30 protein-coding genes (1 of these 30 only partly in view) are annotated in these 42,769 nt (G+C 40.3%); 19 read left to right on the top strand and 11 right to left on the bottom strand.

Going from position 1 to position 42,769, the window contains the following annotated elements:
• Positions 1–113: 113 nt before the first annotated feature.
• The 7 genes from AACM45_RS16855 to AACM45_RS16825 all read right to left on the bottom strand — a co-directional run bounded on the left by AACM45_RS16855 (position 114) and on the right by AACM45_RS16825 (position 5,407).
• Positions 114–1,676, bottom strand: coding sequence for an amidohydrolase family protein (locus AACM45_RS16855; protein ID WP_339144192.1), 1,563 nt, complete (start codon positions 1,674–1,676; stop codon positions 114–116).
• Between the two features lie 53 nt (positions 1,677–1,729).
• On the bottom strand, positions 1,730–2,098 hold the full coding sequence (locus tag AACM45_RS16850; RefSeq protein WP_339144190.1) for a nuclear transport factor 2 family protein: 369 nt from the start codon (positions 2,096–2,098) through the stop codon (positions 1,730–1,732).
• An 11-nt stretch (positions 2,099–2,109) separates the two neighbouring features.
• Positions 2,110–2,853: an SDR family NAD(P)-dependent oxidoreductase gene (locus tag AACM45_RS16845; RefSeq protein WP_339144189.1), complete on the bottom strand. Its 744-nt coding sequence runs from the start codon at positions 2,851–2,853 to the stop codon at positions 2,110–2,112.
• Between the two features lie 3 nt (positions 2,854–2,856).
• Complete coding sequence (locus tag AACM45_RS16840; RefSeq protein WP_339144187.1) at positions 2,857–3,054, bottom strand: tautomerase family protein; 198 nt, start codon at positions 3,052–3,054, stop codon at positions 2,857–2,859.
• 418 nt (positions 3,055–3,472) lie between these two features.
• Positions 3,473–3,925, bottom strand: a complete 453-nt coding sequence (locus tag AACM45_RS16835; RefSeq protein ID WP_339144186.1) for a carboxymuconolactone decarboxylase family protein — start codon at positions 3,923–3,925, stop codon at positions 3,473–3,475.
• Between the two features lie 64 nt (positions 3,926–3,989).
• Positions 3,990–4,571: a Crp/Fnr family transcriptional regulator gene (locus AACM45_RS16830; protein WP_339144185.1), complete on the bottom strand. Its 582-nt coding sequence runs from the start codon at positions 4,569–4,571 to the stop codon at positions 3,990–3,992.
• Between the two features lie 272 nt (positions 4,572–4,843).
• Positions 4,844–5,407, bottom strand: coding sequence for a Crp/Fnr family transcriptional regulator (locus AACM45_RS16825; RefSeq protein WP_339144184.1), 564 nt, complete (start codon positions 5,405–5,407; stop codon positions 4,844–4,846).
• Between the two features lie 427 nt (positions 5,408–5,834).
• On the opposite strand from AACM45_RS16825, the gene AACM45_RS16820 reads away from it, so the two are divergent.
• The 5 genes from AACM45_RS16820 (at position 5,835) to arfB (ending at position 11,677) form a co-directional block, all read left to right on the top strand.
• The gene (locus tag AACM45_RS16820; protein WP_339144183.1) at positions 5,835–6,824 is read left to right on the top strand and encodes an aspartate-semialdehyde dehydrogenase; all 990 of its coding nucleotides are present in this window, start codon (positions 5,835–5,837) and stop codon (positions 6,822–6,824) included.
• 302 nt (positions 6,825–7,126) lie between these two features.
• Positions 7,127–9,280 carry a prolyl oligopeptidase family serine peptidase gene (locus AACM45_RS16815; RefSeq protein WP_339144181.1) on the top strand — a complete coding sequence of 718 codons (2,154 nt, stop codon included), beginning with the start codon at positions 7,127–7,129 and terminating at the stop codon, positions 9,278–9,280.
• A 70-nt stretch (positions 9,281–9,350) separates the two neighbouring features.
• Entirely contained in the window at positions 9,351–10,331 is a 981-nt protein-coding gene (locus tag AACM45_RS16810; RefSeq protein WP_339144180.1) for an ABC transporter ATP-binding protein, read from the top strand.
• 87 nt (positions 10,332–10,418) lie between these two features.
• Positions 10,419–11,234: a hypothetical protein gene (locus AACM45_RS16805; protein ID WP_339144179.1), complete on the top strand. Its 816-nt coding sequence runs from the start codon at positions 10,419–10,421 to the stop codon at positions 11,232–11,234.
• Between the two features lie 38 nt (positions 11,235–11,272).
• On the top strand, positions 11,273–11,677 hold the full coding sequence (gene arfB / locus AACM45_RS16800; protein ID WP_339144178.1) for an alternative ribosome rescue aminoacyl-tRNA hydrolase ArfB: 405 nt from the start codon (positions 11,273–11,275) through the stop codon (positions 11,675–11,677).
• A gap of 2 nt (positions 11,678–11,679) precedes the next feature.
• On the opposite strand, the gene AACM45_RS16795 is transcribed toward arfB, so the two are convergent.
• The 4 genes from AACM45_RS16795 to AACM45_RS16780 form a co-directional block, all read right to left on the bottom strand.
• The gene (locus AACM45_RS16795) at positions 11,680–12,057 is read right to left on the bottom strand and encodes a SnoaL-like domain-containing protein (RefSeq protein WP_339144177.1); all 378 of its coding nucleotides are present in this window, start codon (positions 12,055–12,057) and stop codon (positions 11,680–11,682) included.
• An 89-nt stretch (positions 12,058–12,146) separates the two neighbouring features.
• Positions 12,147–12,596 carry a 3-oxoacyl-ACP synthase gene (locus AACM45_RS16790; RefSeq protein WP_339144176.1) on the bottom strand — a complete coding sequence of 150 codons (450 nt, stop codon included), beginning with the start codon at positions 12,594–12,596 and terminating at the stop codon, positions 12,147–12,149.
• Positions 12,597–12,599: 3 nt separating this feature from the next.
• Complete coding sequence (locus AACM45_RS16785) at positions 12,600–13,943, bottom strand: sensor histidine kinase (RefSeq protein WP_339144174.1); 1,344 nt, start codon at positions 13,941–13,943, stop codon at positions 12,600–12,602.
• Positions 13,943–15,307, bottom strand: coding sequence for a sigma-54-dependent transcriptional regulator (locus AACM45_RS16780; protein ID WP_339144173.1), 1,365 nt, complete (start codon positions 15,305–15,307; stop codon positions 13,943–13,945). Before AACM45_RS16780 ends, AACM45_RS16785 begins: the two co-directional genes overlap by 1 nt.
• A gap of 459 nt (positions 15,308–15,766) precedes the next feature.
• Here AACM45_RS16780 and AACM45_RS16775 point away from each other — a divergent pair, with 459 nt between their 5' ends.
• The 14 genes from AACM45_RS16775 to AACM45_RS16710 all read left to right on the top strand — a co-directional run.
• Positions 15,767–17,107 (top strand): TolC family protein, encoded by a 1,341-nt coding sequence (locus AACM45_RS16775; RefSeq protein WP_339144172.1) that lies wholly within the window; start codon positions 15,767–15,769, stop codon positions 17,105–17,107.
• Positions 17,108–17,114: 7 nt separating this feature from the next.
• The gene (locus AACM45_RS16770) at positions 17,115–18,365 is read left to right on the top strand and encodes an efflux RND transporter periplasmic adaptor subunit (RefSeq protein WP_339144170.1); all 1,251 of its coding nucleotides are present in this window, start codon (positions 17,115–17,117) and stop codon (positions 18,363–18,365) included.
• Between the two features lie 212 nt (positions 18,366–18,577).
• Entirely contained in the window at positions 18,578–19,273 is a 696-nt protein-coding gene (locus AACM45_RS16765) for an ABC transporter ATP-binding protein (RefSeq protein ID WP_339144169.1), read from the top strand.
• Between the two features lie 40 nt (positions 19,274–19,313).
• A complete protein-coding gene (locus AACM45_RS16760; protein WP_339144167.1) occupies positions 19,314–20,075 on the top strand; it encodes a head GIN domain-containing protein in 762 nt (253 codons plus the stop codon).
• Between the two features lie 3 nt (positions 20,076–20,078).
• Entirely contained in the window at positions 20,079–22,478 is a 2,400-nt protein-coding gene (locus AACM45_RS16755) for an ABC transporter permease (RefSeq protein WP_339144166.1), read from the top strand.
• A gap of 171 nt (positions 22,479–22,649) precedes the next feature.
• Positions 22,650–25,070 (top strand): ABC transporter permease, encoded by a 2,421-nt coding sequence (locus AACM45_RS16750; protein WP_339144165.1) that lies wholly within the window; start codon positions 22,650–22,652, stop codon positions 25,068–25,070.
• 33 nt (positions 25,071–25,103) lie between these two features.
• Complete coding sequence (locus tag AACM45_RS16745) at positions 25,104–27,467, top strand: ABC transporter permease (RefSeq protein ID WP_339144164.1); 2,364 nt, start codon at positions 25,104–25,106, stop codon at positions 27,465–27,467.
• Positions 27,468–27,617: 150 nt separating this feature from the next.
• Positions 27,618–30,002 (top strand): ABC transporter permease, encoded by a 2,385-nt coding sequence (locus tag AACM45_RS16740; protein WP_339144163.1) that lies wholly within the window; start codon positions 27,618–27,620, stop codon positions 30,000–30,002.
• 105 nt (positions 30,003–30,107) lie between these two features.
• Positions 30,108–32,477, top strand: coding sequence for an ABC transporter permease (locus AACM45_RS16735; RefSeq protein ID WP_339144162.1), 2,370 nt, complete (start codon positions 30,108–30,110; stop codon positions 32,475–32,477).
• Positions 32,478–32,584: 107 nt separating this feature from the next.
• Positions 32,585–35,017 (top strand): ABC transporter permease, encoded by a 2,433-nt coding sequence (locus tag AACM45_RS16730; protein WP_339144161.1) that lies wholly within the window; start codon positions 32,585–32,587, stop codon positions 35,015–35,017.
• Positions 35,018–35,065: 48 nt separating this feature from the next.
• Positions 35,066–37,420 (top strand): ABC transporter permease, encoded by a 2,355-nt coding sequence (locus tag AACM45_RS16725; RefSeq protein ID WP_339144159.1) that lies wholly within the window; start codon positions 35,066–35,068, stop codon positions 37,418–37,420.
• Positions 37,421–37,437: 17 nt separating this feature from the next.
• Complete coding sequence (locus AACM45_RS16720; RefSeq protein WP_339144158.1) at positions 37,438–39,804, top strand: ABC transporter permease; 2,367 nt, start codon at positions 37,438–37,440, stop codon at positions 39,802–39,804.
• A 17-nt stretch (positions 39,805–39,821) separates the two neighbouring features.
• The gene (locus AACM45_RS16715; protein WP_339144157.1) at positions 39,822–42,227 is read left to right on the top strand and encodes an ABC transporter permease; all 2,406 of its coding nucleotides are present in this window, start codon (positions 39,822–39,824) and stop codon (positions 42,225–42,227) included.
• Between the two features lie 12 nt (positions 42,228–42,239).
• Positions 42,240–42,769, top strand: partial view of an ABC transporter permease gene (locus tag AACM45_RS16710; RefSeq protein WP_339144156.1) — the 5' end (the start) only. It continues 1,885 nt past the right edge of the window; only the first 530 of its 2,415 coding nucleotides appear in the window; the start codon lies at positions 42,240–42,242; its stop codon lies beyond the right edge, outside the window.

Below are 42,769 nucleotides of genomic sequence, written 5' to 3'. Positions count from 1 at the left end.
GGGCACATTCAGTTGAAGCTGACTTTTTTTGCTAGCTAACGGTATGATTTGCTGGTGTTTTGATACCATTCCGTTAGAAGGATCTTAAGTTAAAAATGGTATTGTCACATTTATTAATCTGCAAACTGCACCCTGATTAATGGGCTGTTGATCAGACTATACAACGCTTTGGTATTCATATGAAAACTTGAGGCAGCCGATTCTGTAAATGTTTTGAGCTCTGTAAGTTTTTGGGCGTCGTAATACAGACCATTCATAAGAACACCATGGATTTCGCTAGTATTGGAAATATCCTTTAAGGGGTTACGATTTAACAATACCAAATCAGCTACTTTTCCCTTTTCTATACTACCGTAATGATGTTCTTTTTCTACATATTGAGCAGGCACTATAGTTGCACTTTGTAATGCCTCAAGATTTGTGAGCCCACATTTTGTCAAATCCACTAATTCTTCATGAAGACTAAAACCAGCAAACGTATAAGAATCGGTAACATCCGTACCTGCCATAATAGGTACTCCAATAGCATTGGCCAGTTCTACTTGTTCCATTGCGATTTTATAAAAATCGGCACTGACTCCTTTTGTTGCTTCTGCATTGTTTCTTTTGGCATTGTTCTTTGTATCTAAATCCCACCATAATTTCTTTCTTATGGCCGTTATATATTTTAAGTTAGGATTGGCTGTGTAGTCTACATCATGAGCAAATGCTTCAAACTTCAAAGTTTGCACCGTGGGAACCCAGTAAGCCTTCTTTGACTGCATTAATTGCATGAGTTCTTTAGCTACCTTGGGATCATAGTCCTCAATCAGCTTCCTTTTATATTTAGAAAAATTGGTTTTCCAATTTTCAGGATGCTTTAAGCTGTCAGCTTCAGGAAAGGATTCGAATAAAAAGATACGGCCATGTTCAAAACTACGTTGTCCTAGATTGAGAGCTTCTTCTAAACTCAAAAACATAGGCTTATGACCTGCGATATGCAATCCATAATATTCAGCCCTTTTGGCCAATTTTCTGTAAGAGGCAACAGGTATTTGCTGATAGATTTTAATGAAATCAACCTGTTCGTTTTTATAAAATTGTAGTAAGGAATCTACTTGTTCTGGATTTTCGAGTTTAAAAAAATCAGGAAATCCATCTGGCACACTCGATGCCCCATCTATTTGATAGCTACTTTGTAATACATATCGTGGCATTATCCTTTTATTAGCATTCAATTCAGCATTCCACTTGAGGCGTTCCCTACTGCCAACCCAATAACTATCTTTTTGATTTAATTGACCTGACATATCCCTAATGCCTGTAACACCATTGGCAATGTAAAGCGGATGGTGCAACCAAGGGGAATGCTGATTTGAATGTGTATGCATATCCCATAACCCTGGAATTACATATTTGCCCCTTCCATCAATTAGTAATGTATTTGCATCTTCCACTAAAATTTCTAAACTATCTATGGCAGTAATCCTATTATTTTTAATTAAGACATTTCTCTTCTCTAACACGTCTCCAGTTTTTACATCAATAACATTAATTGACTTTATAAGCACTGTATGATGTTTTTGTGGAATCGAGAGATTTGACATTGGCCAAATGATACCCAAGGTAATCGCCAATATTAGAAACACTAAAACCAAGAGAATTGCTTTAAGAGATTTAAATAGTTTCTTTTTCATTGTAGATAAGCTCAGTTATGATGACGATTTACATTAGTAATTGTGACTTGCTTCTAAGCTACATGTGAGAAAATCTTGTTTACGATTTTCCATTCACTATCGATTTTGGTAAGTGACAAATAATCATAATAATTATAGCCCAGCATGGGTAGGTGCACCTTGGCCATGGCAATATTGCCAATGACATCTATACCAATAGTGTCCATTTTAAAAGCTTCGTTTAATTCGTTCGGACTTTGTCTGTTTTTGACGCCGTCTATATATTCCGTTGTGCTTTTTTGGTAAGGCACTCCATTGATATCCCCATAGATAATTGCATTGCTGGTAAAACAAGTTTCAAGCTTGTCTGGATCTCCATAGAAGATACCTTCAAAGTAATTTGCAATTACCTGTTCTATTTCTTTGATATTGTTTTTGTACATATTATTTGATTTTAGATTGAGTGCCCTACAGTATGACCACCAGCCACATTAATAGTTTCACCTGTAATGAAATCAGATGATGCCAAATAGTAGGCGGCTTCGGCAATTTCATGAGCTTCACCAACACGATTTAATAAATGTAGCCCTGCTAAGCTATCAGCATCTTCAATGCCCATTTTTCCTTGTAATGGACTTCTAATGATTCCTGGTGCTATGGTGTTTACTTTAATATTGTTCTTGCCAAACTCTGCTGCTAATTGTCTAGTTAATGAATGAATAGCCCCCTTACTGGTTATTGGTGCGGTTGCCGGAAAACCTCCAATAGCATGATCTACTAATACGGTTCCTATGTTTATTATGGAACCTTTCTCTTGCTTTAGCATTTCACTAATTGCGGCTTGAGACGTAAAATAGGTGCCTTTGAGGTTAATATTCCAATAGCGTTCTAAATCTTCTTCTTGAACATCTAAAAATGGTTTTGGCGCAAAGACACCAGCATTGTTGACAAGCACATCCACTGAATTGAATGTTTCTTTAGCTAGACGCACTAGCGCTTTTCCTGTATTTTGATCGCTAATGTCTCCGGCAAAATAAATGGCATTTGAAGGCGAACCCAAATCCTCATAGGCTTTCCTTAAATTGTCTTCATTAGAAGAATTCATTACAACATTACTTGCTCTGTCAATAAAGTACGCTGCAACAGCTTTTCCTATACCGGTTGAGGCTCCTGTAATAATTACGGTCTTGTTTTTCATGATTTAAATTTTTTTTGAATTCGAATATTGTTTTGCATCATAGCCCCAATTATCAATAGGGATTTCGTCTATAACCACATGTGTGGTTTTTGGGTTCTTGTTTAATACGTCTACCAGCAATTGCGTTACCCCCGCAATGAGCTGATGTTTTTGTTCTTTGGTTACCTGTTCGTCGGTGACTTTAATGTTTACATAAGGCATCTTTTCTACTTTTAAATTAACACTACAAAGGTCTAGGGAACATCGAATAATATTAAGGATGTTTGTCACTACTTTTATGTGATGTATGTCACATTAAATAGGTGTAAATAGACCTCGTTGAATACTTTTTATTCTTAGAATTAAAATTCTTAAGGCGGTTTTTTTCGAGGGTTGATCTCATTGTAGTTTTAAAACTTAGGCTACAAAGTGGAAATGAACCCGAGGGAAGAGGAAGCACTTAAAGCACTACTATAGCGTGATGTACACCACGTTTTTCGTTTAACGCTTTGATGTGTATGAATGGTAGCGGATTTATCAGGACTGCTTTTTGCGATACTATTATACCATACTTAAATTAAAAAACGACTCGGGAAGAACCCAAATCGCTATTGCTTTTATATTGTATGGCAAGCAGTGTTTATCCGCCCACTTTGTAATTTCCAGCTTCAATTTGAAAAGTTTTCATTAGCCGTGTCCACGTATTTATCTGGGCAATTGCCAAGGTCAAAATGACGATTTCTTTTTTTTCAAAATGGCCTTTGATGACTTCGTAGTCGTTGTCGGCTATTGGTTTTCCGTTTAGTTTTGTAAGTATCTCGGTAAAGTGTAGAACGGCTCTTTCTTTGTCTGTAAAATAATTAGTCTCTTCCCAAACTATAAGTGACGACAAACGAAGGTCAGTTTCTTCAAGGTTTTTTAGTTCTTTGTGGTGCATATCGACACAATAGGCACATCCATTGATTTGGGCAACCCTTAGACGCATCAATTCCAATAATTTCATATTAATTCCCGAATTGTTGATGTAATTTTCTAAATCAAACAATTTCCCCATTATTTCTTGAGGGATTTCTGTAAATAATATTCGTTCCATTTTTATTTTATTTTGAATTCGGAACAAAGATATTTTTGGGAAAAACCAATGCGGTTAAGGTATCTTAAGAAATACCTTTGGACCTTATTGTGCTCAAATGTTGGGGGGTTACTTCCAAATAGGAGGCAATCATATATTGCGGCACACGTTGACTGAAATTGGGCAAGGTTGAAATGAATTGATCATATCGACTCTTACTGTCCATATTGAGGTAAAATTCGCTATGTTTTTGAATTGCAATGAGCCAATTTTCAGTTATTTTTCTAAATATTCGTTCAAGAATAGGGACTTTTAAGAATGCATTTTCAAGTTCAGCCTTTCCAATCTGCAGAACGGTTGTATTCTCTAATGCTTGTATGTAACTTTTTGAAGGTGTTTCGCCCTTGTAGCTATCCCAATTGGTCAGCCACCAGTTTTCTACTGCAAATTGAGTTATTTTCTCGTTGCCTTTATGGTCAATATGAAAGACCCTTGTTAAGCCACTTAATATAAAATACTGATGCTTGCAAGTTTTCCCAGCTTCCAGTAGAAATTCAGACTTCGAGAACTTTCTTTTTTGTGTTAGATTAAAAAAATAGTCAATCTCTGAAAATGATAATTTTTCATATCGTCTCAAATATTCAGCTAACTGTTCTTTTTCTTTCAACTTTTTTATTATTTATAGGCTCCGTTAAGTGTTACTTATGGCTATTTACAGCTATACAAACATAGTCTTATCCCGCTAATATGCTTGAAGTTCGTTATTTATAGCGGTCCCTATTCACGGTTTTGACTTGGAAATGTAGTTTTAAAATTCATAATATAAAGTTAAGATGAATGGAAGAGGATGAAAAGGACTTAAATCACTGCTTTGGGGTGATGTATGTCACATTTGACATACTGTTAATTTGAAGGATTAGGTCATGTGTAAACTTAAGATCAAGAATTAAGCCTACTTAATGTTTCCCTAGAAACCCCTAAATAAGAAGCAATTAGCTTTTTAGAAACCCTTTGGAACAGTTGAGGGTATTGCTCCAGAAGTAGATCGTATCGTTCTTTGGCGGAATTCTTAAGAAGCGAGAGGATTCTTTTCTGTAGAGCAATGCGTCCGAACTTGCTTTTTTTGGCCCAGAACCGTTCCATTTTGTGCATTTGGGCAGTAAGTTTATCCCTATTTTCGAATGAGATGTAGAGAAACTCACAATCTTCTAAACAGTCAATATATATATTCGAAGGCGTTTGTTTGACAAAAGATTCATAATCAGTAATCCACCAATGTTCCATTGCAAAACGCAATATATGCTCTTTTCCGTTTTCGTCGATGAAATAACTCTTAACACATCCTTTCGTTATCCAGAACTCTTTTTTGACTATTTCACCCTCCTGAACAAGATATTGGTGTTTTCGCTTTTTAACCATTTCAAAATGACGCAATACAAACGCAAACTCTTCATCGGTCAGAGGGATAATCTCTTCAATATGTAACCTTAGTGGATGTTTCATTCTGCTTGCAGGTAAGTTGTAGTAACAACGGCTCCTATTAAAAACCATGATCCAGTCCTCTAAAACTAATCAATATTTTCTTTTTAATTTCAACAAGGTTTTTTCTTATTTATGTTACCTACTTTGTATCGCTATAGTTTGTAATATGACCCTTCTATCATAATCAAATACTTATTGTTGTATTTATAACTTTTTGTTGTATTTTGATTTTTAATGCTTTTTTACTTGTTTATATAAGAGGTAAATTTACCTTTGCTCCTCAAATTGGAAAAAGCGTGCTTCCGGAGCCATATAATAGACCAGTTGTCACATTGAGCGCAGTCGAAATGTTTTGACCGTCAACGAGTTGAACCTTTCGATATTTTTTCATAAAAATGGGCCAAAAGAGGTCAAGAAATCGTTGAATTTGCAGAAAAAGAACTAGAACATGAAAGTAGCGGTTGTTGGTGCCACGGGAATGGTTGGCGAAGTAATGTTAAAAGTATTGGCCGAACGTAATTTTCCTATTACAGAATTACTCTTGGTAGCCTCTGAGCGTTCCGTAGGCAAAAAACTGGCCTATAAAGGAGAAGAACATACCATCATCGGTCTGGCCGATGCCGTCGCTGCAAAACCGAACATCGCGATCTTTTCCGCTGGTGGCGACACCTCATTGGAGTGGGCCCCCAAATTTGCTGAAGTAGGTACCACTGTCATTGACAACTCTTCTGCTTGGCGCATGGACCCGACCAAAAAATTGGTGGTGCCAGAAATCAATGCTTCCCAACTCATTGCCGAAGATAAGATCATAGCCAACCCAAATTGCTCGACCATTCAGTTGGTGATGGCACTGAACCCCTTGCACCAAAAATACCAAATGAAACGCGTAGTCATTTCTACCTACCAATCGGTTTCAGGTACCGGGGTCAAAGCGGTCAAACAATTGGAAAATGAGATGGCCGGTATAAAAGGCGAAATGGCGTACCCGTACCCCATCAACCGAAATGCATTGCCCCACTGTGACGTATTTTTAGAGAACGGCTACACCAAAGAGGAGATGAAACTCGCTCGAGAGCCCCAAAAAATATTGGATGACCGTAAATTCTCAGTCTCCGCAACCGCAGTTCGTATTCCGACCGCAGGAGGTCATTCCGAATCGGTAAACGTTGAATTTCAAAAAGACTTTGACCTATCTGAAGTTCGAAAGTTATTGAGCGAGACCCCAGGGGTGACCGTTCAAGATAATCCCGATACCAATACCTATCCCATGCCGATTTACGCGCATGATAAAGACGATGTATTCGTCGGTCGAATTCGCCGCGATGAAACGCAGCCGAATACCCTGAATATGTGGATAGTTTCAGATAACCTTAGAAAAGGGGCTGCGACGAATGCGGTACAGATCGCCGAGTATTTGGTAGACCATAAATTGGTATAAGCCTCCCCATACCCCTCCCAAGGAGGGGCTTGATATTTAGATTATGGGATATTTGTTCACATGGCACTAAAGCTCCTTCCCCCAGTTAGAGAAAGGTGTCCCGACACCAAAGGTCGGGACGGAAGGGTTCGTAATTCACCCCATGCCAATCCCATAAATAGCGGATTATCCCTCACGGTCCAGAATCGAAAAGTCTTAACAACTCGTTTCCCACTATAGTTAAAAAACGTTAAGCATTTCTTTTTAAGTAGGCATTGTTTCGTTTTATGGTATTTTTAAAGCGACTAATGATATCCGGATAAATGAAAAAAATAACCCTTGTGCTTGTAGTACTTATTGTCACTGCATGTACAACTAAAAAAAAGCGAGACCCTATAGTTGTGAATTATCCAACCACTAAAAAAGTTGATACCGTTGAAACGTATTTTGGAACTGAGGTCAGCGACCCCTATCGTTGGCTTGAAGATGACCGTAGCCCAGAAACAGAAGCCTGGGTAAAAACCCAGAACAAGACCACTTTTGGGTATTTAGACAGTATTCCTTTTCGAGATGATCTTAAGAATAGATTAGAAAAACTCTGGAACTACGAAAAATTGGGTTCCCCTTTCAAAGAGGGCGATTACACCTATTTCTATAAAAATGATGGATTACAAAATCAATATGTGGTCTATCGTAAAAAAGATGACGGCCAAGATGAGGTCTTTCTAGACCCAAATACGTTTTCAGAAGATGGAACCACATCGTTAGCGGGTCTTAGTTTTACCAAAGACGGTTCACTAGCTACCTATCTTATTTCTGAGGGGGGCAGTGATTGGCGTAAGGCCATTGTACTGAATGCCACTACCAAAGAGCAAGTTGAGGATACCTTGGTCGATATTAAATTCAGTGGCATCTCTTGGAAAGGGAACGAGGGTTTCTTTTATTCCAGTTATGATAAGCCCAAAGGCAGTGAACTCTCAGCTAAAACGGACCAACATAAATTGTACTATCATAAACTAGGTACCCCGCAGTCGGAAGACCAAGTTGTTTTTGGGGGTATTCCTGAAGAAAAACATCGTTATGTAGGCGGCTATGTTTCTGAGGATCAGCACTATTTGTTTATCTCAGCCTCTATATCGACTTCTGGTAATAAACTCTACCTCAAAGACCTCTCAAAACCAAACAGTGATTTGGTAACCATATTGGACCATACCGATTCAGATACGTATGTGATAGAAAACGAGGGTTCTAAATTGTATTTGGTTACCAACCTTAATGCACCCAACAAGAAAATCGTAGTTACGGATGCTTCCAATCCCAATCCTGAGAATTGGCAAGACTTTATCCCCGAGACAAAAAATGTGCTGACTGCCGGTACCGGTGGCGGCTATTTCTTCACCGAATATATGGTGGATGCCATTTCAAAAGTGCTACAGTATGACTATAATGGTGAACTGGTTCGCGAAGTGGAATTACCCGGCGTTGGAAGTGCCGGTGGCTTTGGGGGCAAAAAGAAAGATAATGAGTTCTATTTCTCATTTACCAACTACAACACACCGGGCTCGTCTTACAAATACAATGTCGAAACCGGGCAATATGAGCAATACTGGAAACCTGAAATTGATTTTGATCCCTCGGCATATGAATCTACACAAGTATTCTATGAATCAAAGGATGGTACGAAAGTACCCATGATCATCACCCACAAGAAAGGTATCGAACTAAACGGTAAAAATCCGACCATACTATATGGTTACGGCGGTTTTAATATCAGTTTGACCCCCTCTTTCAGTATCGTAAATGCCGTATGGATGGAACAAGGCGGTGTTTATGCGGTTCCTAACCTTCGTGGGGGTGGGGAGTATGGAAAAAAATGGCACGACGCAGGAACCAAATTGAAGAAGCAAAATGTTTTTGATGATTTTATCGCAGCTGCCGAATATTTGATTGCGAATAAGTATACTTCAAAAGAATACTTGGCCATCAGGGGCGGCTCTAACGGCGGCCTTTTGGTTGGGGCGACTATGACACAACGACCAGATCTCATGCAAGTGGCTCTGCCAGCTGTCGGCGTATTGGATATGTTGCGTTACCATACCTTTACCGCTGGCGCAGGATGGGCTTATGACTATGGAACTGCTGAAGAAAGCGAGGCCATGTTTGAATATCTAAAGGGCTATTCCCCCGTGCATAACGTCAAGCCCGGGGTTACATATCCGGCAACTTTGGTGACCACTGGTGATCATGATGATCGGGTAGTACCCGCCCATAGTTTTAAATTTGCTGCCGAATTACAAGAAAAACAAGTAGGGAACAATCCTACTTTAATACGGATCGAGACAAATGCTGGCCATGGGGCAGGCACACCGGTCAGTAAGACCATCGAACAATATGCGGATATCTTTGGATTTACCCTTTTCAATATGGGCTATGATGAATTGCCCAACCAAGCGGTAATAAAATCGTTCAAAGATTGATACCCTTATCGAAATAATACATTGATAGCATCCGTTTCTAAAGAAACGGATGCTTCTTTTTTACCATACAATGCTTAACGTCAAAGCCATTTCTTTTGCTTATCAGAACCAACTTGTATTGGATGATATTTCCTTTCAATTAGAAAAGGGAAAACACCTTGCCATCATGGGGGAAAGTGGTTCAGGTAAAAGTACCTTGTTAAAGGTGATCTACGGATTATTGCATCTGGCGAAAGGAGAGGTCTTTTGGGGCAAACTAAAAGTATTGGGGCCAAACTTTAATTTGGTTCCCGGTGAAAAGTACATGAAATATGTGGCCCAAGATTTTGACTTAATGCCCTTTACCACAGTAATGGAGAACATTGCAGAACACCTATCCGCCTTTGAACAAGAGCACCATGAAGCAAGGGTTTCTGAATTACTTCGGATTATTGAACTGGAATCGTATGCCAAGACCAAAGTGAAAAGCCTCAGTGGTGGTCAGCAACAACGTGTAGCGTTGGCAAGGGCCTTGGCACAAGAACCTGAAGTACTTTTATTGGATGAACCCTTCAGCAGTATTGATCAGTTCAAAAAAAATGAGCTTCGTTATAAACTGTTCCCTTATTTGAAGGAGAAGGGTATTACGGTAATTTCTGCTACCCACGACCCGAATGATGTACTCGCTTTTGCTGATGAGACCTTAGTCTTGAAAAAGGGTAAGAAGCTGAGCCATGATCATACCAAACATATTTATGACAGGCCAAAAGAGCGGTATATTGCATCACTTTTTGGTATCGTCAACGAAATTCCGGTAGACCTATTAAAAGAATACAGCAAGGTAGATACCACTATTTTAGTTTATCCGCATGAATTTGAAATAGCCGTCGCATCAGGTTTTGAAGTATATGTAGTCAACAACCACTTTCAAGGGGGGTATTATTTGATTGAAGGACTCTCTAAAACGGGTTTGAGTGTGTTTTTTACCAATCTTCATCCGTTAAAGCCCCATACACAGGTATTTTTAAATGTATCACTACAATTGGTCAATAAAAGGCTCAATACCGTGTAGTCGCCCATTCGTCGAAAACCTACGATGTAAAGCAATAGTCGATTTCAAGTCTGCGTTATTTTTCTAGAACCCCAAAACTATTGTGACGTGAAAAAGCTATATCCGTTTTTTTTAATTCCCTTTTTATTTTTAAGTTTTTCAATTGCATGCTCTGAAGATACCGGTATGGACGCAGAGGTTGTCGAAAGCTCCGATCAAGGGGATACCGATGATGACCAAAGTTCGACCGACGAGGGTACCGGTGATGACAATACCTCATTAATTACACTTACGGCCACCCCAGATATCATTCTGAATAACGGTGAAGGTGAACAAGATTGGAATGATAACGTTTTTTTGACCGCCAAGAGAATAAATGGCTCCCCTGCGAATATTGTATATGAAAGCCGTTTTCGCGATGATGGTTTTGGTGTGGCCGGAGGCCGTTGGGAGCAAATTGATTATTATTACGAATATCAGGGTGAAATTGTAGAAGCAAGCGAACAATTGATAGTCAATTTTAGGCAGCCCGTTAAAAATATCATGCTTCAAGTCGGACAAATGGATCCCAATGAAGGTAGACAAGCAAAAGAAGGTACCACTTGCGATGATAATGATACCGTAAGGGTAGATGAATCTGGAAAATGGACGGCCTATAATGCCAGTGGGCAAGAAATCGCTACCGGAATTTTATTGGATGAATTTTCTATCGAAGGCAAACTACCTGATTCAATGGGTTCTTACCGATTTCGGCTGGCGATTGAAAATGTTTCGACGCTAGTCATTGAGGCAACGCAATGGGGCGGACAAGAACGGGGTTGCCCTACCTCGCGCGCAGGATACGCCACCCAAGCATTGAACGATAGCGGTAATACCGAAAATAACTCTGAGTTTAATCTAATGGCACTATCGTACGAAAACTGACAATACAACACTTCGTTATCTTTGTGTAAAAATCCATTTTGCAGCAAGAAGTCCTCTTAAAAGAACTACAATTCAAGGCCATACGTAGTAGTGGCGCAGGGGGGCAGCATGTAAACAAGGTTTCATCAAAAGTGGAGCTTAGTTTTGATTTAAATGCCTCAACGGGTTTATCCGCTAAAGAAAAAGAGCGGCTTTCACAAAAACTGGAAAAGAGATTGAACAAAGAACATCTGTTGATTTTACAATGTGATGAGGCCAGAAGCCAATACAGAAACAAGCAATTGGTGATCGACAGGTTTTTTGAATTGTTGAAAAAGGCCTTGCATGTTCCTAAAAAAAGGAAACCTACAAAGCCCTCAAGATCTTCAGTTGAAAAAAGGTTGAAGTCAAAAAAAGCGGCTTCAACTAAAAAAGCAAACCGGCAAAGACCAAGTTTGGATTAGAACTACATGCCCTGCCCCATATCGGGTAACTGGTAATGGTACGTCGCCCTTGTAATTTGATCGTTCTCCACTTGGTAAACACACAGTTCATCCATTTGTTGGCGCCCCCTATCCTTAAAGGTTGCGTCCATTGACATCGGTACAACAAAATGATTGCCAGCAACCATGGGGTCTCCAACAGAGCCTCCATGCATTTCTTCAATATTTTCAGCCCATTGTTGATATTCCTTGATAATATTCGCTTTTCCGGTTGTAATATGGTTGGGTATCCCTGGCATTTCTTCACTTACGGCATTGTCCGCATACATTCCATATGCTTCATCGTACTTACCCTCTTTACATAAGGTCACAAATTTATTAGCTACTTCTTGTGTTGTCATGATTGTTTTATTTAGTGATTATTGTTCTTAAATATAGAAAAGAATAAACCTAACTATTTTAAGGAAAAGTTAAATGAAAGATACGGTATCTAGTTGATTGCTATTATTTTAGATGTCATCTTGTTAAAGTTAATGACCTCGTTCAAGGCTTTGCCCAACAACAACTTGGCCATAGGGGTATTGGGCGAGATACAGAAGATCAGGGCGTCTTTGGTTTCAAACCTACCTGCTGATATGGCAATGTAATAATACGCATGATCCGTTTGAACCAAGCTTCCTAAGACTACTCTTTCACTGTTTGTTTCCGTTGGGACTTTTTTAAGAAGTTGCAGCATTTTTTCCGCTTCCAGTAATTGTTGACCTAGTTTTTCGCGTTCCAATTGTAACATGGCCCTACCTGTTTCATGTTTGTCGCCCGCGGTACTTTTTGATTCAGAAGACAATGCTGATTTGACTTCATCGATTTGCTTTTGAATACGCCGTATTCTCAGATCTACATAGTCTTTACAGAATTGATGGGCTTTTCTTTTCGCTTGCACAACTTAAAAAGTAAGGGTAAAAGTGGTTTCTACATTGGGTTTTGAATAGAGTTTCAAACTTCCGCCATGCAACTGTATAATTTGCCGTGAAAGGCTTAAACCAACGCCGGTTCCTTTTTCCTTAGTGGTAAAAAACGGCACAAAAATCTCATCCATCATATCTTCAGGTATTCCGGGTCCGTTATCCTTTATGGCAATGTACTTTCGATTTTTGGCATTGATTCCCGCAATCACTTCAATCAGTCCTGAAGGTTGGTTTTCTAAAGAATGTATGGCATTTTTCACCAAGTTGATCAATACTTGGGTAAGTTGTTTTTCGTCAATAAAAAATTCGAGGTTTTCAGACAATTGTATCCATTTTATTTCAATACCATCTTCCAGGTCAAGCTGCATGAGCACCTGTACTTTTTCGAATAACTTTTTGGCATCTACAATTTTCTTATCCGGTTTGGGAACATTGAGAAAGCTGCGGTATGATTGTACGAAACCCATTAAGTCGTTTCCTTGGTTTTTAATGACCTCAAGGCCTCGAGCCGCACTCTTTATCTTGTCTTTATCCAACTGTTCAACAATTTCATCGTTACCCTTATAATAGTACTTCAATATGGACTCTGAAATTGAGGTAATGGGCGTAATGGTATTCATGATCTCATGGGTAAGTACCCGTATCAGCCTTATCCAAGATTCGGTTTCCTTCTCATCCAACTCTTCATTGATATCTTGAACTACGACTAACAATAAAGGTTTCTCATCAAGTACTACCTGAGTGGATTTTAGGGCTAGATGTATTTGTTCACGTTCATTCGTCAACTGAAATAGTTTTCGTTCAAATGGACGAAAAGACTCAAAAACCTGATGGAGCTTTGGATCTATCTGCCGCAATTGTTTAATGTGGTTGAGCGGACTGTAATTGAATAACTTCTCTAAAGTCGGATTTGAAAAAAGGATATGCCCTTTTTCATTAAAGGTCATAATACCAATATTGGCCTGTTTTAAAATTTCTTGATAATATTTCTCACGTACCTGCAACTGTAAATGTACTTCTTGTATCAGGCCGTTGACCCTATTCAAACTTTGGTTGAGCTCTTTAAATGACTTTATGGTAACCCTTTCAGGAAAACGAAGGGTAAAATCCTCATTTTTTATAGCATCGAAAAAATAAGCGATCTTTCGATTGGTACTATTGATAAAACGTATCAAATCATATACCTGACCGACCAATGCCACTATGGAGAAGAACAATAACAAATACCAGGTTTTTACAGCCGTAAATGCCAGCCCTAGTGCCGTTGCGGTCAATAAGAGCACCCTTACGATCAGCTGGATGTAGAAGTTTCTGCTAGCCATTACTTTTTAAGTTTCTTCATTTTATTATACAGCGTCTGTCTAGAAACTCCCAATTGTTCGGCAGCTGCGCTATAGTTACCATTATGAAGATCCAAGGCCTTCGAAATCATAAAGTGTTCCATTTCATCTAAAGTAGTTGGCCCAGAATCAAATGATTGCGAAGGTTTTGAATGTAGTAAAAAATTCGATGGTTTTAACACATTGCCCTCTGAAAGTATCACGGCACGTTCCATAGTATGTTGTAACTCCCTAATGTTACCTGGCCATTGGTATTCCATCAGTTTTTCTTGGGCCAAATTATTGATTCGCAAACCCTGTTTGTCATATTTGCCTGCAAACCGCTTTAAAAAGAAATCCGCCAAAATCAAGATATCGCCTTCACGTTCGCGCAGTGGTGGTACTTCGATATGTATGGTATTGATACGATATAATAGATCTTCCCTAAATAGTCCGTCGGCAACCATTTGGTTTAAATTACAATTGGTCGCACAAATTAGTCGTATATCAACGCTTATTGGTTTGTTAGAGCCCACGCGAACAACGGCTTTGTTCTGAATGGCCGATAATAATTTCGCCTGGGTTTGAAGGGAGAGGTTACCCATTTCATCTAAAAACAAGCTCCCTTGGTTTGCCGCCTCAAATTTACCGGCGCGATCATCTTTGGCATCTGTAAAGGCCCCTTTGAGATGCCCAAAGAGTTCACTTTCAAATAGGCTATCTGAAATGGAACCCATATCAACATTGATGAAAACCTCATCTTTTCTGCTTGAGAGTCTATGCAATTCCCTTGCTATTAGTTCTTTACCTGTTCCATTTTCACCAGTAATCAATACATTGACATCGGTTTTCGCCACTTTTTGTACGAGGTTCAAAACTGAAGTCAAAGCCTTTGAATTGCCTACGATATGGTTCTTGTCATCATTGATAAGCTGTTTCAAACTGCTTTCCTTCTTTTTTAGCTGATGGATCTCTTGTTTTGACTTACGAAGTTCATAGGCCGACTTTACAGTGGTCAAAAGGCGCTCATTGTTCCAAGGTTTCAATACAAAATCAGAGGCACCTTGTTTCAGCGCCCGAACCGCTAAATCAACGGCCCCATAGGCAGTCATCATGATTACCGAGGTATGGGGCGATTTTTTCTTGATCTCATTAAGCCAGAACAGGCCTTCATTACCGGTATTTACACCAGCAGAAAAATTCATATCCAACAAAACGATATCTATTTCCTTAATGTCGGGAAACGAAGAAATTTGATTCGGATTGAATAGGGTCTGCACACTTTTATACTCAAATTGCAGTAGTATCTCTAATGCACTTAAGACACTTTTGTTGTCGTCGATGACTAAAATTTTTGCGTTGGTCATTTTGTAAAGCCTGTTAAAGTTTTTTTGAACGTCCGTAATGGGTCATGAACATTACGATCCATGTCAGATCGATAGCGGTCGAGACTTTATTTTAAGTACCTAATGTCAAACAGTTTCTCTACTGCGCTCGAGATGATGATACCATATGATTCATTACGGACGTTCAAAAGTTTTTTATTCAAAACAAAACACATACCGTTTTTGTAACCTTTCCGCTTTTTTCAGGTCTTTACTTAGACACCCCTTCAAATTAAAGACCTACGGCGTGGGGCAATGATTTTTAAAGCTACGAATCGATTACTTAAAAATAGTGTCGATGTAAAATTATTTTACACTTTTTGTATAAAAATTTTACACTCTAAAAATTATTACATTGAGCTGTTCATTTTAAACTTTTGATTATCAATATTTTAACTTTATGGCACAGCAATAGCTTACTAGTTGGCATAGTAAAAGAATATGAACTTTAAGAATTTCCTTTATTTCGTAGTACTGATAAGTGGGCTCCATCTGATGGCACAGAAGTCATGGACCTTGAATGATTGTGTGGCCTATGCTATTGAGAACAACCTACAACTGAATGATTTTGAATTTACGGAACAATCGAACAAAGAGACCTATCGACAATCCATTAGAAATTTACTGCCCAACGTAAATGGCTTCGCAGATTATAATGTGAGTTTTGGTAGACAGGTGAATCCGAACGATAACAGCATCTCGAACACCGAGTTCTTCTCAAACAACTATTCTTTGAGCGGTTCCTTTGACGTGTTCCAAGGCTTTCAGAAAATTAATAGCATAAAGGCCTCCAAATTTTTATACAAGGCTACAAAAGAAGAGAGCCTTCAACAAAAATACCTTTTGGCATTCAGGGTAATGCGTGCCTTTTACGACATTCAATTTATCGATGGGCTGATTACCATTTCAAAAGAGCAGGTAGAGATTTCACAAACCAATTATGCGTTGGTCAAAAAACAAATTGAAGTCGGTTTAATGGCCGGAGCCGATTTATACGAGGCCGAATCTTTATTGCTTGCCGATAAATTGGTGTTGACCCAAAATGAAAACCGCTTGATAGCCGCAAAGCTTGCATTACTGCAGGCTATGAATTTACAAGGCGAAAGTGATATTCGTATTCAACCTGATATTGAACAAAGTGAAGAGTTTGCCAATACCATTATTAAAGGAGATTCCATCTTTGATACTGCAATGGGTTTTGTACCGTTGATCAAAGCCCAAGAACTTCGTGTAAAAGCTGCCAGAAAACAAGTGGCCGTTGCAAGGGGAAACCTCTACCCCTCTTTGGCCGTTCAAGGTGGTTACGGCACAGGTTATTTTGAAACGATAACCGATACCCTTGGGGTGACCATTCCATTTAGAACACAGTTTAGGGACAATACGAATCAATTCATAGGGGTATCGCTTAACGTACCGATCAGCAATGCGTGGTCAGGTCGCTCAAGGGTCAAACAACAGAAAATCGCCTTGGCCAGGGCAAAGAACAACGCCAAAATACAAGAGCAAGAATTGTATCAACTGATCCAACAATTGGTGCAAGAGTACAATGCCTTGAACACTGAAGTACTTCAAACCGAGAAGAGGAGTCAATCGCAAGAACTTGCGTTCACCATAGCCCAAAAACGATACGAAAAAGGCCTTATAAATGCCATCGAACTGGGGCGGGCAAAAAATCTATACGCCACTGCACAGAATGAAAATTTACAGGTCAGGCTTCGTTTAAAAGTCAATAAGAGCACTTTGGATTTTTATAACAACCTACCTGTTTTCAACATTAATTAACTATAACATGGATATACAACTCGAAAAGAAAAAAGGATTACGCCCAAAACATTATGGCTATATCGCCTTGGGCGTACTCTTACTATTTGTAGCATGGAAATTACTTTTCACTACCTCCGTTTCCACTTTTAGAACGGAAAAAGATCGTCTTTCCATTGCCCAGGTCTCTGAAGGAAAGTTTGATGACTACATCACTATTAACGGCAACGTCGCCCCTATCGCAACAATATATATGGATGCCTATGAAGGGGGCAGGGTTTCAGAAAAACTGATCGAAGAAGGTACGATGGTCAAAAAAGGGGATATCATACTTAAACTTGAGAACATGAATTTGTACGAGCAAATTCTTGCTAGCGAAAGTAATCTGGCGCTCAAGCAAAATGACTTAAGATCCACCAAATTAACCTTTGATTCAAGGCAAGTAGAGGGAAGACGCTCTTTGGCCACGGCAAGTACCGATCTGCAGCGCCTGAAAAGGAACTTTGAGCAGAATGAAGCGCTATTTAAAGAAGAACTGATCTCCAAGGAAGTATACCTAACCTCTAAAGAGAATTTTGAATTGGCCCAAAAGCAGCATGATATCGTAAAATTACAGACCGAACAAGATGATGAACTTCGTAAAACATCACTTTCAGGTCTTGATACGGATTTAAACCGCATGCAGCAGACCTTATCGATGGTGTATGAGCGATTGGATCACTTGAATGTTCGGGCACCGGCTGATGGGCAGTTAGGTTTTTTAGACGCTGAAATAGGGCAGAATATCGCCCAAGGGCAGCGAATCGGGCAAGTAAACGTATTGACCGATTTTAAAATAGAAGCTGAAATTGACGAGCACTATATCGATCGTGTAAAACGTGACCTCTCAGCAAGTTTTGAAAGAAATGGCCAAGAATTTCCCTTGAGGTTAAGAAAAGTATACCCAGAGGTTCGAAATGGTCGATTTAAGGTCGATTTGGTTTTTACCGATGAAAAGCCCGAAACGATCCGAGCGGGTCAGAGCTATAACATCAAGTTACAACTAGGGGCTTCAAGCGATGCCATATTATTGCCCACAGGTGGTTTCTTTCAAAGTACCGGGGGACAATGGATTTTTGTAGTAAACCCTAATGGCGATGAAGCCATTCGCCGAAACATTAGGGTGGGAAAACAGAATTCAAGATATTATGAGGTACTTGAAGGTCTTGAAAAAGGGGAACAAGTAATCACAAGCAACTACGATAGCTTCGGGGAAGCAGAAAGAATTGTTTTAAAATAGAAGCCCCCTAGCCCCCAAAGGGGAAAGCCTATCAAAGCCATGCAGGTTAAATTTTTAAAAAGATGTGTCGTAAATCCTTTCCTTTTTTCAAGGAGAGGTCTGATAAGCGGAAAGGGCAATCTTCGCAATACTAGAATTAAAAAAAGACGTGTAGAGTGTCACACACTATTGAATAAAATGTCATTATACTAATCGTAAACCATTGAACAAAAATGATAACAATCCAGAATTTAAAAAAGAGCTTTAGAACAGAGGAGGTAGAAACCTTAGCCTTGAATAGTGTGAACCTTCGTGTAGAAGAAGGGGAGTTTGTAGCCATCATGGGGCCATCGGGTTGTGGTAAATCTACCCTATTGAATATAATCGGAATGTTAGACAACCCGACCGAGGGTAGTTACAATTTTGCCGGCAATGAAGTAGGCGGTCTCAAAGAAAGTCAACGTACCCAATTGCGAAAAGGTAATTTGGGTTTTGTCTTTCAAAGCTTCAACCTTATTGACGAGTTGACCGTCTATGAAAATGTAGAACTGCCTTTGATTTATTTGAAAATGGGCAAGGCTGAGCGTAAGCAAAAGGTCATGGCAGTATTGGAACGTATGAAAATTGCACACCGGGAAAAACACTTTCCACAACAATTATCTGGGGGGCAACAGCAACGGGTGGCCATCTCAAGGGCCGTGGTTACCAACCCAAAATTGATTTTGGCCGATGAGCCCACTGGTAACTTAGATTCTAAAAACGGGATTGAGGTCATGAACCTGCTTACCGAACTCAATCAAGAAGGCACGACCATTGTAATGGTGACCCACTCAGATCGAGATTCACATTACGCACATAGGGTAGTCAACCTATTTGATGGTCAAATTGTCACAGAAAGTCAAAACAGGGCAATTGGGGCAATGATATAAAGGAGTTTGTTTATCAATGGAAAATCAAAAAACAGTCATCATGAAATCACCAATCAAAAACCTTAGTGCGAAACTGTTCATCATAGGTTTCGCACTATTTTCTAGCAACGCATTCGCACAGGTCAAAAATGTGACCGTAGCCAATTTTAAAAAGGTAATCGTTAGTCCGCATATCGCGGTAAATTTTGTTGAAGGTGCCTCAGAATCAGTTACCGTCCATACCAGTACGGAGCCAATAGACAAATTAAACATTGAAGTAGTCGGCTCGACACTTCGCCTTTACCTAGATGGTGCCAAAACCTATACCGATAGTAAAAATGTGAAAGGTGATAATTATGATTACAAAGTGCCTATTTATAAAGGCACTGTTATCACTGCAACGGTAACGTATACCACCCTGAAAGAACTTTCATTGCGCGGGGAGCAAAAATTTATATGCGAAAGCCCACTAACCCAACCTGAATTCAGGCTAAAAATATATGGTGAGTCTGAAGTCTATTTCAATGAGGTTCAATTTGAGAACCTTACGACAACCATATATGGTGAGAGTTATTTAGAACTCAGAAGCGGAAGTATCGATAGACAGAAAATCACCGCTTATGGTGAAACGACGATCAACACCCTACAAGTCGCTACCAACAGCACTAAAATTACGGCTTTTGGTGAGGGAAGTTATCGTATTGCCGTTAAAGACAGGCTCAAGGTTACGGCCTACGGAGAGGCAACTGTAGCTTATGAAGGTTCTCCAGAAGTTCATAAAGGAATCGTAATCGGCGAAGCCAAAATCCAAAAAATCAACTAAGCCATGTTCAAGAACTATTTGAAAATCGCATGGAGAAACCTTTTAAAGAACAAAGGGTATTCCATCATCAACATTGGAGGCTTAGCACTAGGTATGGCCGTAACGCTTATCATAGGCCTTTGGATGCACGATGAGCTGACCCACAACGATAACTTTAAGAATAAAGATCGCATTGCACAAGTTTTTCAGTCACAGACTTTTAATAATCGCACCGGTACCGGCCCTGCAATTCCCTTGCCACTGGAACCGGCGCTAAGGGAAGGTTACGGAAACAATTTCAAGCATTTGATCATGTCTTCATGGACCAATACGGCCTACATCAAATACGGTGAGGTCAATTTGTCGCGCCCCGGTAATTATATGCAGCGCGAGGCCCCAGAACTATTAGGCTTGAACATCTTAAAGGGTGAAAAAGACGGGTTGCGCGAAATCAATTCCATAATGCTCTCTGCATCTACAGCCGAGGCTTTCTTTGGAAATGAAGACCCTATCGGGAAGACCGTACGCATTAGCAATGAACATGATATGATGGTGAGTGCGGTTTATGAAGATCTGCCTTACAATTGTTCTTTTAGTGATTTGGATTTTATTATGCCATGGGATCATTATTACAACACACAAGAATGGATGCAAAACTCGAAGGATAATTGGCAGAACAATTCATTTCAACTATTCGTTGAGATTGCCGATAACACCTCAATGGAAAGCATTACCAATGCCATTATCGACATAAAGAAAAATGCAGATGAAGATGTGGTGCAGTACAATCCAAGAATATTCCTATTTCCCATGGAAGATTGGTATCTGCAAAATAATTTCGAAAACGGTGTACAGACCGGAGGCCGAATCAGATATGTATGGTTGTTCGGTATCATCGGGGCCTTCGTATTACTTCTGGCCTGTATCAACTTCATGAACCTAAGTACCGCCAGGTCTGAAAAACGCGCTAAAGAAGTAGGCATCCGTAAATCCATAGGCTCACAAAAAGGCCAGCTTGTCTATCAATTTTTAAGCGAGTCTTTCTTGGTTGTTCTATTCGCCTATATCGTTGCCGTCATCATTCTGTTATTATCACTGAGCGGATTTAACGATCTTGCTAGAAAAGAAATTTCGTTCCCTTGGGGGAATGGTATTTTTTGGCTAATCTCTGTAGCATTTATTTTGTTTACTGCATTGTTGGCCGGCAGTTATCCTGCACTATACCTTTCATCATTCAGACCCGTCGATGTGCTGAAAGGAACCTTTAAATCAGGCAAATATGCCGGTTTGCCGAGAAAAATTCTGGTGGTGCTCCAATTTACCGTATCCGTGGCATTCATAATCGGTACGGTCATTGTCATGCAACAAATCAATCATGCCAAAAACAGGCCTATCGGTTATGATAAAGAGGGTCTGATACAAATACCCACTTTTAGCCAAGATTTTGAGGGAAAAACAGATCTAATGCGTGAACAGTTCATTAGCTCAGGTGCCGCTATTGAAATGGCTACTTCAAGTAGCCCAACAACCCGTATTTGGTCGAATAGAAGTGGTTTTACCTGGGAAGGGAAACCAGACGGGTTTCAAGAAGACCTGGCGTGGACGGAAGTTTCCACCGAATATGCCAAGACCTTAAACCTCAAAATTGTGGAAGGAAGGGATTTTTCAAGGGATTTTGCCTCTGATTCCTTAGGGGTCTTGATAAACCAAACCGCAAAAGAGTATTTAGGAATGGAAAATCCGGTCGGTCAATTATTAAGGGATACCGATGTAGACGATCCCAACCCCCCGATGAAGATTATCGGCGTAGTTGAAGACATGATTGCCCAATCACCATATGAGCCTGTTAAACAAGGCATATATGTCTATGACCGTCACAATAATTTCAGCTACTATAACCTCAGGTTGAATCCGAACCGTAGTGCTAGGGAAAACCTGGCCGTTATTGAGCGGGTCTTTAAAGAGAACTTTCCAGCTATTCCTTTCGAATATGACTTTGTAGACGAAGAATACGCCACCAAATTTGCTGCCGAACAGCGTATTGGTACCTTATCGGGTATTTTTACGGCCTTGGCCATCCTTATCAGTTGTTTGGGCCTATTTGGCCTTACATCGTTTGTGGCGGAACAACGTACCAAAGAAATAGGGGTACGAAAAGTTTTGGGCGCTTCCGTTTTCAATGTTTGGAACATGCTCTCCAAAGACTTTTTAAAGTTGGTCGTCATCTCTTGTTTTATTGCCGTGCCCATTGCCTATTACGTGATGAATGGATGGCTACAAGAATATCCGTATCGAGTGATCTTAAAATGGTGGATTTTTGCCTTGGCAATGATCGGTGCTATGGGGGTCACTGTCTTGACCGTAAGTTTTCAAGCCATACGGGCGGCAAAACAAAACCCAGTGAAGAGCTTGCGTACAGAGTAATCCACACGAAGCGATACCATTGTAAACATGTTGTACATGAGTTGTCAAAATAGTTGACACGAAAAAGTGTTTCAGTTTTATTTTTGAAATCAAATAGTTGAAAATCAAATAGTTGTTATTCTGGCATAGTAGTCGATACCTTTTTAGAAGAAACCATAACCATAGAGAACCATGTTTAAGAACTATCTGAAAATAGCCGCGAGAAACCTATTGGTCAACAAAACCTACTCATTGATCAATATAGGCGGACTCGCTCTTGGCTTAGCCGTGGCTATCCTCATCGGGCTATGGATCCATGACGAAAAATCTTTCAATACCAATTTCAAGAACTACGACCGGATCGCCCAGGTTCTAATAAATAAGACCAACAATGGGGAAACACGCACAAGATATGTTCAACCCTACCCCTTGGCCGAAGAACTGCGAAGTGTTTATGCCGATGATTTCAAATATGTGGTCATGAGTTCGTTTCCTGGGGATGCTGTATTATCCTTCGAAGAAAAAAACCTGAACGAATACGGCGCCTTTATGGAAGAAGATGCCCTTCGTTTGTTCTCTTTAAACATGTTGAAGGGCGATTATGACGCACTTTACGAACCCAATGCCATCGTAATTTCGGCAGCTGCGGCCGAAGATCTCTTCGGCAACGAAGAGCCCATCGGAAAAACACTGCATCTGAACAATAAGATGGTGGTAACGGTAAAGGGCGTTTTTGAGGACCTTCCGTCGAATTCCAATATGTTTGAGACACTTTCGGCCTTTTCAGAAACCAAGCAAATCGATTTCATCGCCCCTTGGAACCTCTACGTGTCGATGTATGAATGGGTACAGACCGCACGCGACCGAAAGTTATGGGACAACAACTCTTATCAGGTATTTGTTCAAGTAGCCAATATATCGACCATACCTGCGGTAAGTGATAAAATTACGAATACGCTTTATAACCATGTTCCCGAGGTTACCAAAAAGAGTAATCCCCAAATCTTTCTCCATCCGATGAAAGATTGGCATTTAAGGTCCAATTTCAAGAATGGGGTATCTAGCGGAGGGGCAATTCAGTATGTTCGCATGTTCGGCATAATCGGTGTCTTTGTATTGCTATTGGCCTGTATCAACTTCATGAACCTGAGTACGGCCAGATCCCAAAAACGGGCCAAAGAGGTCGGCATACGTAAAACCGTAGGTTCGAACAAAAACCAATTGATACTACAATTTTTGTTCGAATCCCTAGTGATTACATGTTGTGCTTTTGTATTGGCATGTATTTTAGTGGTTTTGTTATTGCCTGTTTTTAACCCACTGGCAGACAAACAAATTATCTTTCCTTTTGAAAATCCCGTATTCTGGGGCGTTGGCTTCGGGTTAGTCTTAATTACCAGTCTTTTGGCCGGAAGTTATCCTGCACTTTACCTCTCTTCATTCCGCCCGGTAAAAGTTCTAAAGGGAACTATCAGTGCGGGTAAGTCAGCGGTTTCTTTCCGAAAGGTACTGGTCGTAGTCCAGTTTATGGTCTCGATTATTTTGGTCTCGGCTACAATGATCGTCAATCAACAAATACAACATTCCAAAAATCGCCCAATCGGTTATGACAAAAACGGGCTGATTATGGTGGAAAAAACCACTGAAGATTTTGAGGGCAAATACAATACATTGCGTGAAGCCTTTAAAAACAATGCTGGCGTAATTGAAATGTCAGAATCTTCCAGTCCCATGACCGAGGTCTGGCATAGTAACGGGGGTTATGAATGGGAGGGAAAAGATCCCAATTTTATTACCAATATTGTGAATTTTTATATATCTCATGATTATGGCAAGACCATAGGCTGGCAAATGAAGGAAGGTAGGGATTTCTCAAGGGACTTTGCCTCAGATTCCACTGCCTATGTACTTAATGAGGCCGCCGTGGAATATATGGGGCTTCAAGACCCGATCGGAAAGACCATTCGATGGTATGACGGCGAACATAAGGTAATTGGGGTCGTCAAGAACCTATTGACCGAATCCCCTTTTGAGCCTGTTCAACAGGCGATTTACAGTATAAACTACAATGAAACCAACTGGATCAACTTAAAATTACCACCTGAGAAAAGCCTGATGCATGCTTTGCAAAGTATCGAAACGGAATTTGCCAAATTTGCCCCCAGTGTACCCTTTGAATTTCAATTTGTCGACAGTGCTTTTGGCAACAAATTCAAGGCGGAGGAACGTATGCGTAAATTATCGGGAACCTTTTCGATTCTAGCCATTTTCATTAGCTGTTTAGGGTTGTTCGGCCTCGCTTCCTTTATGGCAGAAAGACGTATTAAGGAAATCGGGATTCGCAAAGTACTAGGGGCCTCTATCTTAAGTATTTTCAAGATGCTTTCGAGGGATTTTGTGCTATTAATACTGTTTTCTGGATTCATTGCCGTACCAGTGGCCTATTATTTCATGCAACAATGGCTCGAAAATTACACTTACCATATCAACGTTCCATGGTGGGTATTTGGTGTGGCCATAGTATGTGTCATGCTGGTGGCCCTTTTTACCATAAGTTATCAAGCTGCCCGAGCTGCAGTTGTTAACCCTATAAAGAGCTTGCGTACGGAATAATCTGAATTTTAGGATACCACAAATACCCAAATTATGTTGAAAAATCACTTTGTAATCGCCTGGAGAAACCTTTGGAAGAATAAGAAATACAATATCTTGAACATATTTGGTCTGGCCATTGGTATCACCTGCACAAGCCTTATACTACTTTGGGTTGAAGATGAAATGGGCTACAACAAGGTTTTCCCTAAACAGGATACGATTTATTACCTACCCACTAATCAAGAGTACGAAGGGGAATGGCGTACTTTTTTTCAGTCTACACCAGGGCCCTTGGCCAATGATTTAAAGAATGAAATTCCCGAGATCGTTCGGGCCGCGAGAACACTTGGAAGTAATTTCTTGTTTGCCAATGGCGATAAAAACATGTACAGATTTGGCAGGTATGCCGATACGGATATTCTTGAAATATTCGATTTAGAGTTTCTCGAAGGATCTACGGAAAATGCCCTTGAAAGACCTGATGCCCTGATCATCACTCAAAAATTGGCGCACGAACTGTTCGGCGAAGATGAGGGAGCTTTGAACAAGACCATCATGGTCAATAACACAGAACTTTTGACTATTACCGGGGTAATCAAAGACCTACCTGAAAATGTTAGTTTCGGTTTTAACTGGTTAACACCTATTAAACCCTATCTATCAGATGAGGCTAGGTCATGGGCAAATGAATATGGCAATAACTTTGCCGACACGTTTGTGGAGCTTTCCCCAGAAGCTGATTTTGAAAACACCGACGCCAAGGTTCGCGCATTTTTACCTTCAAAAATAGAGGGGTCTAATGACTATGCATTTCTGCATAACATAAAAGACTGGCATTTGCGATCTAATTTTATCGATGGTAAGAAAAAGGGAGGTCGTATAGTTCTTGTGAGGCTGATGGCCATTGTAGCATTGCTGATACTCTTAATAGCATGTATAAACTTTATGAACCTCTCTACCGCACGTAGTGAAAAAAGAGGAAAAGAAGTCGGTGTGCGCAAGGTATTGGGTTCTAAAAAAAATAGCTTGGTTTCCCAATTTATGACGGAAGCTGTCATGACATCGGCATTGGCAGGTCTACTCAGCGTTTTCCTTTTGATATCGCTCATGCCCCACTATAATCAATTAATAGGCAAACAATTGGGTATAGCCCTTTTCAGCTCTTACCATGGTCCGGTTTTACTGGGTGTAACACTGGTCTGTGGTATTTTGGCAGGCTGGTACCCTGCATTATACCTTTCGTCCTTTAGACCGGCACAAGTTTTAAAAGGAGAACGTAAAGTTTCAGGTACAGCTACACTAATTAGAAAGGGCCTGGTCGTTTTCCAATTTGCAATTTCCATCATCTTCATAAGTGCCACCATAGTCATCTACCAACAAATACAGCACATAAAGAACAGGAATATTGGATATTCTAAAGAAAACCTACTACAAGTGAGGGCAACCGGTAACATTATTAAAAACTTTGACGTCATCAAGAATGAGCTTATCGCGACTGGAACAACTGAAAATGTGGCCCTTTCAAATACCAATATGCTATTCGATGGAAATAACGGTTCAGGTCTTAAGTGGCAAGGAGGCACGGATACGGAAGATGTACTCATATCATTTCGGTTCGTGAGTGCCGATTTTTTCGAAACCTTTGGGTTGGAGATAGTCGATGGTCGTGGTTTTGGCCAAGAAGTTTCCTTAGACAGTACCAATACACTAATAACAGAATCCTTTGCAAAAATGATGGGCGAGGGCAGTGCGGTAGGTAAGACCATCAACCGATGGGAAGAGAATTATACGGTAATTGGTGTAGTAAAGGATTATGTGTATGGAGACATGTATGGCACAAGCGATCCCGTGATGTTCTTTAACAATAAGACCTTTGCCAGTAACCTATACATCAAACTTAAGGATGGTACGAATCTAGAAAATACCCTGACCAGCGTTGAAAAGATACTCAAAGCACATAACCCTGGGTTTCCTGTCGATTACGGTTTTGTTGACGAAACTTTTAACGCCCTCTTCAGAAGCGAACAACTAACCGGACAGTTATCCAGTCTATTTGCGTTATTGGCCATCCTTATCTCTTGTCTAGGCCTGTTCGGACTTGCAGCCTATACTGCAGAACAGCGCAAAAAGGAAATTGGGGTTCGAAAAGTTCTGGGGTCTTCGACCACAAGTATCGTGCAATTACTATCAAAAGATTTCATGCGCTTGGTCTTTCTAGCCCTATTGATTGCCGGACCACTTTCTTGGTGGATGATGAAAAGCTGGCTGGAAAACTATGCTTACAGAATCGAAATGAATATTTGGATCTTGTTCTTAACTGGAATTTCAGCAACATGCATAGCCCTATTGACCGTTGGTTTTCAGGCTATAAAAGCCGCAAGATTGAACCCTGTTAAAAGTCTTCGAACAGAATAGAATAAGACAGTACTGTAAAAAAACAAAACAGTACTGTAAAAAATTTTTACATGAAGATGGTAAAAGTTATATGTAAACATCTGATTAGTAAATATTTAAAAAATTGGCATAATAATCGATCTTAAATTCTATGAAGAAGACTTTTTCGTCATGCTAAAAAACCATATCAAATACGCTTTAAGAAACCTTTGGAAAAATAAGACCCTTTCCCTATTGAACCTTATCGGTTTGAGTATAGGTGTTTCTAGTGTTCTAACCTTACTATTTTCAGTATACGCCTATTACACGGCAGATGAGACCATTCCCGACCGGGAAAACATTTTCTACCTAAAAACACAACTAAAAGATGGCAATAGTTATAGGGAAGTACCTTACCCGTTACTCGAAAAAGTAATAAATACCTCACCAGAGGTTTTGGCCGGAACCCATCTACATGGTTGGGGAAACATTTGGTTGGAATACGGGGAAAAAGAATTTCAAAATCGCACCGACTATGCAGACCCAGGGTTTTTTGATGTATTTGGACTACCCTTAAAATACGGAAATCAAGAAACCGCCCTTAAGGATAAATATTCCATTGTATTGACCCATAAAGTCAGTCAGCAAATTTTCGGAAATGAAAACCCCGTGGGTAAGACCTTAATCGGGGCAGACACGTTAAACCTCAAAGTGACCGGGGTCTTTGAACCCATAAGTCCCTATTCTTCCTTTCGGTTAGGGGTTGTTCTGCCAAATACCCTTTTAAAGGACAACCCTACATTTATAAGCCAAACCGGTTGGACAAATAGTTTTTCCCCTGTTTATTTCAAACTTCGCCAAGATACCGATCTCGCAACAGTCAAACAACGAATTGGGCAATTGGTAGAAGAGAATTACACCGACCCTACCACTATCGCCGAAATGAAGGTAATGCCCTATGCCGAAATGCGGACCGATATTATACCTGTGGTAGATACCATTATAGGTGGATCGATAGCAGCATCCATTTTTGTGCTTCTCATCATTCTAGTGAATCTGCTCAATTTGAATACCTCTACCATGTTCAGAAGAACCAAGGATATTGCCGTTCGCAAAGTATTGGGAAGCAGTAAAAAAAGTATCATAATACAATTTTGCGTTGAAAACGGAATATTGGTCTTTGTCGCTATTATCATTTCAAGTGTCTTGTTCTTGCTCGTTAACCTACCTCGATTGAATGATACTTTCGGGCCGGAGTTCGGACGTATTTCCTTTGATATATTCAAAGACTATCCTGTGGTATTGGCCATTTTCGTTATTGGGTTTTTGGCTACTCTTATGGTCGGTATTTTTCCCACCCTACGCTTTATCAAAATTCCTGTTTCCCTCGCAATCAAGGGCAAGATCAATCAGATGAAAAGTAATTTTTTATTGCGAAACTCCTTTATCATCCTACAATTTACCATAGCCATTCTCTTTATCAGTATTGCCGTGATCTTAAACCACCAGATTGATTTTATGAAAAATGCCGATTTGGGTTTCGAACGTAATAATATCCTAGTAGGTAATATCGATTTGGATTATAAGGATATCGATGCCGCCAAATCCAAGTTCAACGCTTTGTTGAACGAACTGGAGTCAAATCCATATGTAAAAAGTGTTTCTACAAGTGAGGCCATACCCTCTGATTATTACTTTAACTACACCAACTATTACGATGCCGCAAAGGACAAAGATGTTCGAATCAGAAGATCTTATGCAGATGACAGCTATTTTAAAACACTTGAGGTTCCTATGGTCATGGGGCGGCATTTTGACCGCAATATAGATGGTTCAGGTGAGCGGTCAGTAATCATAAACGAAGCCGCCATGAAAGCCTTTGGTTGGACTAGTATTGAAGGGCGGCGCCTGAAATATAAATATGATGATGATGCCGGCTACCCTATAGTAGGTGTCGTAAAGGATTTTCACTATCAAGACATGCAAAATGCCGTCGAACCCTTAGTTCATATTTATAGGGATAAAAATGCCCTTACCGCACATCGATTTTTATCGGTAAGCGTTATTGAAGGGCAAGAAAAACAAATTGAAAGTATAATAAGTGCCGCGTTTAATACCATTGATACGAGACGGGCTTATGAACAATCACGATTGACCGATAAGGTCAGCGCACAATACCAACTGATTGAGGGTATTTTACAATCGGTGAACATCACGGCCATGCTCACGATATTCATTTCGTGCTTAGGTATGTTCGGATTGATTTCCTTTATGGCAAAGCGAAGGGTCAAAGAGATAGGTGTACGAAAAGTATTGGGGGCCGGAGTCACGAAAATAGTGGTACTGCTCTCAAAAGAATACATCATATTGGTAGGCATTGCCGCATTGATCGCATTCCCTATTACCTGGTATGTCATGAACTTATGGCTCGACACATTTGCCTACAGTATTGCCATTCAATGGTGGATGTTTGCCCTCGCTGGGCTGATTGCCCTGATAATCACCTCATTTACCCTTGGTTTACAAGCGGTAAAATCAGCAATGGCAAATCCGGTAAAAAGCTTACGGATGGAATAAGCCCCCTCTAAATCCCCAAAAAGGGGGAGAACGGAAATAATAAAATATGATCAACTCCATACCCATCCCTCAGAGGAACTAGTATGGAAACTAAAATGAAAAACCATGTTCAAAAACTATTTAAAAATAGCTTGGCGAAACCTGAATAAAAATAAATCTTTTTCCATTCTTAATATCCTTGGGCTATCCATCGGTATGGCCTGTAGCATCCTTATTCTGTTATGGGTGCAAAATGAGGTAAGCTATGATCAATTCCATACCGATGCTGATAGAACCTATCGCTTTATTGTCAATTCAGGGGATTTCAAAACTGCAGTTTCATCAGCGGGCATGGGCCCTGACCTTATGGATGAGTTGTCAGAAATTGAATCCGTAGTCAGAACCACAAAATTTCAAAAAGTCCTTTTTCATGTAAACGATAAGGTTTATGAAGAAGGTCAATTTATGTATGTCGACGACAACTTTCTTTCGTTTTTTGACTTCCCATTACTGCAAGGCGAGGCAGTCTCCGCACTTGAGAACCCCAACACCATTGTTTTGACCCAAACTATGGCCCAAAAATATTTTGGCGATGACAATGCCCTGGGCAAAACAATAAAACTCAATAATAACAAAAACCTGAAAGTTACGGGCGTACTAAAGGATTTGCCATCAAACTCACATTTCAAATTCGATTTCATAGCGCCTACCTCAACGATCATATCCATAGACCAAAACCTTGCCAATAAGACTTGGGGCAATTTTGATTACTACTCGTATTTTAAATTGGACAAAAACGTGGCTTTATCAAAAACGGGGGTGGGTGATTTAGAAGCAAAAATCAATGCGATTGCCGACAAGCGATTGAGTAATGATGCCTTTAATTTTAGGTTACAACCCTTGACCGATATTCATTTGTATTCCGATTTACAAATTGATGTTGCCGGTCACGGCAACATACAGTATGTAAATATCTTCTTAGTGGTGGCCCTTTTTATTTTGGTAGTGGCTTGTATCAACTTTATGAACCTTGCCACTGCCCGCTCCGCTAAACGGGCCAAAGAGGTTGGATTGCGTAAGGCTATCGGGGCATATAGAGGTCAGCTAATCGGGCAGTTTTTAAGTGAATCCATTTTATTGTCCTTTATTTCCTTGGTTCTTGCCATTGTATTGGTTTTTTTGACTTTGCCCTTTTTTAATGAAATCTCAGGTAGCACATTGGGTGTTGATATTACCGATGGCAGTTTTTGGGGAGGTTTAGTGGTCATCGTTTTAGTGACAGGGCTTTTTGCAGGTAGCTACCCTGCCCTGTATCTATCGAGATTTAATCCAATAAAAGTGTTAAAGGGTAACTTAAAAAAAACTGGGGGCAACTTGTTTTTAAGAAATGGCCTAGTGACCCTACAGTTTATTATTTCGGCAGTACTTATCGTTGCCACTGGAGTAGTATACCATCAATTGAATTTCATTAAGGATAAGAATCTTGGCTTTGATAAAAGTAATATGATCATTGTTCCTTTCAGGGGAGCGTTAGGTGAAAAGCGAGACGCCCTGGCCGCAACCTTGGAACAACATCCCCTTTTAAAAAACTATTCCATTTTCAACAATGTACCTACCGATTTAGACACGGGTACAACGGACATATTCTGGAATGGGAAAGATGAAACTGATGGCATTGTCGTTCCAGATTTAGGGATGGACGACAGGTTTATTGATCTGTTTGGCATTGAAGTACTGGCAGGTCGGGGCTTTTCTGAAGAATTTACCATAAGTGACAAAAACTATGTAATCAATGAAACCTTGATGAAGTTAATGGGCAAAAACCTTGATAATATCATTGGCGAACCATTGGCGCTAAATGACCGTGACGGACAGGTGGTCGGTGTCGTGAAGGATTTTCATTTTAAACCCTTGCAATATAACATTGAACCCTTGGTGTTACGACAAGAAGAAAACAACCCTGGTTTTTTAGCTGTTCGAACAACAATGAACCAGACAGAGGCCAGTATTGCCGCCCTTGAAAATATTCATGCCGAGCTGAATCCAGCATTTCCATTTTCATATTCTTTTCTGGATGCCGATTTAGAAAAGCTATATGATAGCGAACAACAAATGAGCACCATATTTAACATTCTTGCCCTATTGGGAATTTTTATTTCATGTTTGGGCATCTATGGGTTATCCGCTTTTATAGCTGAACAAAGAATAAAGGAAATTGGAATACGTAAGGTTCTGGGAGCTTCAGTTCAAAGCATTACGACCTTATTGTCAAAAGATTTCTTAAAACTTGTGTTAACCGCAATTGTTCTTGCAATACCTATTTCATGGTATTTTATGAGTAAATGGCTAGAAGATTTCGCATATAGAACCACCATTTCGTGGTGGATTTTTGCGCTGGCAGGTCTTTTGGCCCTGACGATAGCCCTATTGACCGTAAGCTATCAAGCGATAAAAGCGGCCATTGTAAACCCCGTAAAAAGTTTAAGATCGGAATAAGCCCCTACTAACTTCCCCAAAAGGGAGAACAGAAACAACTAATAAAATATGACCAACTCCATATCCATCCCTCAAAGGAGCTAATACGGAAACTAAAACGAAAAACCATGTTTAAAAACTATATCAAAATCGCATGGAGAAGCCTAAAAAAACAGCCCTTCTTCACCTTTTTAAACACTTTTGGCCTGGCAGTAGGTATGGCAGGTGCCTTATTGATCTCACTGTTCATATACGACGAACTTACCTTTGATAAGATGTTTGCAGATGCCGATCGCATTTATCGAATAGATGCGGACATCAAGTTCGGCGGAGCAGAAATTGACGCTTCACAGACGTCGGCCCCGATGGCACAGACGTTACTCCGTGATTTTCCACAGGTAGAGACCACGGTACGGTTTCGAGATCAAGGGAGTATGCTCTTAAAAAAAAGTGATGCGCAACCCAACTCAAAAGAGCTTAGGGCGACGTTTGTTGATTCGACTTTCTTCGATTTTTTCGGAATCAAATTATTGGTCGGTGACACAAAGAGCGCCCTGACCCGGCCCAATACCTTGGTATTGACCAAAACGGCTGCCGAAAAACATTTTGGCGTAAAAAACGCGATTGGTCAACGTCTTATTTTAGATAACACAGACACCTTTACCGTAACAGGGGTAATCGATGATCTGCCAAAAAATTCTTTCTTAAGGGACCATAGTGTCTTTATGGCCATGGCAGGCTTAGCGGATTCCCGTGAAAGCGTTTGGGGCAATACCAATTACTACACCTTTATTAAACTCATACCAACGGCCAGGATTGAAGATTTTCAAGCTCCGCTACAGTCAATACTTGAAAAATATCTGCTGCCATGGGCGCAACAAGTCTTTCCAGGCCTTACCATGGAGTCATTCGCAGCGGCAGGAAATTACTACAGGTACCACTCCATGCCCCTTACGGATATTCATCTTTACTCTAATAGACAATCTGAGATGAGTGCCAATGGTAGCATTCAAAACGTCTATATACTTTCGTTTATCGCACTGTTCTTGATAGTCTTGGCCAGTGTCAATTTTATGAACCTCTCAACCGCACACTCCTTAAAAAGGGCTAAAGAGGTTGGTATCCGCAAAACTTTGGGTTCAAATAAATTGGACTTGGTACGTCAGTTTTTGACCGAATCGGGGTTGATTTCCTTCATTTCATTGCTTTTGGCTTTCATGCTCGCCTTGGTCGCACTTCCTTTTTTCAACGACGTTTCAGGCAAGTCGATTTCCATCCCCTATGAGCGTCCCTTTTTCTGGTTGATCATACTACTTGCAACTGTTTTGTTGGGCCTTTTCTCAGGAAGTTATCCTGCTTTTTTCATGTCGCGTTTTATGCCGGTAAAAACTCTGAAAGGCGGCGGACAAAAAGATGCAGGTGGCGGAGGCATACGAAATGCATTGGTCATATTTCAATTTGCCATTTCGGTTTTTCTAATCATTGCCACATTGGTGGTTTACCAACAATTGAATTTTATACAAGGTAAAGATCTTGGTTTTACAAAAGACCAGATAGTATTAATCGACGACACCTTTGCCGCAGGGGATCAGGTTTATACCTTCAAAGAAGAGGTAGTCAAACTGGGAAAGGTTCAAAGTGCCACCCTGAGCAGTTTTTTACCGACACCTTCCGCACGGTCGAATAGTTCTTTTTTTAAGGAAGGTTCACGGGAACAGGAAAATGCCATTCAAATGCAAATCTGGAATGTTGACGAAGATTATATTCCGACCTTAAATATGGAACTCGTAGCTGGGCGTAATTTTGACGACCGCTTCGGTACGGATTCTACCGCAGTGGTTATCAACGAGTCGGCGCTACCGGTGTTGGGTGTGGGTGCCGAAGAGGCCCTAGGCATAAGAATTTCACAAGATATCGATCTAGAAAGTCCGACCTTCTATACCATCATTGGTGTGGTCAAGAATTTTCATTACGAATCACTTCGTGAAGATATTGATGCCCTGTGCCTTTCGATGAGAAGGTCTACCGGAAACATGGCCGTGAAATTGAATGCCGGGGACTTTTCGAATACTATCGCCGGTATTGAGGATATTTGGGCAAAACTCGCTCCTGGCCAGCCTTTTAACTACCGCTTTATGGACGATTCTTTCAATACCGTTTATGAGGCCGAACAGCGGTTAGGCAAGATTTTTATGGTTTTTTCCATACTATCAATTCTAATAGCCTGTCTAGGGCTTTTTGGCCTGGCGGCCTTTAACGCCCAGAAACGAACCAAAGAAATCGGCATACGCAAAGTTTTGGGGGCCAGTATTGGTCAAATAACCTACAAGCTAACTACCGATTTTATAAAAATGGTCGGGGTGGCCATACTTATATCACTACCGTTAGGGTGGTATGTTATGAACAAATGGTTACAAGACTTTTCATATCGTATAGAAATCCCATGGTGGGTCTTGGCTTTAGCGGGGCTATTGGCCCTGGCGATCGCTGTTTTAACCGTAAGCTATCAGAGTATAAAGGCTGCGGTTATCGACCCCATTAAAAGTTTGCGAACCGAATAACCAATTAAAAAAACATCTGAAAGTGGAATAATTATTAAAACAAGTATCATGTTAAAACACAACCTAACAATTGCATTGCGAAGTTTTAAAAAGTATAAGACCAGTTTATTAATCAACGTTATTGGACTGACCACAGGTTTGACATGCGCTTTCTTCATTTATTTATGGGTACAGGATGAGTTCTCTATCGATAAATTTCACGAAAAAGATGACCGGCTCTATCAGGTGATGATGCTAGAGACATACGCTAATGACAAGTCTGTATCCACTGGTACACCTGGTCTTTTGGGCGAGTCACTTAAGGCCGACTTTCCTGATGTTCAATACGCGACAACAACCACTTGGATCTACCCCTCGCTATTATCATATGAAAATATCTTTGTAAGGGAAAGTGGTTATCACGCAGGGAAAGACTTTTTCAATATTTTCACATACCCCCTTATTTTAGGCGACCCCAATACGGTTCTCAATGATAAAACATCCATCTGTATTTCTAGAAATCTGGCCAAAAAGCTTTTTGGCGATGCAACCAAAGCAATGGGCAAAACCTTACGTTATGGAGAAGATAGGGACTTTACCGTTACCGGGGTTTTTGAAAATATCAACAGAAAATCGACCTATATCTTTGATTTTGTACTTCCCCTTCAAGACTTTCTAGATCAAGCAGTGTGGGCAAACGACTGGGCCAATACCGGACCACTTACTTATGTTGTCTTAGAAGATGGAATAAGTTCTGACGTTACGTCTGAGAAAATTTCGGGATACGTCAAATCTAAGGTCGCGAATGGCAATTCAGAGCTTTTCCTCAAAAAGTACTCTGATCAATACCTGCAAGGAAGGTACACAAACGGGGTTCTGGATGGAGGTCGCATAGTATACGTCAGGTTATTTTCGCTGATTGCTATCTTCATATTGGTCATCGCCTGCATCAATTTCATGAACCTTTCGACTGCACGCGCCACTAAGCGAGCCCATGAGGTTGGCATCCGCAAGACGGTGGGCGCCGGTCGGAGCGGACTGATTCGCCAGTACATTGGAGAAGCCATCTTAGTCTCTTTCTTCTCAATGCTCATGTCTTATGTGTTGGTTTCAATGCTACTTTCCCCCTTCAATGAAATCACTAATAAGAACATTATACTATCAATGACACCTGAACTGGTTGCCATTTCAATTGCTACGGTGTTTGTTACAGGCATTCTTGCGGGTAGCTATCCGGCGTTTTACCTTACCCATTTTAGGCCAATACAAGTTTTGAAAAGTGAGATCAAGAACTCTTTAGGCGAAATTTGGGTAAGAAAAGGTATGGTCATTTTTCAATTTACAATCACGATTATACTCATCGTTGGGGTCGTTGTCATTCATCGCCAAACCCAATACCTAAATACGAAACATCTTGGATACGATAAAGATAACGTCATTTTATTCCGTCAAGATGGGGGTATACCAGCTCAAAGAGCGGCTTTCTTCAATGAGCTGAAAAAAATACCTGGAGTAGTACATGCTGGTGGCACAAGTCATAGTTTGCTGGGGCAGGTAAGCTCAAACCCTGGCTTGGAATGGAGCGGAAAATCACCAGAAGAACGCATTGTTTTTGAACGGTTCTTTGTAGACTACGACTTCTATGAAACGATGAGGTTTCAAATGGCGGAAGGGAGATGGTTTACCCAAGAGCTTGCAACTGACAGCACCAAAATAATCATCAATGAAGCAGCTGCAAAGGTTATGGGGTTCGCTGCTAAAGAGGCCATAGGACAAAAGATTCAGCTTTCAGAAGGTTTTAACCTCGAAGTTATCGGCATACTGAAAGACTTTCACTATACCTCGCTTCATGAGCCTGTGAAGCCTGCCTACTTTCACCTAGAGAATACCTGGACCGTCGCAGCCAGGTTAGCAGCAGGTCGAGAAAAAGAAGCTCTAGCCAGAATCAAATCACTTTACCAACAATTTGCCCCTGGATATACATTTGATTACGCTTTTTTAGACAGAAGCTACCAAGCACTTTACGAATCTGAAAAGCGAGTAGGCGCATTGTCTTCCTACCTTGCTGGTTTTGCCATCCTCATTTCTTGCTTAGGGCTTTTTGGCCTAGCGGCCTTTACGGCTGAACGTAGAATTAAAGAGATTGGTATTCGAAGAGTACTTGGTGCATCGGCATCGAATATTATGCTACTGTTTTCCAAAGATTTTATCAGTCTGGTATTGGCGTCAATCATAATCGCGCTACCGCTCTCCTTCTTTTTTATGAAGCAATGGTTGGCCCAATTTGCTTATACAATCGATTTAAGTATCTGGATCTTCATAAGCGCATCCGTACTATCACTGATTATTGCATGGCTGACCATAAGTTCACAAGCTTTGAAGGCAGCAAATGTCAACCCAGTAAAAAGCCTTCGGTCAGAATAATCAAAAAAAGAACCATTATGTTTAAAAACTATTTGAAAATTGCCTGGAGAAATCTTTTTAAGCAAAAATTATATTCCTTCATAAATATTGGAGGTCTGGCCGCGGGTATAAGTTGTTTCATTGTGATGGTACTCTATATCTCATATGAAAGATCGTTCAATACCTATTACGAAAACCATGAAAACATCTACAGGGTATATCAGCAACAACATGGCAACGAATATTTAGGAAGTGAGCTGTACGCTTCAATGCCTGCACCCTTGGCAAAAACCATGAAAGAAGAGTTTCCAGAAGTTGAGGAAGCTGTGGCTTTGCAACCCCACTATGCACTCATAAACACCCATGACAAAAATTTTTCTGAAGAAATAGGGCTTAAAGCTGAAAGTAGTTTTTTCAAGGTTTTCAGAAGCCATTTTTTACTAGGGAATGCCGATGTCGCACTAAACGAGATCAATGGTATTGTGCTTACAGAAAAGCTAGCAAAAAAATACTTTGGGAAAGTGGATGTATTCCGCGAAACGATTTTTTTAGATGGCCAAACCTTTCAGGTAACGGGTATTATTAAAAGTCCCCCCGATCATGTTTCCTTCAATTATGACTTTGTATTTAATATCGCCCTTGATGAGAACTATCAAAAGCAAAAATGGATGAACAACTCCCCCTATGTTTTTATGACATTGGCAAATGGTACTACTAGCGGCATGCTCGAATCAAAATTCCCGTCCTTTTTAGCAAAATACCAACAAGATGATAGCTACCCCTTTCGTAATGAGTACTTCGTACAGCCTTTATCAGATTTACATTTTAGCTCAAATATCAACGGTGACATCGGTATTCGGGGGAACAAGACCTTTGTGGGAATCATGTTGCTCATTGCCATTATTATTTTGCTCTTGGCATGTATCAATTACATTAACCTCTCCGTTGCCCGTTCAGTAAAAAGGATGAAGGAAGTTGGTGTTAGAAAAGTTATAGGTGCCCATAAAAAGCAAATCATGGTACAACTTTTAGGCGAGTCAATGTTATTCTCAATACTTGCCTTAATAATCGCCATTGGTACCAGCTACCTTCTTCTACCTTCTTTCAACGAGCTTATTGAACGTACCCTCGATTTTCAAACCTTATTGAAGCCTACTTATATTTTAGGAATACTTTTATTATTGGCAATAGTCTCTTTACTGTCGGGCATATATCCTGCTATCGTGGTTTCTTCATTGAGGCCAAGTCAAATTCTTAAAGGGAACCCTTCAAAAATTCAAAAAGGCCTAACCGTTCAAAAAACCCTTATTAGCTGTCAATACGTTGCCTCATTTGTATTGGTAGTGGGTGGTATTGTAGTGTTTCAGCAAATGTCATATGTTAGAAGCAAAGACCTTGGGTACACCAAAAATCACATTGTTACTATTCCTATTAGGGAAAAAGCAGTTCAAAACAATATGCAATCAATTAAAAATGACCTCATTTCAAATGCTGCAATTTTAGGGGTCACCTCATCAAACGGGCTTCCTAATAATATACAATCAAGCACGATTATTAATGATGAAGAAGGTGGTAGCCCAGAAGATGACTTGGCCATTTACCATACCCGTGTTGATTTTGATTACTTAGATGTTTTTAACATAAAGCTTTTGGCCGGTAGAAACTTCTCTACGGATTATGGAACTGATTTAGAAGAAGGTTATATTATAAATGAGACCGCGGCAAAAAACTTGGGTTGGAATCCAGAAGAAGCCATTGGAAAACACTTTGACCATAATGGTACTGAAACGGTAATCGGGGTTGTCAAAGATTTCAATATGCACTCGCTTCATAGCAAAGTAGAACCACTAATGATAAGTTTGACCAACTATTCAAGGGTCATCTCAGTGAAGATAAATCCTGATCAATTATCACAGACTATGAAAATTTTAGAGGATACATTTTCAAAGTACTCCTCTTATCCCTTTGAATATCAATTCTTGGACGAGCGTTTTGATAGAATGTACAAAACTGAGTTTCGTTTAGGAAAAACAATAAATTACTTTTCCATCATTGCAGTTTTATTGGCTTCTTTTGGGCTTTTCGGATTGGCCGCAATAGTAACTCAGCAAAAAACAAAGGAAATAGGCATTCGTAGGGTTCTGGGTGCTCCGGTTAATAAAATGGTCATTCTGTTGACCAGAGATTTTCTAAAAACAGTTCTAATTGCCTTTTTTATTGCCATACCTATATCCCTATTATTGATGAATTCATGGCTTCAAAATTTCGCCTATCGTATCACGATAGATTGGAGCATATATGTAGCAACAGGCCTCATCGCGATACTAATTACACTGTTAACAGTGGCCTATCAAGCAATTGCATCCGCTATGGCCAACCCTGTAAAAAGCCTTCGAACCGAATAATCAAAAAAAGAACCATTATGTTTAAAAACTATTTGAAAATTGCTTGGCGCAACCTGATAAAAAACAGTTCAAGTTCTTTTATAAATATCTTGGGGCTTACCCTTGGTTTCAGTGTTTGTATCGTTATTTTGATTTTTGTGGAATACGAATCGACATTTGATACCTTTCACGAAAAATCGGACACCACCTACCGCGTGGTCCAACACAACAAATTGCCCAATGAAACCCTCTATTGGAATACTACGGCGTATCCATTGGCAGAGGCGCTTCGAACTGATTTTCCAGAAATCAAGACCATCACCCAAATTTCAGGACCGGTAAGTCGGGTTTTTAAAATTGGGGATCCAGTCAACAACCAGAACTTATTTGAAGAACCGGGCGTGCTTTTTGTTGATGCCCAATATCCGAAAGTTTTTGATATGGAATGGCTCGCCGGTGACCAAAACACGGCATTAAAGGAAATGGCCTCTGTGGTGCTGACAAAAAAACTGGCGCAACGCTACTTTGGCCTTTCATCCAAAAATTATCAAGATGCCCTTGGTAAGACCATATTATTACAAAGTAAAGATCCCCTGACCGTGACTGGGGTGATTGAAAACCCGAAAGGGAATACCGACCATCAATACAATATGCTGATTCCCTATGAGTTTTTCAAGGTCAATAATCCCTATTTTTCTGCAAATTGGTCAGGCAATTATCAGGGAACTACCTATTTGGTCTTGAACGATATAGCCCAAAAAACACCTCTTGAATCAAAAATCGATTCTTGGAAGAAAAAATACTTGAACGCCCAAGATGACAAGCGTATTTCATACCACTTGCAGCCCTTAGGTGACATTCATAACGAAACCCTTTATGGTGGTAGTCCCGGTGGGTATATCATGCCCAAGAACATATTGACCATCGCAACTTATATCTCATTGTTCATACTGCTGATTGCCTTAATCAATTTTGTAAACCTCGTGACCGCCCAATCACATTCAAGGGCTAAAGAAGTAGGTATTCGAAAAGTTATGGGCAGTAATCAACTACACCTAATCGTGCGATTTGTTTTTGAGAACGCTTTTGTAATCGTGGCTGCTGCAGTACTGTCACTCTTTATAATTCAAGGTCTGATAGAATTTCTTAACCAGAATTTATCAGTAATCACGCTTCATTTAAAATTTCAATCCAAACATTTCCTATACCTGCTAACTGCTGTTGTGCTGGCGCTAACCTTAGCTGCCATATACCCCGCAGTAGTCTTATCGGCATTTAAGCCCATTCAAGCATTGAATGCTAAATTCAATACCACAAAAGGTGCTAAAATCAGCTTGAGAAAGGCATTGGTCACCCTTCAGTTCGTAATCGTGCAGCTGTTTGTGATTGCCGCAATCATTCTGGCTTTTCAAATGCATCATTTTAAGAACAGTGAATTGGGTTTTCATAGCGAGGCCGTAGTCATAACACCTTCGCCAAATCAAGAAAAGGCTGTTGTTTATGAAGGGAAGCTACGCGCTGAATCAAGGGTTTCACAGGTTTCGTTTGGATCAGGGCCACCAATGGCGGTAAATGGAATTCAGTTGGGCACCAATTATAAGTTGCCAGAACAACCTCAAGAAGAGTCATTGAATGCTGAAATGAAAATTGGGGATGTCAATTATCTTGATTTTTTTGATCTTGAATTGCTGGCCGGCCGTAATTTTATCTCAAACAAAGAGGCGTTCGATGAATTCATAGTCAATGAGACCTTTTTAAAATCATATGGATGGAGCCCTGCTGAGGCCATTGGAAAGAAAATTCAGATCAATGAGGGGCAGGCATCGATAGTAGGAGTGATAAAAGATTTTCATAACAACCCATTGCAATACGATATTTCGCCCTGTATCATCTTGAACTGGACGTACTATCAAAGCAACGCCTTTATAAAGACAAGCGGCCCGACATACGATGCGCTAGACAAAGTAAAGGATGCTTGGGAAGACTCCTATACGGATGCGATTTATAAGGTCCAGTTTTTAGATGACGCCATCGCCAAGGAATACACGGTCGAGAATTTGATCTTCAAGGGGTTTACGACTTTTTCAATCCTTTCCATCTTGATTGGTTGTCTTGGTCTTTTTGGCTTAATGTCATTCATCGTGTCACGGAAAAGAAAGGAAATTGGAATTCGAAAAGTTTTAGGTGCTTCGCTACAAGAGAACATATTCTTTTTCTCAAAAGAATATGTCAGACTGGTTACGCTTTCGTTCGTAATCGCATCACCGGTGGTGTATTTTTTCATGGGTGAATGGTTAACAAATTTCACCTACCGCATTCAACCTTCGGTATGGATGTTTCTGTTGGGTGGTCTGGGCACTCTTTTCATTGCCATGGCAACCTGTAGTTTCCAATCCGTAAAAGCGGCTATGGCGAACCCTATCAAAGCATTACGAGAAGAATAAAAACATACCACCATGATCAAGAACTATTTGAAAGTCGCCTTACGAAACCTTTGGAAAAACAGACTTTTTACCATAATCGGAATTTTAGGACTATCCGTGGCCTTTGGTGTAGCCACCCTACTGACCATGGATTCCCTACACCAACTTTCTTTTGACAAATTCCATAAAAACGGTGAACGGCTCTATCAGGCCCATATTACCTGGCAAACCCCAAAAGGAACGGAAGTAGGCACCAGTCAGCCAACACCCTTTGCCGAAGCCCTAAGATCCGAAGTGCCCGGGGTAGACAAAATAACCCGCTTTCTTGAAGAAGAGGCCTTGACCATCTATAAAGAAAAAGAGCTTGGTCTGGACGCTATTTATGTTGATGCCGATTTTTTTGAGATGTTCAGTTTTCCGATGATAAAAGGAACGCGGCAAAATTCCCTTGAAGAAATCTCTTCAGTCGTGATTACGGAAAGTACCGCAGTAAAATTATTTGGTGATACCGACCCCATCGAAAAAACCATTACCGTTTTGATCAATGGTGAAAATGTACCTTT

Origin of the sequence: Croceitalea sp. MTPC5 (genome assembly GCF_036985505.1) — a bacterium.
Taxonomy (GTDB): Bacteria; Bacteroidota; Bacteroidia; order Flavobacteriales; family Flavobacteriaceae; genus Croceitalea.
This window is presented reverse-complemented; position numbering and strand designations above follow the sequence as displayed.

Excerpts from the sequence above, each read along its gene's own strand:
- AACM45_RS16855 (WP_339144192.1), bottom strand. The coding sequence starts at position 1,676 with ATGAAAAAGAAACTATTTAAATCTCTTAAAGCAATTCTCTTGGTTTTA.
- AACM45_RS16850 (WP_339144190.1), bottom strand. The coding sequence starts at position 2,098 with ATGTACAAAAACAATATCAAAGAAATAGAACAGGTAATTGCAAATTAC.
- AACM45_RS16845 (WP_339144189.1), bottom strand. The coding sequence starts at position 2,853 with ATGAAAAACAAGACCGTAATTATTACAGGAGCCTCAACCGGTATAGGA.
- AACM45_RS16840 (WP_339144187.1), bottom strand. The coding sequence starts at position 3,054 with ATGCCTTATGTAAACATTAAAGTCACCGACGAACAGGTAACCAAAGAA.
- AACM45_RS16835 (WP_339144186.1), bottom strand. The coding sequence starts at position 3,925 with ATGGAACGAATATTATTTACAGAAATCCCTCAAGAAATAATGGGGAAA.
- AACM45_RS16825 (WP_339144184.1), bottom strand. The coding sequence starts at position 5,407 with ATGAAACATCCACTAAGGTTACATATTGAAGAGATTATCCCTCTGACC.
- AACM45_RS16820 (WP_339144183.1), top strand. The coding sequence starts at position 5,835 with ATGAAAGTAGCGGTTGTTGGTGCCACGGGAATGGTTGGCGAAGTAATG.
- AACM45_RS16815 (WP_339144181.1), top strand. The coding sequence starts at position 7,127 with ATGAAAAAAATAACCCTTGTGCTTGTAGTACTTATTGTCACTGCATGT.
- AACM45_RS16810 (WP_339144180.1), top strand. The coding sequence starts at position 9,351 with ATGCTTAACGTCAAAGCCATTTCTTTTGCTTATCAGAACCAACTTGTA.
- AACM45_RS16795 (WP_339144177.1), bottom strand. The coding sequence starts at position 12,057 with ATGACAACACAAGAAGTAGCTAATAAATTTGTGACCTTATGTAAAGAG.
- AACM45_RS16785 (WP_339144174.1), bottom strand. The coding sequence starts at position 13,943 with ATGGCTAGCAGAAACTTCTACATCCAGCTGATCGTAAGGGTGCTCTTA.
- AACM45_RS16780 (WP_339144173.1), bottom strand. The coding sequence starts at position 15,307 with ATGACCAACGCAAAAATTTTAGTCATCGACGACAACAAAAGTGTCTTA.
- AACM45_RS16775 (WP_339144172.1), top strand. The coding sequence starts at position 15,767 with ATGAACTTTAAGAATTTCCTTTATTTCGTAGTACTGATAAGTGGGCTC.
- AACM45_RS16770 (WP_339144170.1), top strand. The coding sequence starts at position 17,115 with ATGGATATACAACTCGAAAAGAAAAAAGGATTACGCCCAAAACATTAT.
- AACM45_RS16765 (WP_339144169.1), top strand. The coding sequence starts at position 18,578 with ATGATAACAATCCAGAATTTAAAAAAGAGCTTTAGAACAGAGGAGGTA.
- AACM45_RS16760 (WP_339144167.1), top strand. The coding sequence starts at position 19,314 with ATGAAATCACCAATCAAAAACCTTAGTGCGAAACTGTTCATCATAGGT.
- AACM45_RS16755 (WP_339144166.1), top strand. The coding sequence starts at position 20,079 with ATGTTCAAGAACTATTTGAAAATCGCATGGAGAAACCTTTTAAAGAAC.
- AACM45_RS16750 (WP_339144165.1), top strand. The coding sequence starts at position 22,650 with ATGTTTAAGAACTATCTGAAAATAGCCGCGAGAAACCTATTGGTCAAC.
- AACM45_RS16745 (WP_339144164.1), top strand. The coding sequence starts at position 25,104 with ATGTTGAAAAATCACTTTGTAATCGCCTGGAGAAACCTTTGGAAGAAT.
- AACM45_RS16740 (WP_339144163.1), top strand. The coding sequence starts at position 27,618 with ATGCTAAAAAACCATATCAAATACGCTTTAAGAAACCTTTGGAAAAAT.
- AACM45_RS16735 (WP_339144162.1), top strand. The coding sequence starts at position 30,108 with ATGTTCAAAAACTATTTAAAAATAGCTTGGCGAAACCTGAATAAAAAT.
- AACM45_RS16730 (WP_339144161.1), top strand. The coding sequence starts at position 32,585 with ATGTTTAAAAACTATATCAAAATCGCATGGAGAAGCCTAAAAAAACAG.
- AACM45_RS16725 (WP_339144159.1), top strand. The coding sequence starts at position 35,066 with ATGTTAAAACACAACCTAACAATTGCATTGCGAAGTTTTAAAAAGTAT.
- AACM45_RS16720 (WP_339144158.1), top strand. The coding sequence starts at position 37,438 with ATGTTTAAAAACTATTTGAAAATTGCCTGGAGAAATCTTTTTAAGCAA.
- AACM45_RS16715 (WP_339144157.1), top strand. The coding sequence starts at position 39,822 with ATGTTTAAAAACTATTTGAAAATTGCTTGGCGCAACCTGATAAAAAAC.